This is a genomic window from Hydrogenophaga sp. (assembly GCF_051860785.1).
Classification (GTDB): Bacteria; Pseudomonadota; Gammaproteobacteria; order Burkholderiales; family Burkholderiaceae_C; genus Hydrogenophaga.
The window spans coordinates 332,985-387,645 of sequence record NZ_JBIMLB010000002.1; the positions used below are offsets into that span (position 1 = coordinate 332,985).

58 protein-coding genes and 2 pseudogenes (1 of these 60 running past the window's edge) are annotated in these 54,661 nt (G+C 65.0%); 32 read left to right on the forward strand and 28 right to left on the reverse strand.

Going from position 1 to position 54,661, the window contains the following annotated elements; all coding sequences use genetic code 11:
• Positions 1-66 precede the first annotated feature (66 nt).
• Complete coding sequence (locus ACTIF6_RS04655) at positions 67-549, reverse strand: hemerythrin domain-containing protein (RefSeq protein WP_439586839.1); 483 nt, start codon at positions 547-549, stop codon at positions 67-69.
• Positions 550-665: 116 nt separating this feature from the next.
• Positions 666-3,947, reverse strand: coding sequence for a PAS domain S-box protein (locus ACTIF6_RS04660; protein ID WP_439586840.1), 3,282 nt, complete (start codon positions 3,945-3,947; stop codon positions 666-668).
• 255 nt (positions 3,948-4,202) lie between these two features.
• On the opposite strand from ACTIF6_RS04660, the gene ACTIF6_RS04665 reads away from it, so the two are divergent.
• Positions 4,203-4,466 (forward strand): hypothetical protein, encoded by a 264-nt coding sequence (locus ACTIF6_RS04665; RefSeq protein ID WP_439586841.1) that lies wholly within the window; start codon positions 4,203-4,205, stop codon positions 4,464-4,466.
• 73 nt (positions 4,467-4,539) lie between these two features.
• Positions 4,540-6,933: a catalase gene (locus ACTIF6_RS04670; protein WP_439586842.1), complete on the forward strand. Its 2,394-nt coding sequence runs from the start codon at positions 4,540-4,542 to the stop codon at positions 6,931-6,933.
• Between the two features lie 20 nt (positions 6,934-6,953).
• Here the strand turns inward: ACTIF6_RS04670 and ACTIF6_RS04675 are convergent, their stop codons facing one another.
• Positions 6,954-7,451 (reverse strand): GyrI-like domain-containing protein, encoded by a 498-nt coding sequence (locus ACTIF6_RS04675; protein ID WP_439586843.1) that lies wholly within the window; start codon positions 7,449-7,451, stop codon positions 6,954-6,956.
• 74 nt (positions 7,452-7,525) lie between these two features.
• Positions 7,526-8,407, reverse strand: a complete 882-nt coding sequence (locus tag ACTIF6_RS04680; protein WP_439586844.1) for a LysR substrate-binding domain-containing protein — start codon at positions 8,405-8,407, stop codon at positions 7,526-7,528.
• Between the two features lie 151 nt (positions 8,408-8,558).
• Between ACTIF6_RS04680 and ACTIF6_RS04685 the strand changes: the two genes are divergently transcribed.
• From ACTIF6_RS04685 to ACTIF6_RS04710, 6 genes are read left to right on the forward strand one after another with little or no spacing between them, the layout of a single operon-like run.
• Entirely contained in the window at positions 8,559-9,893 is a 1,335-nt protein-coding gene (locus ACTIF6_RS04685) for a ribulose-bisphosphate carboxylase large subunit family protein (protein WP_439586845.1), read from the forward strand.
• Between the two features lie 49 nt (positions 9,894-9,942).
• Entirely contained in the window at positions 9,943-10,707 is a 765-nt protein-coding gene (locus ACTIF6_RS04690; protein ID WP_439586846.1) for a phytanoyl-CoA dioxygenase family protein, read from the forward strand.
• 37 nt (positions 10,708-10,744) lie between these two features.
• On the forward strand, positions 10,745-11,779 hold the full coding sequence (locus tag ACTIF6_RS04695; protein WP_439586847.1) for a TRAP transporter substrate-binding protein: 1,035 nt from the start codon (positions 10,745-10,747) through the stop codon (positions 11,777-11,779).
• Between the two features lie 6 nt (positions 11,780-11,785).
• Positions 11,786-12,325: a TRAP transporter small permease gene (locus ACTIF6_RS04700; protein WP_439586848.1), complete on the forward strand. Its 540-nt coding sequence runs from the start codon at positions 11,786-11,788 to the stop codon at positions 12,323-12,325.
• Positions 12,322-13,611, forward strand: a complete 1,290-nt coding sequence (locus tag ACTIF6_RS04705) for a TRAP transporter large permease (protein WP_439586849.1) — start codon at positions 12,322-12,324, stop codon at positions 13,609-13,611. The genes ACTIF6_RS04700 and ACTIF6_RS04705 overlap by 4 nt, the downstream gene beginning before the upstream one ends.
• Positions 13,612-13,618: 7 nt before the next feature.
• Positions 13,619-14,986, forward strand: coding sequence for a four-carbon acid sugar kinase family protein (locus ACTIF6_RS04710; RefSeq protein ID WP_439586850.1), 1,368 nt, complete (start codon positions 13,619-13,621; stop codon positions 14,984-14,986).
• A gap of 49 nt (positions 14,987-15,035) precedes the next feature.
• On the opposite strand, the gene ACTIF6_RS04715 is transcribed toward ACTIF6_RS04710, so the two are convergent.
• The 8 genes from ACTIF6_RS04715 to ACTIF6_RS04750 all read right to left on the reverse strand — a co-directional run bounded on the left by ACTIF6_RS04715 (position 15,036) and on the right by ACTIF6_RS04750 (position 21,945).
• A complete protein-coding gene (locus tag ACTIF6_RS04715; protein ID WP_439586851.1) occupies positions 15,036-15,635 on the reverse strand; it encodes a mechanosensitive ion channel domain-containing protein in 600 nt (199 codons plus the stop codon).
• Between the two features lie 96 nt (positions 15,636-15,731).
• A complete protein-coding gene (gene kynA / locus ACTIF6_RS04720; RefSeq protein ID WP_439586852.1) occupies positions 15,732-16,586 on the reverse strand; it encodes a tryptophan 2,3-dioxygenase in 855 nt (284 codons plus the stop codon).
• A gap of 7 nt (positions 16,587-16,593) precedes the next feature.
• The gene (gene kynU / locus ACTIF6_RS04725; protein WP_439586853.1) at positions 16,594-17,874 is read right to left on the reverse strand and encodes a kynureninase; all 1,281 of its coding nucleotides are present in this window, start codon (positions 17,872-17,874) and stop codon (positions 16,594-16,596) included.
• A gap of 1 nt (position 17,875) precedes the next feature.
• Positions 17,876-18,502: an arylformamidase gene (gene kynB / locus ACTIF6_RS04730; RefSeq protein WP_439586854.1), complete on the reverse strand. Its 627-nt coding sequence runs from the start codon at positions 18,500-18,502 to the stop codon at positions 17,876-17,878.
• 80 nt (positions 18,503-18,582) lie between these two features.
• Positions 18,583-18,885, reverse strand: a complete 303-nt coding sequence (locus ACTIF6_RS04735; protein WP_439586855.1) for a YkgJ family cysteine cluster protein — start codon at positions 18,883-18,885, stop codon at positions 18,583-18,585.
• Positions 18,882-19,814 (reverse strand): class I SAM-dependent methyltransferase, encoded by a 933-nt coding sequence (locus tag ACTIF6_RS04740; protein ID WP_439586856.1) that lies wholly within the window; start codon positions 19,812-19,814, stop codon positions 18,882-18,884. The genes ACTIF6_RS04735 and ACTIF6_RS04740 overlap by 4 nt, the downstream gene beginning before the upstream one ends.
• The gene (gene argF, locus ACTIF6_RS04745; RefSeq protein WP_439586857.1) at positions 19,814-20,737 is read right to left on the reverse strand and encodes an ornithine carbamoyltransferase; all 924 of its coding nucleotides are present in this window, start codon (positions 20,735-20,737) and stop codon (positions 19,814-19,816) included. The genes ACTIF6_RS04740 and argF overlap by 1 nt, the downstream gene beginning before the upstream one ends.
• 8 nt (positions 20,738-20,745) lie before the next feature.
• Positions 20,746-21,945 carry an aspartate aminotransferase family protein gene (locus ACTIF6_RS04750; RefSeq protein ID WP_439586858.1) on the reverse strand — a complete coding sequence of 400 codons (1,200 nt, stop codon included), beginning with the start codon at positions 21,943-21,945 and terminating at the stop codon, positions 20,746-20,748.
• A gap of 279 nt (positions 21,946-22,224) precedes the next feature.
• Between ACTIF6_RS04750 and ACTIF6_RS04755 the strand changes: the two genes are divergently transcribed.
• Positions 22,225-22,545 (forward strand): DUF3579 domain-containing protein, encoded by a 321-nt coding sequence (locus ACTIF6_RS04755; protein ID WP_439586859.1) that lies wholly within the window; start codon positions 22,225-22,227, stop codon positions 22,543-22,545.
• A gap of 126 nt (positions 22,546-22,671) precedes the next feature.
• Here the strand turns inward: ACTIF6_RS04755 and rpsT are convergent, their stop codons facing one another.
• Positions 22,672-22,971 carry a 30S ribosomal protein S20 gene (rpsT, locus tag ACTIF6_RS04760; RefSeq protein ID WP_159592314.1) on the reverse strand — a complete coding sequence of 100 codons (300 nt, stop codon included), beginning with the start codon at positions 22,969-22,971 and terminating at the stop codon, positions 22,672-22,674.
• A 120-nt stretch (positions 22,972-23,091) separates the two neighbouring features.
• Between rpsT and murJ the strand changes: the two genes are divergently transcribed.
• The 7 genes from murJ (at position 23,092) to folK (ending at position 29,901) form a co-directional block, all read left to right on the forward strand.
• Positions 23,092-24,651: a murein biosynthesis integral membrane protein MurJ gene (gene murJ, locus ACTIF6_RS04765; protein WP_439586860.1), complete on the forward strand. Its 1,560-nt coding sequence runs from the start codon at positions 23,092-23,094 to the stop codon at positions 24,649-24,651.
• Between the two features lie 32 nt (positions 24,652-24,683).
• Complete coding sequence (locus ACTIF6_RS04770; protein ID WP_439586861.1) at positions 24,684-25,541, forward strand: SirB1 family protein; 858 nt, start codon at positions 24,684-24,686, stop codon at positions 25,539-25,541.
• 6 nt (positions 25,542-25,547) lie between these two features.
• Entirely contained in the window at positions 25,548-26,180 is a 633-nt protein-coding gene (locus tag ACTIF6_RS04775; protein WP_439586862.1) for an NAD-dependent dehydratase, read from the forward strand.
• 180 nt (positions 26,181-26,360) lie between these two features.
• On the forward strand, positions 26,361-27,053 hold the full coding sequence (gene hda / locus ACTIF6_RS04780; RefSeq protein ID WP_439586933.1) for a DnaA regulatory inactivator Hda: 693 nt from the start codon (positions 26,361-26,363) through the stop codon (positions 27,051-27,053).
• A complete protein-coding gene (locus ACTIF6_RS04785; RefSeq protein WP_439586863.1) occupies positions 27,050-27,718 on the forward strand; it encodes an HAD family hydrolase in 669 nt (222 codons plus the stop codon). The genes hda and ACTIF6_RS04785 overlap by 4 nt, the downstream gene beginning before the upstream one ends.
• The gene (gene pcnB, locus ACTIF6_RS04790; RefSeq protein WP_439586864.1) at positions 27,715-29,361 is read left to right on the forward strand and encodes a polynucleotide adenylyltransferase PcnB; all 1,647 of its coding nucleotides are present in this window, start codon (positions 27,715-27,717) and stop codon (positions 29,359-29,361) included. Before ACTIF6_RS04785 ends, pcnB begins: the two co-directional genes overlap by 4 nt.
• A 9-nt stretch (positions 29,362-29,370) precedes the next feature.
• The gene (gene folK / locus ACTIF6_RS04795) at positions 29,371-29,901 is read left to right on the forward strand and encodes a 2-amino-4-hydroxy-6-hydroxymethyldihydropteridine diphosphokinase (RefSeq protein WP_439586865.1); all 531 of its coding nucleotides are present in this window, start codon (positions 29,371-29,373) and stop codon (positions 29,899-29,901) included.
• Here folK and ACTIF6_RS04800 read toward each other — a convergent pair.
• Both ACTIF6_RS04800 and ACTIF6_RS04805 read right to left on the reverse strand, forming a co-directional pair.
• A complete protein-coding gene (locus ACTIF6_RS04800; RefSeq protein ID WP_439586866.1) occupies positions 29,825-30,277 on the reverse strand; it encodes a cupin domain-containing protein in 453 nt (150 codons plus the stop codon). The two genes, folK and ACTIF6_RS04800, sit on opposite strands and share 77 nt — an antisense overlap.
• Before the next feature lie 11 nt (positions 30,278-30,288).
• Entirely contained in the window at positions 30,289-30,687 is a 399-nt protein-coding gene (locus tag ACTIF6_RS04805; protein ID WP_439586867.1) for a tautomerase family protein, read from the reverse strand.
• A gap of 107 nt (positions 30,688-30,794) precedes the next feature.
• On the opposite strand from ACTIF6_RS04805, the gene ACTIF6_RS04810 reads away from it, so the two are divergent.
• Positions 30,795-31,709, forward strand: a complete 915-nt coding sequence (locus ACTIF6_RS04810; protein ID WP_439586868.1) for a LysR family transcriptional regulator — start codon at positions 30,795-30,797, stop codon at positions 31,707-31,709.
• Here the strand turns inward: ACTIF6_RS04810 and pdxH are convergent.
• Together pdxH and ACTIF6_RS04820 are read right to left on the reverse strand one after the other, a co-directional pair.
• Entirely contained in the window at positions 31,706-32,341 is a 636-nt protein-coding gene (gene pdxH, locus ACTIF6_RS04815) for a pyridoxamine 5'-phosphate oxidase (protein WP_439586869.1), read from the reverse strand. The genes ACTIF6_RS04810 and pdxH overlap by 4 nt on opposite strands.
• Positions 32,338-32,982: a gamma-glutamylcyclotransferase gene (locus tag ACTIF6_RS04820; RefSeq protein WP_439586870.1), complete on the reverse strand. Its 645-nt coding sequence runs from the start codon at positions 32,980-32,982 to the stop codon at positions 32,338-32,340. Before ACTIF6_RS04820 ends, pdxH begins: the two co-directional genes overlap by 4 nt.
• A 49-nt stretch (positions 32,983-33,031) precedes the next feature.
• Here ACTIF6_RS04820 and ACTIF6_RS04825 point away from each other — a divergent pair, with 49 nt between their 5' ends.
• Positions 33,032-33,541, forward strand: coding sequence for an OmpA family protein (locus ACTIF6_RS04825; RefSeq protein WP_439586871.1), 510 nt, complete (start codon positions 33,032-33,034; stop codon positions 33,539-33,541).
• 65 nt (positions 33,542-33,606) lie between these two features.
• Here ACTIF6_RS04825 and ACTIF6_RS04830 read toward each other — a convergent pair whose 3' ends face one another.
• Genes ACTIF6_RS04830 through ACTIF6_RS04855 form a run of 6 tightly spaced genes read right to left on the reverse strand, consistent with a single transcriptional unit; the run spans position 33,607 to position 39,772 of the window.
• A complete protein-coding gene (locus tag ACTIF6_RS04830; protein WP_439586872.1) occupies positions 33,607-34,011 on the reverse strand; it encodes a Na+/H+ antiporter subunit G in 405 nt (134 codons plus the stop codon).
• Positions 34,008-34,286, reverse strand: coding sequence for a K+/H+ antiporter subunit F (locus ACTIF6_RS04835; RefSeq protein ID WP_439586873.1), 279 nt, complete (start codon positions 34,284-34,286; stop codon positions 34,008-34,010). Before ACTIF6_RS04835 ends, ACTIF6_RS04830 begins: the two co-directional genes overlap by 4 nt.
• Positions 34,283-34,774, reverse strand: a complete 492-nt coding sequence (locus tag ACTIF6_RS04840; protein WP_439586874.1) for a Na+/H+ antiporter subunit E — start codon at positions 34,772-34,774, stop codon at positions 34,283-34,285. The genes ACTIF6_RS04835 and ACTIF6_RS04840 overlap by 4 nt, the downstream gene beginning before the upstream one ends.
• Entirely contained in the window at positions 34,771-36,471 is a 1,701-nt protein-coding gene (locus ACTIF6_RS04845; RefSeq protein ID WP_439586875.1) for a monovalent cation/H+ antiporter subunit D, read from the reverse strand. Before ACTIF6_RS04845 ends, ACTIF6_RS04840 begins: the two co-directional genes overlap by 4 nt.
• A complete protein-coding gene (locus ACTIF6_RS04850) occupies positions 36,468-36,824 on the reverse strand; it encodes a Na+/H+ antiporter subunit C (RefSeq protein WP_439586876.1) in 357 nt (118 codons plus the stop codon). The genes ACTIF6_RS04845 and ACTIF6_RS04850 overlap by 4 nt, the downstream gene beginning before the upstream one ends.
• Positions 36,824-39,772: a monovalent cation/H+ antiporter subunit A gene (locus tag ACTIF6_RS04855; protein WP_439586934.1), complete on the reverse strand. Its 2,949-nt coding sequence runs from the start codon at positions 39,770-39,772 to the stop codon at positions 36,824-36,826. The genes ACTIF6_RS04850 and ACTIF6_RS04855 overlap by 1 nt, the downstream gene beginning before the upstream one ends.
• A gap of 300 nt (positions 39,773-40,072) precedes the next feature.
• Here ACTIF6_RS04855 and ACTIF6_RS04860 point away from each other — a divergent pair, with 300 nt between their 5' ends.
• Complete coding sequence (locus tag ACTIF6_RS04860) at positions 40,073-41,299, forward strand: tyrosine-type recombinase/integrase (protein ID WP_439586877.1); 1,227 nt, start codon at positions 40,073-40,075, stop codon at positions 41,297-41,299.
• On the opposite strand, the gene ACTIF6_RS04865 is transcribed toward ACTIF6_RS04860, so the two are convergent.
• Positions 41,226-41,534, reverse strand: a complete 309-nt coding sequence (locus ACTIF6_RS04865) for a helix-turn-helix domain-containing protein (RefSeq protein WP_439586878.1) — start codon at positions 41,532-41,534, stop codon at positions 41,226-41,228. The two genes, ACTIF6_RS04860 and ACTIF6_RS04865, sit on opposite strands and share 74 nt — an antisense overlap.
• Positions 41,531-41,674 (reverse strand): hypothetical protein, encoded by a 144-nt coding sequence (locus ACTIF6_RS04870; protein WP_439586879.1) that lies wholly within the window; start codon positions 41,672-41,674, stop codon positions 41,531-41,533. Before ACTIF6_RS04870 ends, ACTIF6_RS04865 begins: the two co-directional genes overlap by 4 nt.
• 601 nt (positions 41,675-42,275) lie before the next feature.
• On the opposite strand from ACTIF6_RS04870, the gene ACTIF6_RS04875 reads away from it, so the two are divergent.
• From ACTIF6_RS04875 to ACTIF6_RS04885, 3 genes and pseudogenes are all read left to right on the forward strand, one after another.
• On the forward strand, positions 42,276-42,665 hold the full coding sequence (locus ACTIF6_RS04875) for an ATPase (protein WP_439586880.1): 390 nt from the start codon (positions 42,276-42,278) through the stop codon (positions 42,663-42,665).
• Positions 42,666-42,901: 236 nt separating this feature from the next.
• Positions 42,902-43,252: a DUF2958 domain-containing protein gene (locus ACTIF6_RS04880; protein ID WP_439586881.1), complete on the forward strand. Its 351-nt coding sequence runs from the start codon at positions 42,902-42,904 to the stop codon at positions 43,250-43,252.
• Between the two features lie 709 nt (positions 43,253-43,961).
• A pseudogene (locus tag ACTIF6_RS04885) lies at positions 43,962-44,432 on the forward strand (DUF932 domain-containing protein); the annotation flags it as partial.
• Between the two features lie 17 nt (positions 44,433-44,449).
• Here the strand turns inward: ACTIF6_RS04885 and ACTIF6_RS04890 are convergent.
• A complete protein-coding gene (locus ACTIF6_RS04890) occupies positions 44,450-45,412 on the reverse strand; it encodes an IS110 family transposase (RefSeq protein WP_439586882.1) in 963 nt (320 codons plus the stop codon).
• A gap of 206 nt (positions 45,413-45,618) precedes the next feature.
• Here ACTIF6_RS04890 and ACTIF6_RS04895 point away from each other — a divergent pair.
• From ACTIF6_RS04895 to ACTIF6_RS04905, 3 genes and pseudogenes are all read left to right on the forward strand, one after another.
• Positions 45,619-45,972: pseudogene (locus ACTIF6_RS04895) on the forward strand (DUF932 domain-containing protein); the annotation flags it as partial.
• A 76-nt stretch (positions 45,973-46,048) separates the two neighbouring features.
• Entirely contained in the window at positions 46,049-48,094 is a 2,046-nt protein-coding gene (locus ACTIF6_RS04900) for a ParB/RepB/Spo0J family partition protein (protein ID WP_439586883.1), read from the forward strand.
• A gap of 62 nt (positions 48,095-48,156) precedes the next feature.
• Positions 48,157-48,342: a hypothetical protein gene (locus tag ACTIF6_RS04905; RefSeq protein ID WP_439586884.1), complete on the forward strand. Its 186-nt coding sequence runs from the start codon at positions 48,157-48,159 to the stop codon at positions 48,340-48,342.
• A 153-nt stretch (positions 48,343-48,495) separates the two neighbouring features.
• Here ACTIF6_RS04905 and ACTIF6_RS04910 read toward each other — a convergent pair whose 3' ends face one another.
• Positions 48,496-49,014 carry a GNAT family N-acetyltransferase gene (locus tag ACTIF6_RS04910; protein WP_439586885.1) on the reverse strand — a complete coding sequence of 173 codons (519 nt, stop codon included), beginning with the start codon at positions 49,012-49,014 and terminating at the stop codon, positions 48,496-48,498.
• Positions 49,015-49,807: 793 nt separating this feature from the next.
• On the opposite strand from ACTIF6_RS04910, the gene ACTIF6_RS04915 reads away from it, so the two are divergent.
• Complete coding sequence (locus ACTIF6_RS04915) at positions 49,808-50,122, forward strand: DUF736 domain-containing protein (protein ID WP_439586886.1); 315 nt, start codon at positions 49,808-49,810, stop codon at positions 50,120-50,122.
• A 350-nt stretch (positions 50,123-50,472) separates the two neighbouring features.
• Here ACTIF6_RS04915 and ACTIF6_RS04920 read toward each other — a convergent pair whose 3' ends face one another.
• A complete protein-coding gene (locus ACTIF6_RS04920) occupies positions 50,473-50,766 on the reverse strand; it encodes a helix-turn-helix domain-containing protein (protein ID WP_439586887.1) in 294 nt (97 codons plus the stop codon).
• A 223-nt stretch (positions 50,767-50,989) separates the two neighbouring features.
• Between ACTIF6_RS04920 and ACTIF6_RS04925 the strand changes: the two genes are divergently transcribed.
• From ACTIF6_RS04925 to ACTIF6_RS04950, 6 genes are all read left to right on the forward strand, one after another.
• Positions 50,990-51,337 (forward strand): DUF2958 domain-containing protein, encoded by a 348-nt coding sequence (locus ACTIF6_RS04925; protein ID WP_439586888.1) that lies wholly within the window; start codon positions 50,990-50,992, stop codon positions 51,335-51,337.
• Between the two features lie 316 nt (positions 51,338-51,653).
• Positions 51,654-52,448 (forward strand): DUF2285 domain-containing protein, encoded by a 795-nt coding sequence (locus tag ACTIF6_RS04930; protein WP_439586889.1) that lies wholly within the window; start codon positions 51,654-51,656, stop codon positions 52,446-52,448.
• An 83-nt stretch (positions 52,449-52,531) separates the two neighbouring features.
• Positions 52,532-52,822 (forward strand): helix-turn-helix transcriptional regulator, encoded by a 291-nt coding sequence (locus tag ACTIF6_RS04935; protein WP_040435228.1) that lies wholly within the window; start codon positions 52,532-52,534, stop codon positions 52,820-52,822.
• 14 nt (positions 52,823-52,836) lie between these two features.
• Entirely contained in the window at positions 52,837-53,682 is an 846-nt protein-coding gene (locus ACTIF6_RS04940; RefSeq protein ID WP_439586890.1) for a replication initiator protein A, read from the forward strand.
• A 253-nt stretch (positions 53,683-53,935) separates the two neighbouring features.
• A complete protein-coding gene (parA, locus tag ACTIF6_RS04945; RefSeq protein ID WP_019372864.1) occupies positions 53,936-54,574 on the forward strand; it encodes a ParA family partition ATPase in 639 nt (212 codons plus the stop codon).
• Positions 54,571-54,661: the 5' portion of a hypothetical protein gene (locus ACTIF6_RS04950; protein WP_040435555.1), read on the forward strand. 182 nt of this gene lie beyond the right edge of the window; only the first 91 of its 273 coding nucleotides appear in the window; it begins with the start codon at positions 54,571-54,573; its stop codon lies beyond the right edge, outside the window. Before parA ends, ACTIF6_RS04950 begins: the two co-directional genes overlap by 4 nt.

The window sequence follows — 54,661 nt, forward strand, 5'->3', positions numbered from 1 at the left end:
GGTGCGAGGCGCCAGACAGCGGCGCTTGCCGCAAGAAATGCGGTTTGCGCTGCTGTCCTGCGCGAATCAGGCAGGTTCCACGGCCATCAGGGCATCCTTGCGCGCTTGCAGTTCCTCGCGCATCGTCACCAGATCGAGGCCGCGAACCGCGCGCGCCTTCGGAAAGATTTCGTTGCGTTCTTCCTTCACGTGGTGGTCGATGTACTCGCCCAACACCTTGACCTTGGCATCGAACATTTCGTCGGCCGTGTCCATGGCCTCGATCTGTGCGATCAGATCCTTGGCGCTGGCGTGCTCGACCTCCGCTTCGGCGAGCAGATCGGTGTCCTTGAGCGCCGCGCGCAGAGCGGGGTAGAAGATTTCCTCTTCGATGGTGGCGTGCACCGTGAGCTCCTGGCAGATCTGGCGGGCCAGGTCGAGCTTTTTCTGCTCGGCAGATTTCGCTCTGGATGAAGCCAGATCGTCGTAGTCCTTGAACATCTTCTTGACGGCTTTGTGGTCGGCATCGAGCAGCGTGCATGCATCGGGGGCGTTGCGGGTGGTGGCCATGAAGAGCTCCTTTTGACGTGGGTATGAATCGGGTTGTGGGTGCATTCGTCGCGTGCAACGAACGCTCAGACCAATGGCAAGCGATGTGCCCGATGGGCTGTGAAGATGTGTGCGACTCAGCTCAGGGTGGCCAACACCGCGCGCAGGTCTTCCACCTCCGCCGGTTTGACCAGATGGCCGTCAAAACCGGCTTCGTGCGAACGCAGCAGGTCTTCCTTCTGGCCCCAGCCGGTCAGCGCGATCAGCGTCACGTCCTGCCCTTGCGGGCTCTGTCGCACCTGGCGTGCGACCTCGTAGCCGTCCATGTCCGGCATGCCGATGTCCAGGAACATGGCGCAGGGCCGGTAGTTGTGCAGCGCCTCCAGCGCGGCCTGTCCGTCGTAAACCGTCTGTACGTCTGCACCCAGGAATTGCAGCACCATTTCCAGGCTGTCGGCGCTGTCGCGGTTGTCGTCCACCACCAGGATGCGGTGCAACTTCTGCGCCTTGGCGTGCTCCTGGCTCCCCGTTTTCCCCGGAATGCGGTCCGCCATCACCAAAGGAAGGCGCACCAGGAATTCACTGCCATGGCCGAGCCCTTCGCTGCGCGCCTCCACGCTGCCGCCATGCATGTTCACGATGCTGCGCACCAGCGTGAGGCCGATGCCCAACCCGCCCTGGGCGCGGTGGTAGGTGTGGTCGGCCTGTGTGAACAGATCGAAAACCCGAGGCAGCATGGTCCCCGGGATGCCCGCACCGTTGTCCCGCACGGAAATCACCACCTCGGGGCCTTCGCGCCGGGCGGTCAGCCAGATGCGGCCACCTTCCCCGGTGTACTTGGAGGCGTTGTTCAGCAGATTGGCCAGCACCTGAGCAAGGCGCATGCCGTCGGCCTCCAGTGTCAGCACTTCGTCGGGCAGAGAGACCGAGAGTTCCTGTGAAGCGGCGCGAATCAACGGCTTGTTGGTGTCCAACGCGTTCTGGACCACATCCCCCAGTTCAATCGATTCCTTGCGCAACTCGAACTTGCCGCGTGTGATGCGCGAGACTTCCATGAGGTCATCGACCAGCCGCACCAGGTGCGAAACCTGCCGCTCCAGCATGTCGTGCAGCCGATCGGCACCCACACCTCCGCTGTTGGTCAGACGCAGGACATGCAGGCTGTTCCGGATCGGCGCCAGCGGATTGCGCAGCTCGTGCGCCAGCGTGGCCAGAAATTCGTCCTTGCGCTGGTCGGCTTCCCGCAGGTCCTGTTCGGCTCGGCGCAGTTGCGTGGTGTCGTAGTAGAAGCAAGCCACGGCGTGGCGACCATCGGGCATGGTGATGCGCAACAGTTGCCAGTTGTAGGTCTCCACTTCGTTGATGTCGGCACGATCGCTGATGAGGCTGTTCGACACGTAAGGTTCTCCCGTCTCCAGCGTGTGGCGGAAGATGGCGATCAGCTCCGTGGCCAACGGTTCTGGCCACAGCACGCGCATCGCTTCGTCCAGCCGCGTGCCGATGGCGGGATTGACGTTGCGGAAAGCGCGCGCCTGCGTTTCCGCATTGATGTGTGAAACGCGGAAGTCGGCGTCGACGACGTAAAAACCGCTGGGTGAATGGTGGATCAGGAAATCGAGCAGTTCCGTGCCACGCCGCGCTTCAGCCTCTTGTTGCTTGCGCGCGGTGATGTCCAGCGTCACGGAGATGATGCCTGTGGGCCGGCCTGCGCCATCGCTGAGTCGGGACACGCTGTTGTGCACCCAGATGATCGAACCGTCCTTGCGGACATACCGCTTCTCGATCTCGAACTGCTCGCCGTAGTGGATGAGCCGCGCGCGCCGTTCCAGGTTCACCGGGCGATCTTCGGGATGAAGAACGTCCTGCATCCGCATGCCCAGCAGCTCCTCCTGCGAATAGCCCAGGATCTCGCAGTAGCGACGATTGACGCTCAGGAACCGGCCATGCAGGTCCGTCTCCGCCACACCGCCCAGCATCTGACTGAACAGCGCTTTCTGCCGGGCGTCCGAGACCTTCAGGGCCTCTTCAGACCGGGCTTGTTCCAGCCGGGTCCAGACCCGTGTGGTCAGTTCCTGCATCAACTCCACTTCGTTGTCGAGCCAGTCGCGCGGCTCGGCTTGCTTGACCGACAGCAGGAATCGCCATCGCCCGTCGCGGATCATGGGCACGCAGACAAAGGCCGCGGCGCGCATGGCGATCAGCTTTTCGGCATACACGCGGCCATCGTTGCGAACGTCCTTCACCACCAGAGCCTCGCCTCGGCGCAATGCAAGAACGGCGTCTTCACCCAGAAAATCGGCAACGCGGTAGACCCCACGGTGGCCCGGCATGCCGCTGCGGTGCCACTCATGCCCCACCGTCACCTCATCGCCAGCCTCGTTGGTCTCGGCCAGTTCGCAGCGCGCTATTTTCAGGTGGGCGCCGATCTTGGCGCCCACCAGCGCCAGGGTTTCGTCGGCGTTTGACAGTTGAACCAGGTCGCTGCTGATCTCAGAGAGAAAGGCCAGGTTCGCTTCGCGGCGCCTGCGCTCGGTGATGTCGTTGAACACCACGGCCACCTGGTGTTCCTCGGGTGAACCGATGCGGAAGGCGTGCACCTCGTAGAACCGGTTGAGTGCCCTCGCGACGTGTTCAAACCGGCGCGCTTCGCCGGTCAGCGCGATCTGGCCGTAGACCTCGAACCAGAAGGCCTCGTGCTCTGGCACCATGTCGCGCACCCGCTGGCCGAGGGCATTGGCCAGGCCGGTGTGCTGCTCGAACGCGCTGTTCGTGCGCAGGAAGCGGTAGTCGTTGGCCTTGCCGTGCTCGTCGAACAGCACCTCGACGGTGCAAAGCCCCTGGTCAATGGAGTCTAAGAGTTGGCGATAGTGGCTTTCCGATCGGGCCAACGCGGTCTCCGCGCGTGCGCGCTCCACCGCCGCCCAAGTGTGTTCGGCGGTTTCTTCTACCAAGGCAATCTCAGGGCCGGTCCATTGGCGCGGCCCTTTGCTGTGCACCGCCAGGCCCAACACGAATTTGCCGCTCTTGATGAGCGGCACTCCGATGTAGGCACCTACCTGAACAGCCGCATAGGCTGTGTGCTGCTCCTCGGACAGCGAGTCGTCGGCCGCGACGTCGCCGGCCACGGCAACACGGCCTGCGCGATACCGCTCCAGCATTTCCTGACCAAAAGAAGCCACTGGATAACGTCCGGCGATGGATGCGACACCTTCCACATGGTCACGCTCGATGAGGTACTCGTCCCGCTGCACATCAAAGTAGGCCACCCGGTTGGCGTTGAGTTGCCGCGCCAGCATGCGGCTGGCGGTGGCCTGGATCTCCATCGGGTCGCCCAGCGGGCGCAAGGCGTCATTCAGCGCCTGCAAATACGCGTGGTTCGATTCAACATCGACTGGGCCTGTCATCGGGTTGGCTGTCATGGGCTCCTTTCATGCGAAGCGCCCGGACGCAGGGCAATCGGCGTTCCCGCCCGCTGAGTGTGCAAGCGTGGCCATGGCCGGGCGATGTGCGTCTCCCGGTCATTCTTGCCGCAGATTCCGCCATCGGCGGGTTGGCGCACTTCGTGCGCGAGGATGAGCGCGAACGCTTCCATCGGGCACGCGCTTTGCCGGGAGGTCATGCGTTCGGCCCCATGCGGTCGGCGCATCCCTTCCACATATCGCAGGAGAACTTCCATGGCAGCGAACAAGCAGGGCCAGCAAGGCCAGCAGCAAGACCAGCAAAGTCAGGATCGTCAGAACCCGGGCCGTCAGAACCCCGGCCAGCAAGGTGACCAGAACCGCCCACAGGGCCAGCGCGAGCAGAGCAATCCAGGTGGCTCCGACCAGCAAGGCCGCAAGGAGGTCAACCCTTCCACCCAGAAAGACTACCCGGGCTCCGGCACGCGCGAGCAACGCGACAACGAGGCGGATCGTCGCGATCGCCCGCAGCAGCCCTGAGCTGCAATCCCTCGCTCTCGCCCACTTGTGCGCAGGTGGGCGGGGGCGCTTTTTCTTGCATCGGAAGCCCCCCATGTCCAACACCAGAAACTCCCCACCCCGCAGCGATGCCAAGGCCGCTGCCCGCCAGACCGACAGCGGTCCCTCGCAGGTAAACGCCGCCGCCGCCGATACAGCCACCACGCAGGTGGTGCAGACGCAGGACATGGTTGCTGGCATGCCGTTCAACCCCAACAAGGCGGGTGAACACGGTTTTGACAACGGCCTCCAGCCGCAGCCCGGCGCCACCGTGGAGCCAGCATCGACCCTGCCCACGGGCAGCACGCTGTCGGAAGAAAACGTGTCCGCCAAAACCGGCACGCAGGCGGCTGAGGGAGTGAACTGGACCATCGAAGCGCTCGACCGCGTTCGCGTGGATTCTTCTGGCCAGGCACTCACCACGAACCAGGGTGTGCCCATTGCCGACAACCAGAATTCCCTGAAGTACGGCGTGCGGGGGCCTGTGCTGCTGGAAGACTTCATCCTGCGCGAGAAGCTCACCCATTTCGATCACGAGCGCATTCCCGAGCGCATCGTGCACGCGCGCGGCTCCGCCGCGCATGGCTACTTCGAGTGCTATGAGCCGCTGACCGACATCACCAAGGCCGCGCCCTTCAAGGAGGCGGGCAAGATCACCCCCGTGTTCGTGCGCTTCTCCACCGTGCAGGGCGAGCGTGGCTCCAAGGACACCGCACGCGATGTGCGCGGCTTCGCCGTGAAGTTCTACACCGACGAAGGCAACTGGGACCTGGTGGGCAACAACATGCCGGTGTTCTTCATTCAGGACGCCATGAAGTTTCCGGACCTGGTGCACGCCGTCAAGCCTGAGCCGCACAACGGGATGCCGCAGGCTGCCAGCGCGCACGACACCTTCTGGGATTTCGTCTCGCTCATGCCCGAGTCCACCCATATGCTCATGTGGGCCATGTCCGATCGCGGCATTCCGCGCAGCTATGCCACCATGCAGGGCTTTGGCGTGCACACCTTCCGCATGGTCAACGACGAAGGGGAATCGGTGTTCGTGAAGTTTCACTGGAACCCGGTTTACGGTACGCATTCCCTGGTGTGGGAAGAAGCCGTCAAGATTTCCGGTGCCGACCCGGATTTCCACCGCCGCGACCTTTGGGAGCGCATCGAGGCCGGCGCCTACCCCGAATGGGAACTGGGCCTGCAGGTGTTTACCGAAGAGCAGGCCGACCAGTTCAGCTTCGACATTCTCGACGCGACCAAGATCGTGCCGGAAGAACTGGTGCCCGTGCGTCCCGTGGGTCGCATGGTGCTCAACCGCAACCCCGACAACTTCTTCGCCGAAACCGAGCAGGTCGCGTTCTGCACCGCGCACATCGTGCCCGGCATCGATTTTTCCAACGACCCCTTGCTGGCGGGCCGCATCCATTCGTATGTGGATACGCAGATCACCCGCCTGGGCGGACCCAACTTCCACGAGATTCCCATCAACTCGCCATTGGCCCCTGTGCACAACAACCAGCGCGATGGCATGCACCGCCAGGCCATCCACCGGGGACGTGTGAGCTACGAGCCCAACTCCCTCGGCGGCGGTTGCCCGTTCCAGGCCGGTGCTCAGCAGGGCTTCGTGTCTGTGCCTGCGCGCATCCACGCCAAGGAAGAGCAGGGCAAGGTGCGCGCCAAGCCCGAGAAATTTGCCGACCACTACACCCAGGCCACGCTGTTCTTTGAGAGCCAGAGCCCGGTGGAGCAGGCGCACATTGCCGCGGCTTTCCGTTTTGAACTCTCCAAGGTCACGGTGCCCGCCATTCGCGAGCGCATGGTGTCCTCGCTGCGCAACGCATCCGAATCGCTGGCACAGGAAGTGGCCCAGGGTCTGGGCATGGCGGTGTTGCCCGATCCCATGCCCCGGGCGCTGGAAAACCCGACCATGCCTGAAGTCACCCATTCACCCGCGTTGTCGTTGATGGCGCGGCCTGGAGACGGCTCCATCAAAGCCCGCAAGATTGCCGTGCTGGTGGGCGACGGCATGGACGGACAGAGCGCCATGAATGTGCATGCCGCGCTGTTTGCTGAAGGCGCGGTGCCGCGCTTTGTCGGCCCCCGCATCGGGCCCGTCAAGACGTCCGACGGCGTGGCCATTGACGCCGACGCATCGCTGGAGAATGAGCCGGGTTTCCTGTTTGATGCCCTGGTGCTGCCCGATGGCAAAGGCGTGGCCGAGGCGCTGGCCAGGGATGCACACACGCTGGACTTCATTCGCGACCAGCACCGCCATTGCAAGACCGTGCTGGTGATGCCGGCATCCGATGCGCTTTTGAAGGCGGCCGGTGTGGCGCCCACCCTTCCGTCGGGTGAGGCCGATCCCGGCATCGTCCAGGGCACGAACGTGGACGCTTTCATTGAGGCGATGGCCAGGCACCGCCACTTCGAGCGTGAGACCGATCCGCCTTCGGTCTGAAGCGCGCACGCTTCCCGCCATCAGGCCTTGACGAGGTAGGCGATCTCGGTCTGGTGTTTGCGGGCGTCGGGCTCGGACTGCGCGTCAATCAGGTAGGTCTCCAAGCGGGAGGTCCAGTCGGTGGCGTCTTCGCTTTCTCGTGTCTGGAACCGGATACCTTGCTGCGCTGCCCAGCGCTGCATCTTCTCGTTCGCAGCCACGAGACCGGCCTGAGGCCCTGTGTGGACCAGCACCGCGTATTGCCCGGCGGGCAGGGCATTTCCCCGTACCCGCCCGTCCCCCGGGGGCGCCGATTTCACCGGCAGGCACACATCGATCTCCATGCGATCCGGCATGTCGGTCATGCGATAGCGCACGAAGGGCGGGCCTGTTTCGGCAATCTGGCGCGACCGCATCCATTCACGCAGTTCGGCGAGATGCCGGGCAATCACCTGGGCCTCCTCGTTCAGGGATGTGAAGACGGGAATGCCGAGATAGGGCCGTTCGGCGCGGTAGTCGAGATAGATTTGATCGGGCATGGGCAGTCTTTCTGGTCAAGCAGGGCCCTGACCGTGGCAATCGACGTGCCGCCACTCTCGAAAGGCGTCAATGGTCAGCCAGGACGGTCGACCTCGCTCGTGATCCATCGCACGAGTGCTTGCAGGTCTTTGGACTGCCGCAGGTGGGGCGCAATCCAGAGCAGGATGTTGAACTTGCCAGCTGCAAATCCAAAGGGCGCGATGAGTCGACCCGACGCCACCTCGTCCTGCACGATCATCCGGGGAGTAATGGCCACTCCCAGGCCACAGGCCGCCGCCTGGATCATCAGATAGAAGTGCTCATAGACGTCCTGCTCCGGGATCTCCATCGTGGGAAATCCCATGGCGCTCAGCCAGTCGCCCCAGGCCGATGGCCGGGTCTTGGTGCCCAGTATGCGAGCCCGTTGCAGGTCCTCGATGCGTGCCTCGAGTCCTGCGTTCTGCAGATAGTGGGGTGCGCACACCAGACCCACTTCCTCCTTCATGAGGTGCTTCACGATCACGTCCTTGGGCGGCGGCACCATGTCGTTGCGTATCGCCACCCCGACTTCGTCTCGAACAAGATCGATCTCGGCGTAGTTCACATCCAGGTGCAACTGAACGTTCGGATGCTTCTGCTTGAAACGTCCCAGCCGTGGAATGAGCCAGTGCATCATGATCGTGGCCGAGCAGGAGAGCGTCAGCGGGCCCGGCTGCAACTGCGCCACGCTGGTGTTGATCAGATCAAATCCTTCCGTGAGCTTGGCCGCCAGCCTCGCACCCTCGTCGGTGGCGACGACCGAGTGCGACAGGCGCTTGAGCAGCACCACGCCGAAGAGGCTCTCCAGCGTCTGGATGTGCCGGCTGATGGCGCCGGGCGTCACGCTGAGCTCTTCAGCGGCGCGGCTCATGCTTCCCAGGCGCACGGAGACTTCGAAAGCCCGCAGGGCGTTCAGGGAGGGGCGGGGGGCATTCATGGGATGGCCAGACCTTTCAGGGGGACACGTGCAGCATCGCCTGCAATGATGTGAGTTTTTTTCATTCCGATCAACAGAAAATGTGCATTGTTGACATGGTAGACCGCCTCCTAGAATCGTTCAGCAAAACTCATGGACTGGACCGTTTCACATGCTTCTGGATTCGATCGCTACACCCGCATCACCCTCCGGTGAGCCCGCTGGAACCGAGCAGGAGCAACTGGTCATTGCGACCTACCTGATCGAGACTGCCTTTTCGCTGGAGGCCGCTGCCGAAGTGATTGCCGGGGAACAGTCTTGCGGGACCTTTGTCGATGTGCCAGGTGAAACGGCCGAACTCAAGGCGCGCCATGGCGCCAAGGTGATGGACATTCAACCCCTGGAGACCGTGGACCACCCTTCCCTGGAAGGCGCCACCGTTCCCCGATCGGCCAAAGGCAAGGCGCGCTTCCAGCGCGGCACGGTGCGGATCGCATTTCCCCTGCGCAACTTCGGACCGTCGATTCCCAATCTGCTGACGACCGTGGCAGGCAACCTTTTTGAGGTGCAACAGCTCTCAGGTGTGCGGCTGATCGACCTGGATCTGCCCGCCCCCTTTGCCGAACGCTATGCCGGCCCAGCGTTCGGTATCGAGGGAACGCGCCGACTCGCAGGGGTGCACGGTCGGCCACTGATTGGCACCATCATCAAACCCAGTGTGGGGCTCACCGTGGACCAGGCCAGGCCCCTGGTGCGCGAGCTGGCGATGGCAGGGCTGGACTTTGCCAAGGACGACGAGCTCAACGGCAACGCGCCCTACGCGCCTCTGAAGGATCGCGTGAGGGGGGTCATGGACGAGATCAACCGCGCTGCCGACAAGACCGGCAAGAAGATGATGTATGCCTTCAACATCACGGGCGACATCGATGAAATGCGCCGCGGCCACGATCTGGTGCGCGACAGTGGCGGTACTTGTGTGATGGTGGCGATCAACAGCGTGGGATTCGCCGGCCTTTCCTACCTTCGCCAGCACGCTGAATTGCCCATCCATGGGCACCGTGCCATGTATGGCGCTCTGGCACGTTGCAGCATGTTGGGCATCGGCTTCACGGCCTATCAGAAGATCTGCCGACTCGCCGGGGTCGACCACCTGCACGTGGGTGGGCTCGATAGCAAGTTCTATCAAAGCAATGCGGAAGTGCGTCAGTCCATCCTCGATTGCCTGGAGCCCCTTTTCAGCGGCTACCGTGTGATGCCTGCCATCTCATCGGCGCAATGGGCAGGATCGGCCATCGAGACCTACGCACAGACAAAGACCATCGACGTGCTGCACCTGGCCGGCGGCGGCATCATCGCCCACCCAGGAGGTGTGGCAGGCGGCGTGCGCAGCATGCAGCAGGGATGGGAGGCTGCGATGGCAGGCAAGGGGTTGCTCGAATACGCAGCCAGTCGCCAGGAGCTCCGAAGCGCGATCCAGAAATTCGCGCCTCGCCAGTCAACAAAATAAGACCGATCACGAAACATTCCCCCATCCGGGAACCCAGAGGAAACAAACCATGAAATTGACGGATGTTCAACTGCAGAACTATCGCGACAATGGCTTTCTTGTCGTGCCTGGCGTTTTCTCGCCAGAGGAAGTGCAAGCGCTTCGCGAAGAAACCATCCGGATCTTCGACCATGAAAGGCCGGAGATCTGGCGCGAGAAGAACGGAGCCCCTCGCACCGCTTTCGGTTGCCACGAATACAACGACCTTTTCCGGATGCTGGTGAACGACAGCAGGCTGGTCACACCCGTCGAGCAGATCACGGGCGAGGCGCTTTATGTGCACCAGTTCAAGGTCAATCCCAAAGTGGCCTTCGATGGCGACCCGTTTCCCTGGCACCAGGACTTCGCGACCTGGCACCCTGACGACGGCATGCCCCTTCCCAAAGGCATGAACATTGCCATCATGCTCGATGAAGTCACCTCATCGAACGGCGCGTTGATGTTCGTGCCGGGTAGCCACAAACTGGGCATGCTGGAGGCGCCCGACATCAATGGCCGGCGATGGATGGAGCGCAAGGACGTGACCTCCCTGATCCGCAGTGCCAGTGACATCGCGGTGGCCGCAGGCCAGGCTGGCGACGTGCTGATGTTTCACGGCAATGCCGTACATGGATCCGCAGGGAACATCACGCCACTGCCACGGCGGATCCTGTACGTGACCTACAACGCTGTGTCCAATGCGTTGCGCAATCCCACTCGGGCGCCGTTCATTGCCCACCGCACCTTCGAGCCCGTCCACGCGGTGGAGGGCTCGTTCCTGCAAGCGAACGTGTAATTTCTCGCGTATCCCAAGACCACCCTGGAGACAAGACATGAACTTTCGATTCACCCGCCGCGCTGCCGGCGCGGCCCTGGCATCCCTGGCCTTGCTCGGGTTCTCCCCGAGCGTGCTTGCCCAGCAGATGAAACTTCGTCTGGCCCACTATGCGGCTGCCAACAGCCCGGTCGATCAGGCGGCTCAGGAGTTTGCACGGTTGGTCAACGAGCGCACGCAAGGCCGAATTTCGGTCCTGCTGTTTCCGAGCAGCCAACTGGGCAGTGTGGAAGCCAACGCCCGCGACCTCTCGCGGGGTACGCTCGATCTTGCGCTGCTCACGCCGGGTTCGCTTGCGGGCCTTGATCCACTCCTCGACATTCATTACCTTCCCTTCATCGCCACCAACTACCAGCAGGCCGACGCGCTGTTTTACAACCCGTCCGGTGTGTTGCAGAAGACCGTGCGCGAGACACTGGCCAAGCACCGCATCCAGACGATGGGCTTCTACGAGCTGGAGTTCCGAGCCGTGACCAACTCGCAGCGGCCAATTGAGAAACCCGAAGACCTCAAGGGACTGAAACTGCGCGTGCCGGGTTCGGCCGCCATCAAAGGCTTTTTCGAGGCTGCGGGCGCGCAGGCCGTGGTCATGCCTTTCCCGGAACTGTTCACCGCCTTGCAGCAACGCACGGTGGATGGCCAGGACAATGGCGCGTCGTTGACTTACGAATCCCGGTTGTTCGAAACGCAGAAGTACATGACCACGCTTCAGCATGTCTACGCCTTCGGCACCTTCAACGCCAGCAGCCAGCTTTGGTCGAAGCTCTCTGAAGCTGACCGCAACGTGATGCTCGCCACGGCCCAGGAGGTGGGCAAGCGACAGATTCAGAAGAATCGGGAAATCAATGACCAGTTCCTGGTGAAGCTGGAGCAGGCGGGGATCAAGATCACCCGACCGAGTGACAAAGTTTTCGCCGAGTTTGCGCGCATTGGTCAGCAGGTGTGGGACAAGTTGACTCCGGTGTACGGTGCCGAGCGCATCAAGGCATTGCGCGAAGAGGTGGCGAGTACCCGCGCCAGCACGACGCGCTGATCGCACATGGACATGATTGCGAACGTGCGCCATTCAAGGCCCCTCGTTTCCAAAGTGTTCTGGCTGGAACGGCAGGTATTCGAGATCGAGAAGTGGGTGTGCGTGGTGGCACTCTGGGTGATGCTGCTGGCCATCATCAGCAGCGTCCTGGTTCGCTACTTCCAGTTGCCCTTTCCCAACCTGAGTGAGTGGGGGGTGGTGGCCATGGCCCCGCTGACGTTCATCGGCATGGCGATGTGCAGCTATCTGGGCGCCCATATCGCGGTCGATCTGGTGAAATCCGTGGGACGGCCGGGGGTTCAACGCGTGGCGCGTTTCATCACGGGTCTGGCCACGGTGGTGTTCGCCACCGTGTACCTGCAAGTGGGCTGGACGTTTTTCCGCGGCACCTTCGAATCGGGCGAACGCCTCATTGACATGGGGACGCCGGTGGCCTTGCCTCTGTTCTTCCTGCCCGCCGGCATGGTGCTGGTCCTGTTCCACACCGCCCTCGAAATCTGGCGCACCATCCGCGACCTCGAAGCGGTCCATCAGGAGCAGGAATGACCATAGGTATCTCGATTCTGTTGGCTTTGCTGCTGGTTGGTGTGCCCATCGGCATTGCGTTTCCACTGCTGGTCATTGCTTTCTCGGAGGCCTGGAACATTGATTGGGCGATGCTGCCCTCGACCACGTTCGACACCATCTCCAGCTTCCCCTTGCTGGCCATTCCGCTCTTCATCCTGGCCGGCGAGATCATGAACCGTGGCGGGCTCATCGGACAACTGACCGAAGTGTGCGACCGCCTTCTGGGATGGTTGAAGGCGCCGATGGGCCATGTGATGATCGGTGCCAGCGCACTGATGGGCGCCATCACCGGGTCTTCTGTCGCCACCGTGGCGGCCATCGGAGGCACGGTAGGGCCCGAGATGCTGCGACGCGGTTATCCGCCTGGCTACATGGCCGCGCTCAATGCGGCTTCGGGCTTGCTCGGCGTGCTGATCCCTCCGTCGATTCCGCTGATCCTCTACGGCTCCATCGTGGGTGTGTCCATCACGCAGTTGTTCATGGCTTCCATCGTGCCGGGCCTGATGACCATGCTGGCATTCATGCTTGTGCACTATGCCTTGGCGCGCAAGGTGCTACCCGAAGGCCGCGAATTGCAAGCAGATCGGTCTGCCCTGAATATCGGGGGAGCCACATCGAACCTGGGTGGGCTGCTGGTGCGCTCCTCACCCGCGCTGTTTCTTCCCGTGGTCGTGCTGGGGGGCATCTATTCGGGCGTTTTCACACCCACGGAAGCCGCCGCGGTGGCTGCGGTGTACGCCCTGTTGGCGCTTCTGCTCGGCCGTACGGGCAGAATGGGCGACCTCAAAGGCATCTTCTCCAGAGCAGCCGTCAGCTCGGCCGCCATTCTCTTCATCATCGCCTTTACCAGCGTATTCAACCGGGCACTCGTTCTCGAGCAGATACCGCAAGCCATTGCAACCTTTGCCACCACGTACACCGACAGCCCACTGATTTTCCTGCTGGTGGTCAATCTGGTGTTGCTGCTCATCGGCATGATGATGGAGACCAACGCGGCCACTCTGCTGATGGGTCCCTTGCTGGCCCCCGCAGCGGCCGGGTACGGTATCGATCCTGTCCACTTCGGCATCATTCTGGTGGTCAACGTCGAGATCGGCTTGCTCACACCCCCACTGGCGGCCAATCTTTTCGTCGCAGCGCGAACGAATGGCGTGCCTCTGACCGCCATGTTCCGCTACCTGGGATGGTTCATCGCGGCGACGCTGGTGATGCTCGCGTGCATCACCTTCATCCCATCGTTGCCTCTTTGGTATCGCCACTTCTAGACGCCCGATGAACCTGCCTGCGGACGTGCCCTATCCCGTGGTGTTTTACGGGGACGATTTCACTGGCGCGAGCGCCAACCTGGTCGAATACCATCGACAGGGCCAGAGCGGGGTTCTTTTCGTGGAGACCCCCACACAGGCCCAGGTCACCCGGCATGCGCGAGCGGGCGACATCGTGGGGATAGCCGGCGTGGCTCGTTCGCTGTCACCTGCCGACATGGCCGCCGAAGTGCGACCCGCTCTGGAACTCTTCAAGGTGCTGGGCGCCCGCCTCATCCAGTACAAGCTCTGCGCCACCTTCGATTCATCGCCTGGCAAGGGGAACTTCGGCGTCGTGATGGAGTTGGCGCGTGAGATCTTTGGCGCGCACAACATGCCCATTGTGGCGGCCCATCCCGACTTCGGACGGTTCACCGTGTTCGGGAACCACTTTGCCGACTTCCAGGGTTGCACCTACCGCCTGGACCAGCATCCCAGCATGTCCCGGCACCCTCAGACTCCCATGAACGAGGCCGATCTGCGACGACACCTGGCTCGACAGACCGAACTGCCGATCGGCCTTTGCGATCTGTTCACCCTGAGGTCCGCCTCCCTGGATGCACTGCAACAGCTGCTCGAGAACAACGACTGGGCTGGGACCGTGTTCGATGCCCTCGAGCACCAGGATCTGGTGACCCTGGCCGCTGGCGTCTGGAGGGCGGCGCAGCGGCGATCCATCTTTGTTCTCGGTTCGCACGGTTTTGCGGCCGGACTGGCACCGCAATTGCGTCCTGCTGATCCAGGCAACACCGTGTCAGCCCGCGAGCCCCAGGGCCCAGTGGATCAGCTCGTGGTGCTCTCGGGGAGCTGTTCTCCCCGGACCGCTGCGCAGATCGAATACGCCAGGGCCCAGGGGTGGGCAGATTTCCGCCTGCCGCTGGAGCAGATCGCTCAGCGCGGCATGCAGAGTGTGGTCGATTCGATGTGTGGACGGATCCTGAGCGCCCGGGCTGAGGGACGCAGCGTGGTGGTCTATGCTGCGTCGGGCCCGGATGACGCCACCATCTCCGTTGGCCGTGGAATCTTCGACGCCATGGCCAGGGAATCTTCAGCGGTGATCGGTCAGATGTACGGCGAGATATTGAAGCAACTGGTGAGCGATCGTGCCATGCCCCGGATCATGCTCGCCGGCGGGGATACGTCGAGCCAGACAGTGCGGGCCCTTGGCATCGAAGCGCTCACGGTGGATGCGATCAATCCGTCGAGCACCGAAGCCCTCATGCGCATGCACGCCGAAGGCAACCCCTTCGATGGCTCCCAGGTGCTGATGAAGGCTGGCCAGAACGGCAGCGACGACTACTTCATCCGGGCGCAACTCGGCACGGACTGGATCTAGGCCGACGTGGTGCTACCTGGCCACTGGCGGCATGCTGCCGCCAGCGGATTCACATCTGGTCGAACAACGACGTGGTGCCGCTGCCATGCGATGCTGAGACGCGCAGCCGCATCACGCGCTGGAAGAACAGGCTGTTCGGCACCTTCAAAAAGACCGGTTCTTTGCCAGGTACCGCATCTTCGCGAAGGGTGGTGTAGATGAGGTTGATGTCCATCACCTCGCCACCCAGCCCGGGCTTGTCGCCGCTTTCGACCAGCTCGATGTGGTCGCGCAGGCCGAAGGGCCGCGTGGTGTAGATCAGCACGGCGCAGAAGATGTTGGAGAGCACGCTCCACGCTGCGAAGAACGCCACCGCCGCCACAGCGGCAAAACCGGTGAACGCCGTCCAGATCACCCCGCCGGACACGCCCAGCCGGTCCAGGATCAACAGCACCGCCGCACTGAAGAGCACGAAGCTCACCAGCCGGCGGCTCCCTACCACCAGTTCCAGCGGCAGGTGCTTCTCTTCGCCCAGCCGGCTGATGAGGCGGTGCAGTAACGACCGCAGCAGCAGCGTGAGGAGAATGATCAAGGCCGCCTGCAGGCAGACCGTGATGACGTCGATCCAGGGGTGAGCCCAATCGGGCAGGAAGTTCTTCATGTGTTGCATGGGGAGCAGGGCGCTTAGGGCGCCAGGGCTCCGAGCATAACGGGCTCTGAATCGCTGACTGAATGGACTTCCCCCAAAGTCCAGTGCTGGGCCAACTCAAAGCTCCGTCCGCAACCGCCAGATCTCCGGAAACAGCACCACGTCCAGCATCTTGCGCAGGTAGCTCACACCACCCGTGCCGCCGGTGCCGCGCTTGAAGCCGATCACGCGTTCCACGGTGGTGACGTGGCGAAAGCGCCAGAGGCGGAAGGCGTCTTCCAGATCGGTGAGTTCTTCGCCCAACTGGTACAGGTCCCAGTGGTCCTTGGGGTGGCGGTACACCTGCAGCCAGGCTTGTTCCACTTCGTCGCTGGTTTCGTAGGGCTGGCTCCAGTCGCGCTGGGTGTGGCTCTGCGGCACGGGCAGGCCTCGGCGGTCGAGCAGGCGCAGGGCTTCGTCGTAGAGAGACGGCGCTTCATACGCGGCCTGCACCACGGCCAGCCGCTCAGCGTTGTGCTGATGGGGCTTGAGCATGGCGGCGTTCTTGTTGCCCATGGCGAATTCGATGCAGCGGTACTGGTGGCTCTGGAAGCCGCTGCTTTGCGCCAGGTAGGGGCGGATGGCGCTGTATTCGGGTGGGGTCATGGTGGCAAGCACGTCCCAGGCGTGCACGAGCTGTTCCATGATCTTGCTCACGCGCGCGAGCATCTTGAAGGCAGGTTGCAGTTCGTCGGCGGCAATGTGGCGGATGGCGGCATGCAGCTCGTGCAGCATGAGCTTCATCCAGAGTTCGCTGGTCTGGTGCTGCACGATGAACAGCATCTCGTCGTGCGCGGGCGAGAGCAGCTTTTGCGCGTTGAGGATGGCGTCGAGGTTCAGGTAGTCGCCGTAGCTCATGTCTCGACTGAAGTCGAGCTGCGCGCCTTCCTGGCGAACGATGTCTTCGGGTTGGTTGTGAGGGCAGGTGCTCATGGTCAGATCACGTCACCGCGTGCCTGGTGTTGAATTCGGGGCGCTTCCATTCACCGCTTTCCAGCACCTCGCGCAGGTGCTCCACGGCGGTCCAAACGTCTTCGAAGCCGATGTAGAGCGGCGTGAAGCCGAAGCGCAGGATGTCCTTGTGGCGGGCGCCGTCGCCAGCGCGGAAGTCACCCACCACGCCGCGTGCGATGAGCGCCTGCACGATGGCATAAGCGCCTTCGTCGCGCGTGAGGCAGACCTGCGACCCACGCTGCGCGTGATTCAACGGCGTGGCCAGGCCCAGGCCGTGACCCTGGCAGCGCTCGTCCACCAGGCCGATGAAAAGGTCGGTGAGGGCGAGAGACTTCTTTCGCAACGCAGCCATGCCGCCAAGTTCGTCGGCGGCCAGCAGCGTGTCCACGCCGCATTCGAGTGCGGCCAGACTGATCATCGGCTGCGTGCCGCACTGGTAGCGCGTGATGCCGGGGGCAGGGCGGTAGTCGGGCGTGAAGTCGAACGGTGTGGCGTGGCCCCACCAGCCGGCCAGGGGTTGCCAGAAGCGTTCGGCGTGGCGCGGGTTCACCCACACGAAGGAGGGTGCGCCGGGGCCGCCATTCAGGTACTTGTAACCGCAGCCCACGGCGTAGTCGGCGCCCGCGCGGGTCAGGTCCACCGGTACGGCACCGGCGCTGTGGGCCAGGTCCCACAGCATCAGCGCGCCGGCCGCGTGGGCGGCGGCGGTCACGGCGGGCATGTCGTGCATGGCACCGGTGCGGTAGTTCACGTGGGTGAGCATGAGCACGGCCACGTCGCTGCTCAGCGCGGCGGCGATGTCTTCGGGCTCCACCAGCACCAGTTCAAAGCCGCGTTCCTTGCACAGGGCTTCGGCGATGTAGAGATCGGTAGGAAAGTTGCTGCGCTCGCTCACGATGCGTTTGCGCTGTGGGGTGTCGGTGGCGGCCAGGCTCATGGCGGCCGAGAGCACCTTGAAGAGGTTCACCGACGTGCTGTCGGTGGCCACCACGGTGCCCGGGTCCGCGCCGATCAGTCGCGCGATCTTGTCGCCCACCTTCTTCGGCTGCGCGAACCAGCCGTTCTTGTTCCAGCTCTGGATGAGGTCGGCGCCCCATTCGCGTGTGACCACGTCGGCCACGCGGGCGGGCGCGCTGCGCGGCATGGCGCCGAGCGAATTGCCGTCGAGGTACAGGGTGCCTTCGGGAATCAGGAACAGGTCGCGCAGGGGGCGCAGCGGGTCCTGTTCGTCGAGGGACTGGCAGTCTTGAAGTGTGGTGGTTGTCATTTCAGAGTTCTCGCAGCACAGCGCGCACGGGGCTGGCGTCGGCAGTGGTGAGTTTCAAGGGGAGGGCGATGAGTTCGTAGTCGCCTTCGGGCACGTCGTCGAGCAGCAGGTTTTCCAGCACGCGCAGGCCGCGACGGCGGATGGTCTGGTGGCTGGGCAGGGCCTTGCTGTCGGCAGGGTCGATGCTGGCGCTGTCGATGCCGATGAGCACCACGCCGAGGTCGGCCAGCTGTTCCACGGTCTCGGCGGCGAAGGCCGGCAGCTCGTTGTCGAAGCGGTCCTGCGGTTGCAGTTGATACACCCGCAGCAGCACGCGCGGCGGCAGGTCCTTCAAGGCATGCACGATGTGCTCAGGCTTCACCAGCGGGCCACAGCCGATGGCGTGGATGACGCGGCACGGACCGATGAACGCGTCGAGGTTCACCGTGCCAATGGCCGCGCCGTCGGGGTCGTAGTGAAGGGGAGCGTCGGCGTGCGCGCCCACGTGGGGCGACAGGGTGATGGCACTCACGTTGACCGGGCAGCCGGGGCCGATGGTGGTGGCCCAGGTTTGCGAGTAGGCCGTGTCACCCGGAAAAACCGGTGCGCCAGCGTGCACGGCAGGAGAGATGTCCCAGAGTTTTTTCATGGAGCGGTGAAGGTAGCACCGCGAAAAAAACCATGGTGTCGGTTAATCCCAACACGCCGCAAAAAAGCTTCAGGCCTGAATCAAATCGGGGCCATGCCGTGGCGCTGGCGTGCGCGGGTGCAGGCGTCGCTGCCTTCTTCGAACTCGCGGCAGGGCGAGGGGCGCCATTCGTAGATGCCGCAGATGGCCTTCTGGCCCACCTTGCCGGTGAGCGCCGCGCAGCGGGGCGGCGAATGATCGGTGCCGCGCAGGCGGGCGATGGTGTCGTTCACCTCCACCGCCAGGCCCGAAGGTACGGAGCCACCCATGTCGTCCACCTCGTGCACCGAGAAGTCGACGCGGAAACAGGCGCAGCAGGCGCCGCAGGTGGTGCACGCGCTCACGGTGCTGCCTTGGGCGGGACTGGCGGTGCGCGGTACACCAGCACCTTGAGCGAGCGCTCGGGCGAGGCATCGGCAAAGGCTTCGGGGTTGGGCAGGCGCTGCTCGAAGATCAGTTCGGGCGCGGCCTCGCGCATCTGCTCCTGCAGGAAGGCGGTGCTCAGCTCGGGCGCATTCAGGCAGAGCAGCACCCGGCCTGCGGGGCGCAGCAGATCGGGCAGGCGGCGCATGAGGCGCAGGTAGTCCTTGGTGGCGACGAAGCTGCCTTTCTGGAAGCTCGGCGGGTCGACGATGACCATGCCGTACGGGCCGCCACGGGTGATCTTTCCCCAGGTCTTGAAGATGTCGTGGACGAGAAAACTGGCGCCGCCCGGCAAGGCGTTGATCGGGTGGTTCTGCTGACCGATCGCCATGGCGCCGCTGCTCATGTCCACGTTCACCACGTGCTTCGCGCCGCCCTGCAGCGCCACCACGGAAAACGCACAGGTGTAGGCGAACAGGTTCAGCACCTTGTGACCTTCGGCGTGTTCGCGCACCCACTGGCGGCCCTCGGCCATGTCGAGGAACAGGCCGTGGTTCTGACCCTTGAGCACGTGCACGAGAAAGCGCGCGCCGCGCTCGCTCACCACATGCGGCTCGGGCACTGTGCCGGCCATCAGCCGGGTCTCGTTGTGGCCTTCGTGTCGGCACTGGAAAACCCAGTTCAAGGGCTCGCCGGGTGCGACCTGTGCCCAGCGTTCGGCCAGGGCGTTGTGGATCAGTGCCAGCGTTTCCTCGGCCACGGGCTTGAAGCTGGTGAGCAACCAGACCGGCGGGAACACGTCCAGTGCCCAGTGCTCGTTGCCCGGATGCAGCCCGCCCCGCCCATGGAAGACGCGCTGCGCATCGGCAGAGGGTTCGATGCGCGCAATGGCGTCGAGCAGGGCCTGCATCAGGCCAGGCGGCCAAGCAGCAGGAATTCCATCAGCGCTTTCTGCACGTGCATGCGGTTCTCGGCCTCGTCCCACACCACCGACTGCGGGCCATCGATGACTTCGGCGCTCACTTCTTCACCGCGGTGCGCGGGCAGGCAGTGCATGAACAGCGCATCGGGCTGGGCCGCGCGCATCATGTCTTCGTCCACGCACCAGCGCTTGAAAGCGGCGCGGCGCACTTCGTTCTCGGCCTCGAAGCCCATGCTGGTCCACACATCGGTGGTGACCAGGTGCGCGCCCTTGCAGGCTTCGCGCGGGTCCTTGAACACCTTGTAGCAGTCGCGGTTGCTGATGCCGGCGAGCACCGGGTCCACCTCGTAGCCGCCGGGCGTGCTCACGTGCACGGTGAAACCCAGCAGTTCGGCCGCCTGCAGCCAGGTGTTGGCCATGTTGTTGCCGTCGCCCACCCACGCCACCACCTTCCCTTCAATGGAGCCGCGGTGTTCGATGAAGGTGAAGATGTCGGCCAGGATCTGGCAGGGATGGAATTCGTTGGTGAGTCCGTTGATGACCGGCACGCGCGAGTGCGCGGCGAAGGCTTCGATCTTGCTCTGCTCGAAGGTGCGGATCATCACGATGTCGACCATGCGGCTGATCACGCGCGCGCTGTCTTCGATCGGCTCGGCGCGGCCAAGCTGGCTGTCGCCGGTGGTGAGGTGTACCACGGAGCCACCCATCTGGTACATGCCGGCCTCGAAGCTCACGCGGGTGCGGGTGCTGGCCTTCTCGAAGATCATCGCCAGCGTGCGGTCGGGGTCGGCGAAGGGTTGGTACTTCTCGAATGCCTTGAACTTCTTCTTGATGTGTGCCGCACGCTCGAACAGGTAAGCGTAGGCGGCGGCGTCGAGATCCTTGAACTGCAGGTAGTGCGGAATCGTCATGGCGGAAGTCACTCGGCAAGGAAGGCGTGGATCAGCGGCAGCAGGATGCCCGCCACCTCGTCGGCCTCGGCCGTGGTCAGGATCAGCGGCGGCACCAGGCGGATCACGCTGTCGGCAGTGACCGAGAGCAGCAGGCCGGCATCGGCCGCGCGCTGGGTGAGTGCGCCGCAAGGTTTGGTGAGCTCGATGCCGATCATCAGGCCCTGGCCACGGATCTCCTTCACGCCGGGCTTGCCTTCCAGGCCTTTGGCGAGCGCGGCGCGCAGGTGCTCGCCCACACGCGCGGCGTTCTCCAGCAGGCCGTCTTCTTCCATGATGCGGATGGTTTCCACCCCTGCGCGCATGGCCAGCGGGTTGCCACCGAAGGTGGTGCCGTGGTTGCCCGGCTGGAAGATGTTGGCAGCCTTGGGGCCGGCCACCACCGCGCCAATGGGCACGCCCGAGCCCAGGCCCTTGGCCAGCGGCATCACGTCGGGCACGATGCCGGCCCACTGGTGGGCGAACCACTTGCCGGTGCGACCCATGCCGCACTGCACCTCGTCGATCATCAGCAGCCAGTCGTTGGCATCGCACAGGGCGCGCACGTCCTTCAGGTACTGCGCGCGCATGGGGTTGATTCCGCCTTCGCCCTGGATGGTCTCGAAGAACACGGCCACCACGTTGGGGTTGCCAGCGGTGGCCTTTTTCAGAGCCTCCACGTCGTTCAGCGGCACGCGGATGAAGCCTTCCACCAGCGGGCCGAAGCCGGCCTGCACCTTGGGATTGCCGGTGGCTGACAGGGTGGCGATGGAACGGCCGTGAAAGGCTTTTTCATAGACCACGATCTCCGGGCGTTCGATGCCCTTGTCGTGCCCGTACTTGCGCGCCAGCTTCAGGGCAGCCTCGTTGGCTTCCAGGCCGGTGCTGCAGAAGAACACGTTGGTCATGCCCGAGCGTTCCACCAGCATCTGGGCCAGCACTTCCTGGTTGGTCACGTGGTAATAGTTGCTGGAATGGATCAGCTTGGCGACCTGGTCCTGCAGGGCAGGCACCAGTTTGGGGTGCCCATGGCCCAGGGTGTTCACGGCGATGCCGCCCAGCGCGTCCAGGTATTCCTTGCCGTTCGTGTCCCACAGGCGGCAGCCACGGCCATGCGACATCGCAATCGGCAGGCGGCCGTAGGTGTTCATCACGTGGGGCGAGGCGACAGGATTCAGGGCGGCATTCATGCGGTGGCTCCGGTGGAAAAGCGGCGGATCGGCCAGAAAAAGAAGCGGCTCAACGCAGGTTGAGCCGTCGAAGCGCGATTTTAGGGGCAGCGCCGGGCATCATCATTGCTTGTTGGGCATCGCTGCCATGCTGGGCGGCCCGTGGTCCCAGGGCGCGGGTATTCCCTGGGTTTGAGTCTTATATAAGATAGAATACCTGCCAGCCACCGACGTGCGAGCGATCCTCATCCGCTGGTGTCTTTCTCCCCGCAGGCCCTCCATCCGAAGGCTTCTCCCCCGATGGTCTCACCCACAGCCAAACAAGTCTTCATTCAAGGCATCACCCAGGATGGACGCACGTTTCGCCCGAGCGACTGGGCCGAGCGCCTGGCCGGTGTGATGAGCCCGTTTCGTCCCGGCGGCGCCAGCCCGGGCAGCCACCTGAGCTATTCCCCCTGGTGCGTGCCCAACACCATCAACGGCATCAAGTGCGTGGTGGTGCACGTCGATCTGAAAGAAGCCGAACCCATGGCCTGGGACTTCGTGATGCACTTTGCCCGGGACAACCGACTGCAGGTCGCCGAGGCTTGTTTGATACCCGATACCCCGCCCAAGCCCTGAACAAGGGCCGGAAACAGAAAAGCCGTCTTGCGACGGCTTTTTTGCTTTTGCTGGCAGCGCACCGTTTCAAACGGCGGACCGTGAGGTCCGGGCTGGTGGCCTGATCGGGTCAGGCCGGGGAGGGTGTCAGGCAGCGGCTGCTGCGAGGCCCTTGACCTTGGCCGACAGGCGGCTCTTGTCGCGCGCGGCCTTGTTCTTGTGGAAGATGCCCTTGTCGGCCACGATGTCCACGACCTGCTGCATCTTGGCAAACAGTTCGGTGGCCTTGGCCTTGTCGCCGGTCAGAACGGCTTTTTCAACGTTCTTGACGGCGGTGCGGTATTTGGAGCGCAGCGAGGTGTTGGCTGCATTGAGTTTGACGTCCTGGCGGGCGCGTTTGCGGCCGGATGCCAGGCGGGGGTTCTTTTTCTTCGGCTTGGTTGCCATGGTGAAGTTCCTTCAGATGTTTGGGGATGATGCCAGCAAAGCCCGCGATTTTAGCACGGGCAGGGGTTCCAGCAACCCAGGCGCCCTGGGCGCGGAAAGCCGGGTCGTTACACTCGCGCCGTGACCCTGTTCAAGTCCGCCTCCCTCGTCTCCTTGCTGACCCTGGCCTCGCGCATCACGGGCCTGGTGCGCGAACTGCTGATGGCGGCCACGTTTGGCGCCAGCGCGCTCACCGACGCCTTCAACGTCGCCTTCCGCATCCCCAACCTGCTGCGCCGGCTGTTCGCCGAAGGCGCGTTCAGCCAGGCGTTTGTGCCCGTGCTGGCCGGCGCTCGCGAGAAGGACGGCGACGAGGCCACGCGCCAACTGGTCAACCAGATCGCCACCGTGCTGGCCTGGGCACTCACCATCACCACCTTGCTGGGCGTGCTGGGCGCACCCCTGCTGGTGTGGGCCATGGCCAGCGGCCTGAACGACCAGGGTTTCGATGCCGCTGTGTTCATGACGCGCTGGATGTTCCCCTATATCGCTTTCATGTCGTTCGTGGCGCTCTCTGCCGGCATTCTCAACACCTGGAAGCGTTTCGCGGTACCCGCCGTCACGCCCGTGCTGCTCAATGTGGCCATGATCGCCGCCGCCGCGTGGGGCGCGCCCTGGTTCGGCTCGATGGGCATCGAACCCATCTATGCCATGGCCGGCGGGGTGCTGCTGGGCGGTGCCTTGCAGCTGGGCGCCCAGATTCCGGCGCTGCGCCGCCTGGGCCTGCTGCCACGCGTGAGCCTGCGCTGGTCGGGCGTGAAGGCGGCCTGGAGCCACCCGGGGACCCGGCGGGTGACCACACTCATGCTGCCCGCTCTGCTGGGCGTGAGCGTGGCGCAGATATCGCTGCTGATCAACACGCAGATTGCTTCCCACCTGACGGTGGGCAGCGTGAGCTGGCTGACCTACGCCGACCGCCTCATGGAATTCCCCACCGCACTGCTGGGCGTGGCGCTGGGTGTGGTGCTGCTGCCGCAGCTCGCTGCGGCCAAGGCGGCCGACGACACTGGCCGCTACAGCGGTCTGCTGGACTGGGGCTTGCGCCTGGTGGTTCTGCTGGCCGTGCCCTGTGCGGTGGCGCTGCTCACCTTCGCCCAGCCGCTGGTGGCCGTGCTCTACCACTACGGCGCCTTCACCGAGGCGGACGTGCAGCGCACCGCCACCGCCCTCATGGGCTACGGAGCCGGCCTCATCGGGCTGATCGCCATCAAGGTGCTGGCGCCCGGCTTCTATGCGCGCCAGGACATCCGCACGCCGGTGAAGATCGCCATCGGCGTGCTGGTGCTCACCCAGTGCCTGAACCTGCTGCTGGTGCCCCGGCTGGGGCATGCCGGGCTGGCCCTGGCCATCGGCATTGGCGCGCTCGTGAACGCGTCGCTGCTGCTGGTGGGTCTGCTGCGCCGGGGTGCCTACAAGCCTTTGTCGGGCTGGACACGCTACGGTCTGCAGGTGGTGGCCGCCAGCGCCTTGCTGGCCGTCTACCTGATGTGGGTGTCTGCCAACGTGAACTGGCTCGGTTTCGAGGGCCAGGCGCTGCGCCGGGTCAGCCTCCTGACCCTGAGCGTGTTTGGTGGGGTGTTGGTGTATTTCGTCACCCTGCTGGTGGCGGGATTGAACTTGCGCCAGTTCCTCCGAAAATGACGTAATCTGCGGTTTTCGCGACCGCGCCCACCATGTCCTACCCCTACGACATCCCCGAGGCAAGCCCGCTCGGCTATTTCGCCACCCTGGTGGGGGACGACGAGGCCTTGCCGCTGTTCGAGGCGGCCACGTCCATCGCGCAGGACGAATACCCCGATCTGGACGTGCAGCAGGTGCTGGGCGACGTGGACCAGATGCTCGCCCGCGTGCGCCGCCGTTGCGCGGCCGACGCCGGCCCCCTGCAGCGGCTGCGCACCCTGAACCAGTTCTTCTTCCGGGACATGGGGTTTGGCGGCAACGTCAACAACTACTACGACCCGGACAACAGCTACCTCAATGCCGTGCTGCGCACACGCCGGGGCATTCCGATCTCGCTGGCCGTGCTCTGGCTCGAGCTGGCGCATGGGCTCGGCCTGAAAGCGCGGGGTGTCAACTTTCCTGGTCATTTCATGGTCAAGATCAACCTGCCCAACGGGCAGGTGGTGATCGACCCGTTCACGGGCCAGTCCCTCAGCCGCGAAGACCTTTCCGAGCGGCTCGAACCTTACAAGCGCCGCAACGGCCTGGTGGACGATTTCGACGTGCCGGTCGGTTTGTACCTGCAGGCCGCGACACCGCGCGAGATCCTGGCGCGGTTGCTGCGCAACCTCAAGGAAATCCACCGCACGCAGGAAGACTGGCTGCGCCTCATTGCGGTGCTCGATCGCCTCGTCATCCTGCTGCCCGACGCCTGGGCCGAGTACCGCGACCGGGGCCTGGCCTGGGCCGAGATGGGCGACCTCCGGTTGGCCGTGACCGACCTCGAAACCTACGTGGCGCATGCCGACGACACCCTCGACCGCGAGGCCACCTCGCAGCGCTTGCAGGAACTTCGCCGCGCGCTCAACTGACTTGCCATGAAACAACTGATGCTGGTGGGAGCCAGCGGGCTGGTGGGTAGCCATGTGCTGCAGCAGGCCTTGGCCGACCCCGCCGTGGAACGTGTGGTCGCACCGACCCGCAGACCCCTCACACCGCAGCCGAAACTGATCAATCCGCAGGTGGATTTCGAACGCCTCCCGCAAGACGCCGACTGGTGGCCCGTGGACGCGGTGATCTGCACCCTGGGCACCACCATCCGCGTGGCCGGCTCGCAAGCTGCCTTCTACAAGGTGGACCACGACCACCCGCTTGAGGTGGCCTACCTGGCACGCCGTCATGGTGCCCGTGCCTTTGCCCTCAACTCCGCACTGGGCGCCGACACCGCTTCGCGGGTGTTCTATTCGCGCACCAAGGGCGAGATCGAACGCGACCTCCAGGCCGTCGGTTACCCCTCCCTCACCCTGGTGCGCCCGGGGCTGATCGGCGGGCATCGAACGCAGAGCCGTCCGATGGAGCAACTCGCTGTGAATGTCTCCCGCCTGGTGCAACCCCTGCTGCCCCGGCGCTACCGCGTGGTGCCCGCCGAACGCATTGCCCACCACCTGTTGCAGGCGGCATTGGCGGCCACGCCGGGTGTGCACGTCCTGCCGTCGGAAGCCTTGCTTTGATCAAGGAGGGCTTTGGACTACCCTGGGGGGTGGCCCCGATAGAATTCGATCCTGGCACCGCGGATGTGCACTCCCCGTGCCCCCTGCACCACCCAGCCTCATGTCACTTTTTCCAACGACCTTTTCCCCGCCTCGGACCACCCTTGCCGTGGTGTGCGCATGAGCACCGGGCCGGCCCCCATGAAGCAGATGGCGCTGGACATCGGTCTGGCGTCCGTGCCCCTGCTGTCGAACTTTGTCCCCGTGGGCAACGAAGCGGCGCTGGAACATCTGCAGCTCTGGACCGGCAACCCGACGCGCTCGCCCGTGCCCACGTTTTTGTGGGGCGTAAGCGGTTGCGGCAAGACGCACCTGCTGCGCGCCACCCGCGAAGCGCTGCACGAGCAGGGGGGGCGAGTGGGCTGGATGGATGCCGGCACGCTCGACCCGGGTGAGTTCGACGACCGGTGGGATGCGGTCCTGCTGGACGACTGCCATCTCTACACCGCCACCCAGCAGGCCGCTGCCTTCAACTGGTTCGTCAATGCCCAGAACCCGGCCCACGGCCCTTCGCGCTGGGTGCTGGCCGCCGCCACCTGCCCGCCGGCCGATCTGAGGCTGCGTGAAGACCTGCGCACCCGCCTGGGCTGGGGCCATGTGTTCCACCTTCAGGCACTGGGCGAGGCCGAGCGCCGCGCCGTGTTGCGCCGTGCCGCCGACGAGCGTGGCGTGTTCCTGGGCGACGAGGTGATGGACTTCATGCTCAGCCGCTTCTCGCGCGATCTCTCCAGCCTCATGCAACTGCTCGAACAGCTTGACGCGTACGCCCTTCGCACCCAGCGCGCCATCACCATCCCGCTGATCAAATCGATGCTGGAAAACGAATCAACATGAGATTGGCCCTTTTCGATCTGGACCACACGCTGATTCCTCTTGATTCCGACCACGCCTGGGGCCAGTTCACCGTCCAGCTCGGCTGGCGCGATGCCGAGGCCTTCTCGCAGGCCAACGACGGTTTCTACGCCGACTACAAGGCCGGCACGCTCGACATCCATCGCTACGTGCGCTTTGCCATCGATGCGGTGCGCGAACATGGTCAGGCCGAGGCGGGCCTGGCGCACGAGCGCTTCATGCGCGACGTGATACGCCCTGCGATGACCGAGCAGGCCATCGACCTGGTTCGGGCGCACCAGGCGGCGGGGGACCAGGTGGTGATCGTCACCGCCACCAATGAATTCGTCACCCGCCCGATTGCCCAGGCTTTTGGCGTGGACGAACTGATCGCCATCGAGCTGCAGACCGACGAAAGCGGCGAGCCCACCGGCGAGATTCTGGGCGTGCCCTCGTTTCGCGAGGGCAAGGTCGCGCGTGTGGAACAATGGCTGGCTGCGCGCGGGCTGGACTGGTCGCGCGTGCAGCACAGCACCTTCTACAGCGATTCCATGAACGACCTGCCGCTGCTGGAACGCGTGCACGAGCCCGTGGCCACCAATCCGGATGCCCGGCTCCGCGCCCTGGCCCTCGAACGGGGCTGGCGCATATTGAACCTATTCGAATGATCAAGAAATTCATCAACAGGCTGCTGGGCAAGAGCGATGCCGGGAACACGAGCCGCGCAAAACCCTTCGGTAAGCGCGAAGACGTGCCGGCCGACGTGCACGGCATCGACCGCGCGCTGGTCGACCAGCGGGCCCTGGACGTGGTGCACACGCTCAAGCAGGCCGGCTTTGACGCCTACATCGTCGGCGGTGCGGTGCGCGACCTGCTTCTGGGCCTGCGGCCCAAGGATTTCGACGTGGCCACCAGCGCCACGCCCGAGCAGGTCAAGGGCCTGTTCCGGCGCGCCTTCATCATCGGACGGCGTTTCCGCATCGTGCACGTGGTGTACGGGCGCGGACGCGAACACGAGGTGATCGAGGTGTCCACTTTCCGCGCCTACATGGACAACGCGGTGGCCGAACAGGTGGCAGGCAACGAGCGCACCAGCAAGGGCGAACTGGCCGGCATGAAGCATGCGGTGGACGCGAGCGGGCGGGTGCTGCGCGACAACGTCTGGGGCCCGATCGAGCAGGATGCCGCGCGGCGCGACTTCAGCATCAACGCCATGTACTACGACCCGGAAACGCAGACCGTGGTCGACTTCCACCATGGCATTCGCGATGCGAAGAAGCGCACCCTGCGCATGATCGGCGACGCCGCCACGCGCTACCGCGAAGACCCGGTGCGCATCATCCGGGCTGTGCGTTTCGGCGCCAAGCTCAGCCACCTGGGTTTCACCTTCGACCCGAAGACGCTCGAACCGCTGGCTTCGTCGCGCAAGCTGCTGGCCGACGTGCCGCAGAGCCGCCTTTTCGACGAAATGCTCAAGCTGCTGCAGACCGGCCACGCACTGGCCAGCATCGAGCAGCTCAAGGCCGTGGGGCTGGGCACCGGCATCTACCCGCTGCTCGACGTGGTGGTGGAACGCGCCGACGACGAATTCGTGAAGCTCGCGCTGCAGGACACCGACCGCCGTGTGGGGGAGAGCAAGCCGGTGGCACCCAGCTTCCTGCTGGCCTGTGTGCTCTGGGCCGACGTGCGCAAAGGCTGGATGCAGCGCCTGCAGCCGCGCCCCGGCCAGCGCGCTCCTGCCCCCGTTTCCGCCTTGCAGGAAGCGGTCGATGACGCTTTCGAGGCGCGCGTAGGGGATGTGTCGGGTCGCGGCAAGCTGGGCGCCGACATGCGCGAGATCTGGATGATGCAGCCGCGTTTCGACAAACGCGTGGGTACCTCGCCCTTCAGCCTGGCCGATCAGCCGCGTTTCCGTGCCGGCTTCGACTTCCTGCGCCTGCGCGCCCAGGTGGGCGAGGTGGAAGAAGAACTGGCCCACTGGTGGGAAACCTTCAGCATGGCCAGCGATGACATGCGCGACGACATGGTGGACGCGCAGCGCCGCGAGAACCTGACCAAACCCGGTGCCGGCAAAGCACGGCGCGTCAAGCGCACCGACGCCGACCATCCCGCCAGCGCGCCCGCAGCCGATCCGCGCTTCCGCGCGACCGACGAAGAAGGTGATGAGGACGGATCCGGGGAAGAGGAAATCGCCCAGGGTGCACCCGCCGATGGCTCGGCGCCTGCGAAAAAGCGCCGCCGTCGCCGCCGCAAGCCGTCGGGTGCGGGCCGTGCCGAGGACGGCCCCGGCGAGAGCGGTCCCACCGACTGAACCCCTGTGTTGCGCCCCGAGGTTACGGCGTTCATCTCCCTCGGCGCCAACCTGGGTGAGCCTCTCCAGGCCGTGCGCGCTGCGCTGGAATCGCTAGGCACCGCACCTGGTGTGCGGCTGGTGAACGCTTCCAGCCTGTACCGCACGGCGCCGCAGGACTCGAGCGGTCCCGACTACATCAATGCGGTCGCTGAAATCACCACCACTCTTAGTGCGCCCGCGTTGCTGGATGCGTTGCAGGCGATCGAGCAAGGCGCTGGACGCGAGCGGCCCTACCGCAATGCACCTCGCACCCTCGATCTCGATCTGCTTTTGTATGGCGGAGGGCGAATCGATTCGCCTCGGTTGAGCGTTCCACACCCACGCCTGTGGCAGCGCGCCTTCGTGCTTCTGCCGCTGGTGGAGATTGCGCCTTCGCTGGTGAGCGCAACCCAGTTGGAGGCGGTGGCGGATCAGGCCGTCGTCATCGCAGCGCCTGGGGCTGTGCACCCGTCAGAGCGCAATGCCGGTGGTAGTCCTCAAGGCGGTTCGCCGCGCTGATCCTTTGCAGCACGCGCTGGTGCGCGCCGAGGTATTCGACCTCACCCTTGACCACGACGTGCACGATCAACTCTTCGGTGCCGGTGGCTTCCCACCAGTCCACATTGCCCGCCGGTTCGTGGATGTAATCGCCGGCGCGCACCAGCCGGCCGTCGTTCAGGCGCCGCCCACCCGCCAGGTTCAGTGCGTGCACTTCGCCGGTGTGCCGGTGCAACCCGAGGCGCACGCCCGGCAGCAGGCGCATCAATTCGACCCAGCCTGCGCCGTCTGGCAGGAAATGCAGCGGCAGCGACCACTTGCCTTCACCCTCGGGAATCCAGGTGTTCAGGCCGGCGCGCTGCATCGCGGCGGCCACGGCGAGATCAGCGAGTTCCATGGTGGCCCCTTTCATGAGACCGGGTGTTGATGGCGGAACTCCTGCGTCCGCCCGCCGAAACCATAGGCGGAGGCCCGCACGTCCTGCACGTAGACATAGCTTTCGTGGTGCAGATCGCCCAGCAGGAGCGCAAAGGCGTCGAACGCCTCGCCTACATAGGCAGCCTTCTCGGCCTTGGTGTTGGTCTCGTCCACCACCTTGACATCGAAGTAGAAACTGGCCTTGTTCAAGTCGGCCAGCGATTCACCGCCGACGAACCAGTCGCGCGGATCGACATAGTCGATCGTCACGGCCGTGAGGTCTCGACGTTTGCCCAGCACGCGGCTGGTCAGTTCAAGCAGGGTTTCGGTGATTCGACGGGACAACTCGGGTGTGCGTTGCGCCGAGACCTTGACGTTGAGAATGGGCATGGCTGATTTCCTTTCGTGTTGGGGTGCCGTGACTTTAGGAAAGACGGTCCGCTGCGGAAATCCTCCAGCGCCATAATTGGTTTTGCTTCAAACGCAAAGGCAATCGCATGCAAGACTTCATGCCGGATCCCACCGATCTGCGTTGGCTGGTCCGCTCGCTCGACCTGGGCTCGTTCTCCGCGGCTGCTCGCGAACAGGATGTGGCTGTCTCGGTCGTCACGCGGGGGATCGATCGTCTGGAGGCCGGCTACGGCGTCACGCTGTTGCGCCGGTCCACGCATGGTCTGTCGTCCACGCCGGAAGGCGCCGAACTGGCGCAGGAGGCGCGTGAGTTGCTGGAGCGTTTCGAGGACATCTCTCAGGCGTTGTCCACGCAGCGAAACCGTGTGGCGGGCGCCGTGCGTCTTGCATCCAGTCAGGAAATCTGCGAGCAACTGATCGTTCCCCAACTGACCCGGTTGCGCGCGCTGCACCCTGCGCTGCGCATCGAACTGGTGGCCGAGGACCGTGTCGCCGATCTGGTGACGGACGGGATCGACGTGGCACTTCGCACCACGGTCGGGAACAGTGAGTCGGTGGTGGCTCGCGCGTTGGGATCGTTCGAGCGTCGGCTGTACGCCGCGCCCGAGTACCTGCATCAGCAGGGGGTGCCGGACATCCCCCAGGACCTTCACAAACACCAGGTTGTCGCCCACACGGCGCAGGGGCCTGCGGTGACCTGGGCGTTCCGCAAGGCCGGACGCCGGATGGACGTGACGCTGAGGCCACAGCTCGCGGCCAGCACGTCGGCGCTGGTGCACCATGCGCTGGTGGCGGGAGCAGGCATCGGCATGCTCTCCTGCCCGTTGGCAGCGGGCGATGTGACTCGCGGGCGACTGGTGGAGGTGCTGCAGCCGTTCGCTTCCGGCCTGGAGCACACGATGTACGCTGTCTCGCTGCCAGGCCGACGTGGTGCGGCGCGCGTGCGGGCCGTGGTCGACTTCCTGCGAGACACCGCTCGCAAGCACTGGCGTCTTGCCTAAGGAGCGAGCCGCTCGCGCAGCCAGCCACCCTCGGCCTGCGCGGTGTAGCGCAGTCGGTCGTGCAGGCGACTCTTGCGCCCCTGCCAGAACTGCCATTGCTCGGGCTTCAGTCGATAGCCGCCCCAGTGCGGCGGACGTGGCGGACGCAGCAGGAATTGCGCGCCGTATTTCGCCGCATTGGCCACCAGCACCGAGCGGCTCTCGATCACCTCGCTCTGCGGGCTGGCCCAGGCGCCGATGCGGCTGTCGAGCGGGCGGCTGTGAAAGTAGGCATCGCTTTCCTCATCGCTCACCTTTTCCACCACGCCTTCGATGCGCACCACGCGTTCGAGCTCGACCCAGTGGAACTGCAGGGCAGCGAAGGGATTGCCCGCAAGTTCGCGTCCCTTGCGACTCTGGTAGTTGGTGTACCAGACGATGCCGCGTTCATCGAAACCCTTGATCAGCACCACCCGTGTGCTCGGGCGCAAGTCCGGGCCCACTGTGGCCAGCGTCATGGCGTTGGGCTCGGGCACCTCGCTGCGGATGGCTTCCTGCAACCATTGTTCAAACTGCTTCAACGGGTCGGCATGCGAAGCCGACTCGCTGAGTTCGGCTTTCTCGTAGCTCTTGCGCAGGTCGGCGATGTTCATGGGCTCAGTATAGGAGGGGCTTCGGTGTCGGCCAGCCGCAGCAGCTTCTCCAGCGCATGGTCGTGGATGCCGTGGCGCAGCAGGCCTTCGAAGGTCTGGCGCGCGTAGTCCAGCGTGGTGCCGTAGCGCCCGCAGGAGTGCGCAAAGATCTCGCGGTAGCGCTCGTCGCTCAGCGTGCCCGTGTGGCTGGGGCTGTGCCGCGAGAGCGTGAAGGCCAGTGCGCTGACCGGACCTTGGGGGGTCTGGCATTTCAGCCAGCGCGGATCGTAGACGGGGTTGGGCATTTCGCGCGCCCAGAGCACCGGCATCAGCGCCTCCACCTGCTCATGAGGCACCCGCAGTGCCAGGCCCGCGCAACTGCCTCCACCCATGAGGGCGAACACCAGACCGGGGCATTCATAGGTGCCGCGGTTGACGCGGCTCCACATTTCCAGGCAGCGGTGGTAGCCCTGCACGCGCGCCGGGCGCTGTTCGGCGGCCTCGAATTCCGGGCGCCAGACCAGGGACGCATAGGCGAACACCCAGAGGTCGGGGCGCGGCCCTTGCGCGCGCCATTGGGCCAGGGTGTCGGCCATCATCCGCGCGCCGTCGCGCTGCGCGGGATCGCGTGGCGGCGTCTTCAAGGTTTCGCGAGGCGGCATTTACAATCAGCGGCTGTTTCCGTCCATTATTCTTCACGGAGTGCTGCCCATGTCTTCTCAGGACGACGAACCCGAGTTCCGCGTACTGGCCTTTGTTTTGATGATCGCCGTCGTGATCGCCATCGGCCTGGCCGTTGCCTTCGGCATCCAGAAGTCGCGTGGCATCGGTTCGCCCAGTGGGGCTGCAGCCGCGCCGGCCACCGCCGCGGCGGCTGCACCGGTTGGCGACGACGCCAGCGTGGTTGTGGAAAACGGCGTGGTGAAGTTCTACTTCGCATCCGGCAAGGCCGATCTGGCTCCCGGTGCACTTGACGCGCTGGCCGACGCCATCCGCGCGGCGAAGTCGGGCAAGCGTCTGACGCTCTCCGGGTTCCACGACGCCACGGGCGACCCGGCCTTCAACGCCGAACTTGCCAAGCAGCGCGCCATGGTCGTGCGTGACGCGCTGGTGGGTGCGGGTGTGGCAGAGACCGCCATGGAACTGAAGAAGCCCGAGCAGACCACAGGCAGTGGCAACAACGCCGAGGCGCGTCGCGTCGAAGTGGTCATCGCCCCCTGAGCAGCTCCACCAGTTTCGCCGCCGGGCAGCGACCCACGAAGCGGCGGAGCGTGGGGGCGAAGCTTTCAGGGTGTCTGCGCTTTTTGTGCCTGCTGGGCCTGTTGCGGTGCTGCCACGTCGTGAATGAGCGACGGCGGTATCTCGTCGTGGCCTTGGTCTTGCGCCGTGCGTCGGCGAAAGAGTTCGGTGCGCGCGAGCAGGATGGTGGTCACCGGCACCGTGAGCGAGAGGAAGATGATGATGAGCCAGGCATGCAGCGCCAGGCGCTCGTTCTGTACCGAGAAGTAGATGATGGTGGCCAGCGTGACGCACCAGGCAGAGAAGCTGAAGGCCAGTGCCGGGGGATGCATGCGCTGGAAGAAGCTCTTGAAGCGTGCCACACCTACCGCCGCCGAGAGCGTGAACACACCACTCAGTGCAAGAAGCAGCGCAACCGACCATTCCGCCCAGATGGGGAGTTCCGCCATCATTCGATCACCTCGCCACGCAGCAGGAATTTGGCCATGGCCGCGGAGCCTACGAAGCCAAAGATGGAAATGAGCAGAGCGGCCTCGAAATACACCACGCTGCGGTAGCGGATGGCCAGCACCATCAGCATGAGCATGACGGTGGTGCAGATCAGGTCCATGGCCAGCACGCGGTCTTGCGCCGAGGGGCCACGAAACAGCCGCACCAGCGTCAGGCCCATGGCCAGCGAATAGCACGACAGCGTGAAGACGATGGCGGAAAACAGCACCGTGCTCATTCGAAAATCTCCATCAGAGGACGTTCATAGCGGCTCTTGATCCATCGGATCTCGGCTTCGCCGTCCTGCTTGTCGAACACATGCACCATCAGCGCGCTGCGATCGAGTGCCATTTCTGACCAGATGGTGCCGGGAATCACACACATGATGGCCGCCAGCACCGCCAGGCCATTGGGGTCGCGGATGTCGAGCGGCACCACGATGAAGCCACCCTCTGGCACGCGGTTGCTCGGGGCGATGGTTCCACGCAGCACGCGAAGGTTGGACTTGATCACATCCACCCCGACATGCATCAGCAGGCGCAGCGCGGTCATGGGGTGGCTGAACCGCACCGGGGTGGGCCGCAGTGAATGGGTGAGGTAGGGCACCAGCCATCCCAGCAACAGGCCCATCAGCCATTGGCCCAGGCCGAAGCTGCCGTTGAGCAGCATCCACATCGCGACCAGCGCCAGCGAAAGAATGGGTGAGGGAAAGATGCGTCGGATCATCGGCTGATTCCCGGTGGTGGCACGCCCAGTCGCTCGGCATTGGTGGGTGTGACCAGGGGCCGCGCAGTGAACACGGCATCGATGTAGCCGCGCGGGTGGTAGAGCGCGGCGGCGGTGGCGCTGGTGTAGCGCATCACCGCTTCAGCACGCACGGTGAAGAGCACGCACAGCGCCACCAGAAGCGCGATGGGCAGGAACTCCACGACCCGCAGTACGGGTGCAGGGCGGTCCACCGGTGCCCAGAAGAACCGGATGCCGGCGCGAGAGAGCGCCAGCAGCGCGAACAGGCCCGAGACGATCACCAGCGCCATGAACACCCAGCTCGACGTGGCCACGGTGTCCGCGGGCGACTGCAGCAGGGTGGAGAGCATGGCGAACTTGCCCACGAAGCCGGAGAAGGGCGGCAGGCCGGCCAGCAGCAGCGTGCAGGCAATGAAGGCCATGCCCAGCAGCGCGGTGGATGCGGGAATGGCACGGCCGACGAGGGGTTCTTCGTCCTCGTCGAGGTTGGCGCCGTGCAGTTCGAGTTCGGCCATGGAGAAGGGCAGGTTGTCCTCTTCGTCTTCCGGTGCGCGCTGCCGTTCGGGATCGTCCTGGCGGGAGCGGTCCAGCAATTCGGTCAGCAGGAAGAATGCCGCGATCGCAAAGGTCGACACGGGCAGGTAGTAGAGCGCGCTGGCCGTCACCTCAGGCCGAGCCAGACCCAGCACGGCCATGATCGTGCCGGAGGAGGCGATGACGGCGAAGCCACCCAGGCGCGCGGGCCGTTGCGACGCCAGCATGCCGATGGCACCAAAGGCGAGGGTGGCCATGCCGCCCCAGAGCAGCCAGTCGTTGCCGAAGCCGGCCGAGTCGCCCGCATCGGCCGAGAACAGCAGGGTCGACAGGCGCAGCAGCACGTAGATGCCGACCTTGGTCAGTAGAGCGAACACCGCCGCCGATGGCGCACTGGCGCTGGCGTAGGCCGGCACCAGCCAGAAGTTGAGCGGCCACATGGCCGCCTTGGCCAGGAAGGCCACCGCAAGAATGGCGCAGCCGGCGTGCAGCAGCACGCGGTCGCTGGCGGCCACCTCGGGAATGCGCGCGGCCAGGTCCGCCATGTTCAGCGTGCCTGTGGTGCCATAGATCAACGCGGCGCCAACCAGGAACAGCGACGACGCCGCCAGGTTGATGGTGATGTAGTGCAGCCCTGCCTTGACGCGGGCCGGGCCGGAGCCGTGCAGCAGCAGGCCATAGGAGGCGGCGAGCATGACCTCGAAAAACACGAACAGGTTGAACAGGTCGCCGGTGAGGAAGGCGCCATTCAGGCCCATGATCTGGATCTGGAACAAGGGGTGGAACTGGGCACCGGCCTTGTGCCAGCGCGCCAGCGCGAACAGCAGGGCCATCAGCACCACCAGTGCCGCGACGAACAGCATCAGCGCCGAGAGACGGTCGAGCACCAGCACGATGCCAAAGGGCACATCCCAGTTGCCCGGCAGGTAGACACCGTAGTCGCTGGTCTGCACGTCGTCCTTGGCCCAGACCAGCAGCAACACGGCCACGACCAGGTTGGCGACGGTGGCCAGCAGGCCAAACGTGGCCTTGATGCGGTGACGCCGTTCGCTCATGAGCATGAGCACACACGCCGCGAGCAGCGGCAGCAGGATGGGCACCGCGGTCAGGTGCGGCATGAAGGCGTCGGCCAGTTCGATCATGACGCGCCTTCCTCGTCGTCGTCACGACCGTCGACGTGGTCGTTGCCAAAAAAGCCTCGCTGGGCCAGCATCACCACCAGGAACAATGCCGTCATGGCAAAGCCGATGACGATCGCAGTGAGCACGAGCGCTTGAGGCATGGGATCGGTGTAGTGCTGCAGGTTGGCGGGCACGCCGGGCAACAGCACGGGTTCACTGTCCACCGCCAGGCGGCCCATGCTGAAGATGAACAGGTTCACGCCGTAGCCCAGCAGGCACAGACCGATGATCACCTGGTAGGTGCGCGGGCGCAGCATCAACCAGACGCCGCAGGTGGTGAGCACGCCAATGGCGATGGCCAGCACGATTTCCATCAGATCTCTCCCGGTACTTGTCCGCCGGCATCCCGGGCATCGGATGTCACGCGGCGATGGCCGCGCACCGACTGGTGGCCCAGGGCTGTGAGGATCAACAGGGTGGCGCCGACGACCAGCGTGAAGACACCGATGTCGTAGAACAGGGCGCTGGCCACGTGGATCTCGCCCAGCAGCGGCAGGTCGAGGTGGGCGGTGTGGGTCGTCAGGAAGGGGTAGCCCATCACGATGGCCCCGAGGCCGGTGGCGGTGGCGATCAGCAGGCCGGCGGAGATCCAGCGCACCGGTGGCAACCGCATGTTGGCCTCGACCCACTGCGTGCCCGAGACGATGTATTGCAGGATGAAAGCGGTGGACACCACCAGACCGGCGACGAAGCCGCCGCCGGGTTCGTTGTGGCCGCGCATGAACAGGTAGACCCCGATCACGCCTGCAATGGGCAGGACCAGGCGCACCAGCACGGCAGGCACCAGCAGGTAGCCGCGAGCGGTGTCGGCCGCGGTCTGCGCGTTCACGAGATCGGTGGCCAGGTCGGCCGGCAGGGCCCGTTGTTGCGCAGGCAGGTCCATGCTCTCGGGCGCCGGGCGGAAGCGCCGCAGCAGCGCGTACACCGTGAGGGCCACGATGCCGAGCACGGTGATCTCGCCCAGCGTGTCGAAGCCCCGGAAGTCCACCAGCATCACGTTGACCACGTTGGTGCCGCCGCCCTCGGGCAGGGCGCGATCGAGGAAGAAGGGCGAGATGCTCTGCGGGAAGCTGCGCGTCATGACCGCATAGGACAGGGCCGCCATGCCGCAGCCCGCGGCCAGCGCCAGCAGCAGGTCGCGGCTGCGCCGCATGCGGGTGCGCACGCGGGTGCGCAATGGCAGCAGGCGATCGACGGCTTCAGACCGCTTGGGCAGCCAGCGCAGGCCCAGCAGGATCAACACCGTGGTCACGGCCTCCACGGACAGTTGGGTGAGCGCCAGATCGGGGGCAGAGAACCAGGCGAACGTGACCACCGTGACGAGACCCGCCACGCTCATGAGCGCCAGCGCGGTGAGCCGGTGGTACTTGGCCTGCCATGAGGCGCCAATGGCAGCGGCAATGCCCACCAGCCACAGCAGCGCGAACATGGGCGAGAAGGGCAGCGAGGGTCGATCACCGATAGCAAGCCATTCGGTGAAGTGCACCAAGCGCACGCTGGCAAATGCAGCCACCACGGTGACCCCCATCAACAGCAGCACCTGCATCTGCAGACGCCGTGTGCCCAGCAGCCGCAAGGCCTTGCGGCTGGCGGCGGTGAGCAGCGTGATCAGCCCTTCATACACCGCCTTGCCGTTGACCAGGCCCAGCAGGGGCGTGCGGGCGATGCGCCCGTCTTCCAGCGGCTTGCGCAGCAGGAGGAACAGCGCGATGCCTCCCGCCATGGCGAGCAGGCTCATCCACAGCGGCAGGTTGAAGCCGTGCCAGACCGCCAGATCGAATGCCGGCAAGGTGCCGCCCACCACTGGCGCGGCGGCAGCGCTCAGGACGGCCTGGATCGACCATTGCGGCAGCACGCCCACCACCAGGCAGACCAGCACCAGCAGTTCGATCGGCACGCGCATCCAGTGGGGAGGTTCGTGCGGCATGCGCGGCAGGTGGTTGCACGTGTCGGGGCCGAAGAACACGTTGACGATGAAGCGCAGGGAGTAGGCGACGCTGAGCGCGCCGGCGATCACCGCTGCCACCGGCAGCATCTGCTGGAACCACGGCGCCGCATTCACGAACACGGCCTCGGTGAAGAACATCTCCTTGGAGATGAAGCCGTTGAGCAGGGGCACGCCGGCCATGGCCGCGCCGGCCACCATGGTGAGCGTGGCGGTGATCGGCATGTAGCGTCGCAAACCACTGAGCCGGCGAATGTCGCGCGTGCCGGTCTCGTGGTCGATGATGCCCACCGCCATGAACAGGGACGCCTTGAAGGTGGCGTGGTTGATGATGTGGAACACCGCAGCCACCGCCGCGAGCGGGCTGTTGAGGCCGAGCAGCGTGGTGATGAGGCCCAGGTGCGAGATCGTCGAATAGGCCAGCAGTCCCTTGAGGTCGTGCTGGAACGCAGCCGCAAAACCGCCAATGAGCAAGGTGATCAGGCCCGAGCAGGTCACGATCCAGAACCATTCGTCGGTACCGGCGAGCACCGGCCACAAGCGCGCCAGCAGGAACACGCCAGCCTTCACCATGGTGGCCGAGTGCAGGTAGGCCGATACCGGGGTGGGCGCCGCCATGGCGTGCGGCAACCAGAAGTGAAACGGAAACTGCGCGCTCTTGGTGAGCGCGCCCAGCAACACCAGCACCAGCGCCGTGCTGTAGAGCGGGTGCGCGCGCACCACGTCGCCCGCAGCCAGCACCACGTCCAGATCGTAGCTGCCCACGATGCGGCCCAGCACCAGCACGCCGGCGAGCAGACACAACCCACCTGTGCCGGTCACGGTCAGCGCCATTCGCGCACCGCGCCGTGCGTCCTTGCGGTGGTGCCAGTAGCCGATCAGCAGGAAGGAAAAGATGCTGGTGAGTTCCCAGAACACCACGAGCTGGATCAGGTTGCCCGACAGCACCACGCCGCTCATGGAGCCCATGAAGGCCAGCAGCAGTGAGAAGAAGCGCGGCACCGGATCGGCGGGCGACATGTAGTAGCGCGCATACAGCACCACCAGCGCACCGATGCCCAGCACCAGCATGGAAAACATCCACGCGAAGCCATCCATGCGCAGCACGAGGTTCAGGCCCAGGGAGGGCAGCCAGACGATTTCCTGCCGGATCACCGCGCCCGAGGCCACCTCCGGAAACAGCATGGCCGCCTGCACGGCGCAGAACAAGGCGATCGCACCGGCGAGCGTGGATTCGGTGTTGCGGGCGTTCGAGGGCAGCAAGGCGGCCACAAGGCTGCCCACGAAAGGGAGGAGGACGAGGGTGAGTAGCGGCAGGTTCATCGACGCCCGAGTTTACGGGGTCGAGGAGACACCGCCGCAGCGCATCGCGCCAGCGGTTTCCACAGCATCAACGCAGACCGGTGCCGCCGGCGTTCTCCAAGCGCTGAATCAGTTCGATCTTGTAGCGGATTGATGTTTGCCTGATCATTTTAAAAATCCTTATAAATCAATAGATTACATGATTGTCGGAAGCTGGAGAACGCCTCAAATATGCCAGCAGCCGCCACAAAATGGCGGCTGAGAATCGATCAGATCATGCGATGATCCATCTGGTTGACGTGATGGAGATGTGGCATGGCAAAACCTCGACTCAAGCCTTCCGGGAAGTGGGAAATAGGGCTCAGGCACCCGTCGCTCCCGAAAGGGCGCAAATACTTCATCTTCGATACGGAAGGCGAAGCCATTGCCTACGCGCAGCAATGGAAGCTGATGAAGCATGCGGACATCCCGCCGCCGGCGGAGTTGACCGCTCCCACGTCCCCCGGCGACGGCGTGCGCTTGTCGCGCATTCTTGGCGCGTGGTCGGACAGCGGCTTCGCGGCGCCTTCGCAGATCCTCACCCTCAAGACGGTGACGCGCGAGGTGGGGTCGGTGCGGCTCTCGGATGCCAACTACAAGTGGCTGACCGGCTATCTCCGTACCTTGAAGGTGGAAAAGAACCTGTCGCCTGCGTCCATCAAGCATCGCATCCAGGCACTCGGCCGCGCGATCGACGAGTACCTGCGCCATAACGTGGACGTGAAGATCAGCAACCCAGTGAAGTTGCTCCCCAAGGGCTACTCGACCTATTCCGATGTGGATGCTCAGATGGTGCAGGCCAAGGGCGGCAAGGTGAAGGTGAACGTGATGCGCGACAGGCGTCTGCTGCCAGGGGAGCACGAGAAGATCGTGGCGGTGCTGTCGGGCTATGAGCGGCCGGACCGCTCGCGCGGCCTGCAACTCAAGGGCGGCGATGCGCTGCTGACCTTGTACCTGTTGATCCTGAACACCGGACTCCGGCTGAGGGAAGCGTACACGCTGACCAGGGGGCAGGTGGACATGGCGAACAAGGTGATTCACGTGCAGGAGACGAAGCAGTGGCGCGGGAAGATTTCCTATCGGGATGTGCCGATGCGCCCGGAAGTGCATCAGGCGCTGTCCTCGTACTTCTCCACGCGGCCGCCGTTTGAACCCGGTGCGCATATCTTCCCGTTTGTCCATGAAGAAGGAGTCGAGGACGGGAAAAAGGGCTTGGTGCGCGCCAGCCAGAGGCTGTCGTTCCGTTTCAGGATCGCTTTCGAGTACATGGACATCGTTGGACTCCACGAACACGACTTGAGACACGAAGCCACCTGCCGGTGGCTTGAACTGAAGGATGCGGACGGGCGCGATTTGTTCCGTCTGGAGGAACTGAACAAGATCATGGGATGGAAGCCGGGTTCGGTGATGGCCCAGCGCTATGCCAGCTTCAGAGGTGTGGACCTTGCGCAAAGGCTTTGGCCGGCACCGGAAGCGGCGGAGGCGTCTGGCGCCGCGGCCTGAAAGCTATGTCCAGGCGCGGGACCGACTTTCTTGCGTTGAGGTCCTGGCGCCGTTCTTCCGCTTCTTTCCGTGCGCGGTCGGCGATATAGGCCAGCAGATCTGTCTTCACGTAGATCCAGCCACGACCGAATTTCATGCCCGGTAGCTCGCCGCTCCGGGTCAGTTCCTCGATCCGCTGCTCGGTGCAGTGCAAGAGTTCGGCGCACTGCTCCGCATTGATCGTTTCGTCGGTCATGCTGCACCGCCTTGCCGATCATCAAACACCACGAAGCCGCTGCCCGTGCCGCTCTCGGCTGTGTGGTGTGCGGCGTTCTCGCTGTACCCGGTAGCGTCGGTGAATCGCGTCACCAGTACCCAATGTCTGGGACTTCTCATGGCGGCCTCCATGCGTGGCCACCCTGGTGCGTGGCCGTATCGACATGGAGAGAAATTGTCCTAGCGACGCTTCGCGCAGAAAACCCGCGTGGGCGTGCATGGGCGTAGACGAGCGTGCGACGGCCGGGCCGAATTCTCGTATCACTGATACGACATTTCGCGGCTTCGCAGGGAGATGGCTTCGCCTGCAATTTCCGAGACAGTGTCTGGGAAATTCGCTCGACAGTGTCTGGCGGATCGTTCTCTGTAATGCCTGAAACCCTGGGCGTCCCGGCGTTCCGCCGTCGCGCTGTCGTGCTGGCGCATCGAGCCGCCTGCGGCGTCTCGCCCCTGTCGGGCTTCCATCGTCTCCTCGCTTCGCTCGGCTGACGCCTCCGGCCCTGGCGTGCCTGCGCGCTGCGCTTGCCCGATCCCGGGTGGTGTGGTGATCCGAGGGGGCGGTCTTGCTGTGTCCCTTCACCGTATCACGCCGTGCTCGCCGTGCAAGGGCTGCGCGCCGTTGGCGCTTGCGTCCTGGCGGCCGTTTTCGACCCCTGACTGCTGCGCTGCGCCGTGATGGCGACGGTTCCGGGCAATTCCGCCCGAGTAACCGGAGACCATCATGGAAGATAAATCCTACGTTTCGCTGGAACAGCGCGTGTGCCTTGTGTGCGGTGCTTCTTTCGACACTGGCAGCCTGCTGCTGGACAAGCGCCTGCGCGCGAGCATGAAGCGCCATACGATGACGGGCTGGGGCCTGTGCCCCGAACATCAGAAGATGTCCGACGATGGCTTTGTCGCATTGGTCGAGTGCGACCCCGAGCGTAGCGGCGCGGCAGCGGCTGGCCGTTTGAAGCCCGAGCAGGCATATCGCACGGGCCGGTTGGCCCACCTGCGGCGCGCGGTATTCGCGCAGGTGTTCAACGTGCCGATCGACGACAAGCAGGCTTGCGTGTTCGTAGAGCCCGGCGTGATCGACCAGTTGGCGTCGATGGTGGCGCCGGCGCACTGATCGCGCTTGCCTCGCAGCGCCGCCCCTGTCGGGCGGCGCTCTTTTTTTGCTGCGCCTGGTGTGCGGGAGGTGCGGCTTGCTGATCCCCTCATCGTGCCACGGCGTGCTCGCCGTCAATGACTGCGCGCCGCTGGCGCTTGCGGCCTCGCGGCCGTCTTCGATCCTTGACCGCTTGCGCTGCGCCGTGCCCCGGGAGGGTCGGGCAATTCCGCCCGGCACCCTTTCAGGAGATCACCATGAACAACGCACTCATCACCGACGAGCAGCGCATCGTGCTGCTGGCCAACGGCCGCGAAGCGCTGGAGAACCCGCAGTTCGATCCGGTGCCCGTGGTCAAGCTGTTCACGCCCGATGCCGGCGCGACCTGGCTGCTGACTTCGATAGACCCTGACGACTATGACCATGCCTACGGGCTTTGCGACCTGGGGCTGGGGATGCCGGAAATCGGCTGGGTGAGCCTGGCTGAGCTTGCAGCAGTACGCGGCGGGCTGGGCTTGCCGGTCGAGCGTGACCTGTATTTCCGGGCGGAGAAGCGCCTGAGCGGCTATGCGCGCGATGCGCGGCTGGCCGGCCGCATCGTTGTCTGACCCAGCCCTTCACGCTTTCGGCGATGCGCGCTTCGCTTGCCTCCAGGGGAAAGCCCTGCGGGCTATCCCCGCCGCGCTGCGCTTGGCGCCCCTCGATACCGCCGAACCGGCTGCGCCGGATCGGCCAGACCGTGCAGCCAACCTGCTCATGCCCGGGTCATGGGGTCGATCCTGGGTGTGCTGCTCATTGGGCTTTGAGGTCTGAGCGTCCCCGGCCACCTGGGAGATGGCCGGTCGCGCTGTCGTGCGCGCAGCGCATCGAGCCGCCTGCGGCGTCTCGCCCCTGTCGGGCTTCCATCGTCCCCTCGCTCCGCTCGGCTGACGCCTCCGGCCCGGATTCCTAGATCCGGGCCTGCGCGCTTCGCTTGCCGTGCGGTCGGCGTGTGGAGGGGCCGTTGCCTTGTCCAGCCATCTTCCCTGACTCCATCACCTTCATCGCGACTGTAGCCCGAGGCCATGGGCCGTCAAGGCGCGCCAGGCCGTGTCCTCGCTTCGCTGCGGGCCGCATCTACCTGGCGCTTGCCTCCTTGACGGCCCCCGTCCACGGGCTCCCTTCCGTCGCGGGCGATGAACTCAGGAAAGACGGTGGCAACAGGGCCAACCGGGTTCCTCGTGCCGACCGCACCGAACAGCCGAAAGGCTGGGCTCCGAATCTTGGAATCCGGTGTGCGGTTTTCTTCAACAGCCTTTTTTGTTCAGGAGAAAGACCATGCAACTCGCATCCCGTTTCGCTTCCCGTTCCCCGGCACTGCGCAGCGATTACCCGCTGTCCGATGACCAGATTCACCGCGTGGCCCCGTCCATCTTCGCGGACGCCCCGCATGAAAGCCGTTCGCAGCGGTACTCCTATATCCCCACCGCCGCCGTTCTGACCGAGCTTCGCAAGGAGGGGTTTCAACCCTTCATGGTGACGCAGACCCGCGTGCGCGATGAAGGCAAGCGCGAGCACACGAAACACATGATTCGCTTGCGCCACGCCAGCCAGATCAACGGCGCGGAGGCCAACGAAATCGTGCTGCTGAATTCGCACGACGGCACCAGCAGCTATCAGATGCTGGCGGGCCAGTTCAGGTTCGTTTGCAGCAATGGGCTGGTGTGCGGTGACACCGTGGCCGATGTGCGCGTGCCGCACAAAGGCGACGTGGCGGGGTCGGTCATCGAAGGCGCCTACGAAGTCCTGAGTAACCGTCTTGGAAGTCAAGCGCCGTGAAGCGATTTATCCCAAGGTTTGCCGGTTCGAACCATGGCGTTGAGCGTGGTCAACAGCTTGCGCATGCAGGCGACCAAGGCGACCTTGGGCAGCTTGCCAGCGGCCTTCAATCGCTCGTAGAAGGTCTTGATGGCCGGGTTGTAGCGCGTGGCCGTCAGCGTGGCCATGTACAGCACGCGCCGTATCTCGAAGCGCCCACCCTGCACCCTGCGCCTGCCCTTGCTGCTGCCCGAGTCATTGGCCATGGGCGCCACGCCCACCAGCGCGGCGATCTCGCGTCGGTTCAGCCGGCCCAGCTCTGGCAGCTCGGCGATCAGCGTCGCGCTGGCCACCGGGCCGATGCCTGCCGGGGACTGCAGCAACTTGTCCAGGTCGCCGAAGTGCTCGCGCACGTGGATGACCATCTGCGTCTCGATCTCGTCGAGCTGCGCCTTGATCGCAGCCACGATGGCCTCGATGCTGGCATGCAGCTTCTTGGGCGTGATCTGCAGGCGCTGGCGCTCCGAATGCATCATGGTCAGCAACTGGCGCCTGCGCGTGACCAGGGCTGCCAGCCACTGCTGACGCTCATCGGCCAGCGGGCGCAAGAAGCGACCCAGATCTTCGCGGCGCACCAGCACCGAGCCCAGCTCGGCCAGCATGCGCGCGTCCACTGCATCGGTCTTGGCCAAGCGCCCCATGGACTTGGCGAAGTCGCGCGCCTGGCGCGGGTTGACCACTGCCACGGGCAAGCCCGCTGCCTGCAGCGCGCAGGCCAGCGCCGCCTCGTAACCGCCGGTGGCCTCCATCACCACCAGGTCGACGCCCAGGGGCTGCAGCATCGCCGCCAGCGCCGAATGCCCCTCGGCATCGTTGTTCAACCGCTGGGCATCGCTCTTGGCGCCCAGCACAAAGACATCCACGTGCGCCTTGGCCACGTCGATGCCCACCGTCACTGACGAAACAGACATGATCTCCAGATCCCTTGCTTGTGCATGCGCACTCATCGAAGGCGCGCGTAACCGTTCGGGCTTGACGAAGACCAGCGCGGCGGCCGTGCGTTCTGTACTCAGGAACGGGCTCGATCACCCCAGCGGCTACCAAACTGCACGGGCCGGTCTGGCCGCCTCAACGGCGTTCAGACTCTACCGCGCTGGTCGGATCTGAAGATACAAGCGGCTTTGACCGCGTGCGCGATTCCCGCGATGCCATGCGCGCCGTCACGCTGGACGATGGCGAATCCGAGGTCTTCGCCCGCGCCGCACTGGCCCTCAAGTACGACGACCCGGCCAAGCCCGCGCCCGTCACGGAATCGCAAATCCTGATGCCGCGCCGCTTCGAGGACCGCCGCCCCGATCTCTGGAGCGTGTTCAACCGCACGCAGGAGAACTTGACCAAGGGCGGATTGTCCGGGCGCAGCGCCAACGGACGCCGTCAGCAAACCCGGCCCGTGCAGGGAATCGATTCCGACATTCGCCTGAACCGCGCCCTGTGGCTGCTGGCCGATGGCATGCGCGCCCTCAAGGCCTGACCCCCTTTCCGACGCTTTCCCCGCCGGAGGGGCGGTTCCCCTCCATTTCCTTGTTTCACTTGATTGGAGATTCACCATGAATGCCGTTAACCACACCGAAGCCCGAGCCGTCAGCACCGCAACCAACGTGCTGCAAGCCGCAGACCCGAGCAAGCACATGATTCTGGTGCCGCTGTCGCGGCTGGTGCTGCGCCCCACGGGCCGCAACGTGCGCAAGACCGTCCCGCGCATGTCCATTCCCGAACTGGCCGCGTCCATTCAGCGTGTCGGCCTGCTGCAAAACCTGATCGTGATTCCTGCCGCCGATGGCGAGCATTACGAGGTGGTGGCCGGTGGCAGACGCCTTGCCGCGCTGAAGCTGCTGGCGAAGAAGCACCGCATCGCTAAGGACTGGCAGGTGCCGTGCCTTCAGGTGGCCGATGGCACGGCCCGCACTGCCAGCCTCACCGAGAACGTGCAGCGCGAAGCCATGCACCCGGCAGACCAGTTCGAAGCCTTCGCGGCGCTGGTGGCCGAAGGCCGTCCCATCGAAGACATTGCGGCGGATTTCTCCGTCACGCCGCTGGTGGTGCAGCGCCGCTTGAAGCTCGCCAACGTGTCACCGCGCCTGATGGCCGACTACCGCGCCGATGCCGTCACGCTCGATCAGTTGATGGCTCTGTCCATCACCGACGACCACGCCGCGCAGGAAGCCGCGTTCTACGATGCGCCAACGTGGCAGCGCCACCCATCCAACCTGCGCGAGCGCTTGACCGAGCGCGAAATCGACGCCTACCGGCATCCGCTGGTGCGCTTCGTCGGGCTGGACACCTACGAGGCCGCAGGCGGTGGCATCCGCCGTGACCTGTTCGCGGAAGGTGATGCGGGCGTGTACCTGACCGATGCCGCGCTGCTGGAACGGCTGGCGCAAGACAAGCTGGCAGGCATTGCCGCCGAGGTGCGCGGCGAGGGCTGGGCCTGGGTGGATGCCACGCCGGGCGTGACCCATGCCGACCTGCACGCCTTCCAGCGTGCTCCGCAGGCGCGGCGCGAACCGACCAAGCGTGAGGTGCAGCGCATCGAGAAGCTGCAAGCCAAGATGCAGGCCATCGGCGAAGCGGTCGATGCCGCGATGGACGAGGACGACGAGGACAAGGCCGACGCCTTGCAGGAGGAAGGCGAAGCCGTGGGCGAGCAGTTGCAGGCACTGGAAGATGGCTTGCAGGACTACAGCCCGAACGTGAAGGCCGCAGCCGGCGCCATCGTCACCATCGATCGCAACGGCGGGGCCGTGATTCATCGCGGCCTGATGCGCGAGGCCGAGGCCAAGGCATTGCGCACTCTGGAACGGCTGCGCCAGGGCTTCGGCAGCGATGGCGAAGCCGCGAACGACGAAGGCGAGGACGGAGACGACGACACTCAACCCAAGACCGCCGCCATGTCCGACCGGCTGGCGCAACGCTTGAGTGCCCACCGCACCGCTGCGCTTCAAATCGAAGTCGCCCGGCATCCGCAAGCCGCGCTGGCCGCCGTGGTGCATGGCATGGTGCAGACCGTCTTGCAGGAAAGCCACTACGGCCACGACTTGCCGCTGGGCGTGAGCCTGAAACTGCAAGACCGGCTGGAAGGCATGGCCCCGGACTGGCCGGAATCGCCCGCCGCTATGGCATTGCGCGAGGCACAGCATGCATGGGCGGGCAAACTGCCTGGGGACAGCGCCGAACTGTTCGCCGCGCTGCTGGCGATGGAGCAGGGCGAACTGGTCAAGCTGCTGGCCGTTTGCGTGGCCTCCACGGTGGACGTGGTGACGCCCCGCACTACGCAGCAGCAACCGGGCGCGGAACTGGCACAGGCCGTGGGCCTGGACATGGCCGCATGGTGGCAGCCCACCAATGAAGGCTATTTCAAGCACGTATCCAAGGCCGTGATCTTGGAAGCCGTGGGCGAGTTCGCCTCGGTGCACGTCACCCGGCTGGCGAAGCTGAAGAAGGCCGACATTGCCAGCGAAGCCGAGCGGCTGGCCGATGGCACGGGCTGGATGCCCGCCATCTTCAAGGCCACAGGCTCGCAGGATGCCGTGCAGGACGCCCCAGAGGATGCCGACGCCGTGGCGGATGAACCCGCCGAGGCAATGGCCGCCTGACCTGCGCCGAAGGCAAGCGCCCCGGCCTCGACCGGGACGCTTCGCTGGAGGGAGAACCGCCCATGACTCGCACCACGACCAGCCGCCCACGCATGGCGGCAATCTATGCCTCTGGCACGGTACGCGCCCGCCGCTGGCATGGTGAAGGCGACGTGCGCGGCTATCGTCCGCCCTCGGGCTGGACGGCCCGCGCCGACCTCACCGACATTCATCCCATCACGGGCCACGCCTTGCCGCGTGCCGTGTGATGGCTCATCGAGACAAAGGAGTAACCGCGATCAGCACCGCGCCCAGGCCGTTCCGTCCGGGGCGCGGTGGACGCAAAATCCGGGCGCGGCCACTGCCGCGCCCGGTGGTCAAGGTCAACAGCCGAATCAGAACGCCGCCGCCTTCGCGCTGGCTCAGGCGGTGGCGTTGAAGGCATCGCTGTAGTGCGCGATGCCTTCCGGCACTGTCCCATGCAGGGCCAGCGCCATGAAGTAGCCGGGCGGCACGCCCGGCAGTTGCAGGCCCGCATGGGCCTGAAAGCCAAAGCGCCCGTAGTACGCGGGTTCTCCCAGCAGCACGCAGCCTGCGGCCCGCATGGCCCGCAGTTCGGACAGCGCCTGTTCCAGCAGGCGCGAGCCGATGCCGTGCCCCTGCCTTGGCGGCAGGACGGAGATCGGCCCCAGCCCATACCAGCCCACGGCCTGCCGGCCTTGGGAATCGGTGATCGTGACCGGGGACAGTGCGACGTGGCCGACGACCTGCCCATGTTCCTCGGCCACGATGGAAAGCGTCAATTCATTGGCTGCGCGCAAGGCGCGCACGATGAATTGCCTGGTGTGGCTGGTGTGCGGTGCATTGGCGAAGGCGGCGATGGTCACGGCCTCGATGGCGGCAATGTCATCTGGGGCTTCGTGTCGGAGTTGGATGGTCATGGTGTTCTGCGTTCCCTGTTCAAAATGTAGAGCGGCCTGGGCGTGTCGGCGCTTTGCGCCGCCGGGCTTTCGGGCTGCGCCCCGTGCCGACTTCGCCGTCACGGCCATTCGGCTTCAATCCCTCACGCTTTCGCGCCTGCGGCGCTGCGCGCTTCGCTTGCCTCCAGGGGAAAGCCCTGCGGGCTATCCCCGCCGCGCGATGCTTGGCGCCCCTCGATACCGCCGAACCGGCCTGAGCCGGATCGGCCCGGCCAGCGCCCCGCCGCGATGGACGGGGCGGGGCAGGTACGCCGTGGCTTGCTGCGGCAGGTTGCACGAAAGCGTGCAGTCCTCGACGCTGGCGGTTCGTTCTTCAGGCGTCACGAAGGCGGGTTCACGGACACGCCGCTTGGCCTTGCGGGGGCTTCCATGCCGCGCCTTCGGGGGAGCCGCCGCAAGAGAGTAGGGCGCTTTTCCGCAGTCGTTGGGCATGGCCTTGGCAGTGTCAGGGGGCGTGCCACTGAATCCGCCAGGCGGGATGCCGAGGTGGCCATGCTCCTTTCGGGGGCGGGTCGGCCCAAGGCGTCCTGTCTGTTTGTGAATCCTGGCGATGGCCGGGCTTCGATGGCCGCAACCTTGCAGCCCAAATAATTTCCCCTGCGCTGCGCGCATTCCTCGCGAGGCAAATTATTTGGGCTTCCAGGCGCTCCACTGCGTTGCGCCCGCAAGCGGTGCAGCCAGCCCGTCCCCCGCCGGCCGGATCACAACAGGACGCGATGGGCGCGAACCTGTTTCAACCGAAAGGAGATTCATCATGGCAACCATCGGCAACTTCACCGCGGACAAGGAAGGCTTCAACGGCACGCTGCGGACCCTGACGCTCAACGTCAAGGCCAAGCTGGTGCCCAACGACAAGGGGGAGAGCGAGAAAGCCCCGGACTTCCGCGTGCAGGCGGCCAGCCACGACATCGGTGCGGCATGGAAGAAGACCAGCGAGGCCGGGCGGAACTACCTGTCCGTGACCATCGACGATCCTTCGTTCCCGGCGCCGGTCTACGCCCGTCTGATCGAGGGCGAGGACGGCACACACGACCTGATCTGGTCGCGCAGCAAGCCGCAGGCGGCGTAACCGCCGCAGCGCCCCGTCAACATGGCGGGGCGCAGTGTTGCTCGCGCAGCGCTGCATCGACCAGCGCGGTCCATGTCGGGTTGCTTCCCTTTGCGCTGAGTCTGTGGCTTCAAAAGGAGCAAGGCGTGTCGGCGCACAGCACCGCCGGGCTTTCGGGCTACGCCCCGTGCCGCCTTCGCCGTCACGGCCATTCGGCTTCAATCCCTCACGCCTTCGCGCCTGCGGCGCTGCGCGCTGACGCTTGCACTCCAGAGGAAAGCCCTGCGGGCTATCCCCGCCGCGCCGGGCTTGGCGTCCCTGGATACCCCGAACCGACTGCGCCGGATCGGCTAGGTAAGCGCCGATGCGCGCTATGGCGCATCGCCTTGCCGCGTCACGGCCTCCAGCTCCTGGCGCACCTGCGCCAGGAGCCGCTCGACCCGCCGCATGTCATCGCCAGCATAGGCCAGCGTTAGTAGCGTGAGCGGATGGACCTCCATGACCTCGCACAGCTCGGTCAACTTGCTGAGGGTCGGGCTTTTCAGATCGCGCTCCAGCGAACTCATGTAAGTGCGGCTGGAGACATTGGAGAAGGCTTCCTGGCTCAAACCCCGCGCCTTCCTGATGGTCTTCAACGCCTCCGACAACGTGTGCTTCGCTCCCAACCTTGGATCTCCACCAAAATCCAAGATGAAATCCGATTGCGCCCTATAGGGCTACAATCTATAGTGTTCATTGATGCGCTTTCTCGGTTTTCCGCCTTCACGGAAACCCACTTGCGCTGATTCCCACAGAACCGTAAAACCGCATTTGTGCCTTTCCCCACATGCGTCGATGCGGCTTCGCGCTTTCACGCTTCCGCAGATTCGTCCAATAAAGGGGCCGCCCATGAACCGACTCATCACCGAGGACGAACGCCGGCAGCTCCTGGCCCACGGCCAGGGCCGCGCCGCGGGTCAGACCATCGACCCTTGGCCTGTGGTGCGGCTGTTTACCCCCGATGCGCATGCCACCTGGCTGCTGGCTGCGCTCGACCCCGCCGATGACGACACGGCGTTCGGCCTGATCGACCTGGGGTTGGGGATGCCGGAACTGGGTCAGATCAAGTTATCCGACCTTGCGTCCATCGTCGGGCCGCGCCAGCAACCCGTGATGCGAGATCGGTTTTTCAAGGCGGTGCGTCCGCTGTCGGTGTACCTGCGGCTGGCACAGGAGGACGGAACCGTCCCTGATTAACTCGGCCGTATTGAGACTATTTTTGTCACGCTCAAGACCCATCAGGTCTTAGTCTGTACCGTTGCACCAAAACGGTTCGGCCCTGGCGCGAAAAGTCATGATGACCGACGCGGCTTGCTTCAGTGTGGGCGCTTGCAGAGACCATTTGATCTCAGGCACCGCAGTAGCTTTCAGACGATTCGAGCAATGTACCCCATGTATATCGTCTTGACACAAAAGTTACGCCCCATTCTGCTTTTTTTGCGATTGGATTCTGTGCGGTAGTGGTTGCACGGTGTGGCCTGTGGCTCCTGCATTCGACCTAGGAGCTTGCGCCATGACCGACCATCCAACCGAGCCTTGGTATCCGACAGCCGCGTATCTCTACGTGCTGCACCTTGACGGCCCGCAATTAGCCTGGGAGTTCCTTCGCAGGAATCCAGACTACCGGCTCGACTGGCTGCGTCGTCGCCGCAGGCCGAACGCAGCACAAGGTTGGGGTCTGCGTCTGATGGAAGACCCGGCCCTGGACGCGCGTGACGCGCATCCAGCCTGGTTTCCCGACCATGACGGCGTGCTCCAGGTCCACCCCGACGCGGACGCGCCGCCGGATGCCGGCGCCTTCGAGTTCTGGAACGTCCCCGGACGCAAGCACCTGGTCCACGACGGCAAGCGCCTCGTGTTGACCGCGCATTGGCCTGGCTGCTGCGCGCGCCTGGTTCTCGCGCCGGGTCTTGCCGATGGCATGGCCTGTCTCTATGCCAGGCGCTCTTGCGCCACGCCCTGCATCCACTACCGTGCGCTGGCAACTGCACTTGATGCGCTGACCGCCGCGTCTGTGGCCGTACCCGTGGCGGCGGTCCGTGCCCGACCCACGCCTGCGGCGCTGCAAGAACTGCACACCCTGCAAGCGCTCGACGCGGTCCTTGCGGGCGCGTCCTTGCGTCAGGTGGCCGAAGGGCTGTTCGGCGCTGATGCGGTGGCCGACTGGCACGCCGATGGCGGCCTGCGCTCGAAGGTGCGTCGCCTTGTGCAGCGCGGCGATGCGCTGATGCGCGGCGGTTATAGCCGCCTAGCACAGCTGCCCCCGCTTGAGAAGGGTCGTTCTGCATCCAGCGCAGATCGGCCCTGAGCAGGAGGGCTTCGTTTTCTGAGACTGCCTCCATCCGGTTGCGCTGTGCGGCCGGAGCTTTGACACCGATGGAGGTTCACACCATGCGTCCTGCTCCCTTGCGGCCTGCCGCCGCTGCCGCAACTGTCTCGACCACGGCCGCGCAGCCGCAACGCTATCTCACCAACGACGAAGCCGCAGACTACCTGCGCCTGTCGCCGCGCACGCTGGAGAAACAGCGCGTGTTCGGTAGCGGCCCCAAGTTCCGCAAGTTCGGCCGGCGCGTCATGTACGCCGTGGCCGACCTCGATGCCTGGGCCGCCGAGCGCAGCTTCGACAGCACGTCCGATCCCGAATACGCCGAGCACCATGCGGCGGACAGTCGTGCGCGCTGACCGCTGGCGCGCGGATGGCCTTCGCCCTGTCCAAGCCATCGCAGGAGCGCGAACAGCTCGACCTGTTCCGCGCCCTGCCGGGCGACATGGCGCCGCGCGACAGCCAGGACCTGATGGCCTTTCCGTTCTTCTCGCTGGCCAAGTCGCGGCGCACAGCGCCGATCGACTTTCGCGGAGGGAACGTCACGATCCGCGTGGAGGGCACGGCCGAGCATGGCATTGCCACCATCTGGGATGCGGACCTGCTGATCTGGGCGGCCAGCCAGATCGTGGAAGCGCGCGACGCGGGCCTGCGCCCGTCGCGCCTGATGCAGGCCACGCCCTACGAGATCCTGCGCTTCATCGGGCGGGGCACGTCGCTGCGCGACTACCAACGCCTGAAGGCGGCGCTGGACAGGCTGCAATCCACGACGGTGGCCACGTCCATCCGCGAAACCACTGGAAGGCGACTGCACCGCTTCTCATGGATCAACGAGTGGAGGGAACTGGCCGATGCCCGCGGCACGCCGCTGGGCATCGAGATGATCCTGCCGGACTGGTTCTATGCCGGGGTGATGGACGAGGCCCTGGTGCTCACCATCGATCCGGCCTATTTCCGGCTGACCGGCGGCATCGAGCGCTGGCTGTACCGCCTGGTGCGCAAGCACGGCGGGCGCCAGGAAGCTGGCTGGCAGTTCGACTTCCAGCACCTGTACCGCAAATCGGGCAGCGTGGCGCGGTATTACGACTTCGCGGCCGACCTGCGCGCCCTGGTGGCGCGGCAGGCCTTGCCTGGCTACCACTTGCGCATCGAGCAGGTGGCGGGCATTGCCTCGCCGTTGCTGATGTTCCGGCCCGTGCCGTCCGCGGCACGGGGATAAACGGTGCGTGGCCTGTGGACGGGCTCGTGCTATCAGGCAACAAAGGTATCGTGCTATCAGGCAACGAATCCTCGTGCTATCAGGCAACAAAATCGGCCGCAAAGCCAATGCTGGCGCGGATTTCGGCCTCTCTTAACTTTCCTAACTCAAATTCTCTAACTGGTAGTAGAGGCGCCGCGCCACGGTGGACAACCGCCAGGCGGCACGATGCGCGGCGGAGAAAGACCGGCTTTCCAGCACGGAGGGCCGCGCCATGATCGTCGCGCTGCTCAACCAAAAAGGCGGCGTGGGCAAGACCACGCTCGCCACGCACATCGCCGGCGAGCTGGCGATGCGCGGCCAGCACGTCGTGCTGCTGGACGCCGACCCGCAGGGTTCATCGCTGGACTGGACACAGCGCAGAAGCCAGCAAGGCTTGCCACGGCTGTTCAGTGCCGTGGGCCTCGCCCGCGAAACGCTGCATCAGGAAGCGCCAGAACTCGCCAGGCGGACCGATCACGTCGTCATTGATGGTCCACCCAGGATCGCTGCCTTGGCGCGCTCCGCGCTGCTGGCGGCCGAGCGCGTGCTGATCCCAGTGCAGCCCAGCCCCTACGACCTGTGGGCCAGCGCCGAGATGGTGGCGCTGATCCGCGAGGCGCAGGTGTTCCGGCCGCTGCTCCGCGCGGCCTTCGTCATCAATCGGCGCGTCAGCACCACGGTGATCGGGCGCGAAGCGCGCCAGGCGCTCGCCGACCAGCCGCTTCCTGCGCTGCGCTCGGAAGTGCATCAACGCATCGTGTTCGCCGACAGCGTGGCCGCTGGTCGGCTTGCACGCGAGACGGCACCGGACAGTGCCGCCGCCCGCGAAATCACCGCGCTGGTGGACGAACTGCTGCGGTGGCCGACATGACGGCGAAGCCACCGATACGTGCAAAGCGCGTCGGCATCGGCGCGCGTCCACCCGCGAATCCGCACGCCGAGGCGTGGATTCGCCAGG

Coding starts and splice junctions, on each gene's coding strand:
- ACTIF6_RS04655 (WP_439586839.1), bottom strand. CDS start 549: ATGGCCACCACCCGCAACGCCCCCGATGCATGCACGCTGCTCGATGCC.
- ACTIF6_RS04660 (WP_439586840.1), bottom strand. CDS start 3,947: ATGACAGCCAACCCGATGACAGGCCCAGTCGATGTTGAATCGAACCAC.
- ACTIF6_RS04665 (WP_439586841.1), top strand. CDS start 4,203: ATGGCAGCGAACAAGCAGGGCCAGCAAGGCCAGCAGCAAGACCAGCAA.
- ACTIF6_RS04670 (WP_439586842.1), top strand. CDS start 4,540: ATGTCCAACACCAGAAACTCCCCACCCCGCAGCGATGCCAAGGCCGCT.
- ACTIF6_RS04675 (WP_439586843.1), bottom strand. CDS start 7,451: ATGCCCGATCAAATCTATCTCGACTACCGCGCCGAACGGCCCTATCTC.
- ACTIF6_RS04680 (WP_439586844.1), bottom strand. CDS start 8,407: ATGAATGCCCCCCGCCCCTCCCTGAACGCCCTGCGGGCTTTCGAAGTC.
- ACTIF6_RS04685 (WP_439586845.1), top strand. CDS start 8,559: ATGCTTCTGGATTCGATCGCTACACCCGCATCACCCTCCGGTGAGCCC.
- ACTIF6_RS04690 (WP_439586846.1), top strand. CDS start 9,943: ATGAAATTGACGGATGTTCAACTGCAGAACTATCGCGACAATGGCTTT.
- ACTIF6_RS04695 (WP_439586847.1), top strand. CDS start 10,745: ATGAACTTTCGATTCACCCGCCGCGCTGCCGGCGCGGCCCTGGCATCC.
- ACTIF6_RS04700 (WP_439586848.1), top strand. CDS start 11,786: ATGGACATGATTGCGAACGTGCGCCATTCAAGGCCCCTCGTTTCCAAA.
- ACTIF6_RS04705 (WP_439586849.1), top strand. CDS start 12,322: ATGACCATAGGTATCTCGATTCTGTTGGCTTTGCTGCTGGTTGGTGTG.
- ACTIF6_RS04710 (WP_439586850.1), top strand. CDS start 13,619: ATGAACCTGCCTGCGGACGTGCCCTATCCCGTGGTGTTTTACGGGGAC.
- ACTIF6_RS04715 (WP_439586851.1), bottom strand. CDS start 15,635: ATGCAACACATGAAGAACTTCCTGCCCGATTGGGCTCACCCCTGGATC.
- kynA (WP_439586852.1), bottom strand. CDS start 16,586: ATGAGCACCTGCCCTCACAACCAACCCGAAGACATCGTTCGCCAGGAA.
- kynU (WP_439586853.1), bottom strand. CDS start 17,874: ATGACAACCACCACACTTCAAGACTGCCAGTCCCTCGACGAACAGGAC.
- kynB (WP_439586854.1), bottom strand. CDS start 18,502: ATGAAAAAACTCTGGGACATCTCTCCTGCCGTGCACGCTGGCGCACCG.
- ACTIF6_RS04740 (WP_439586856.1), bottom strand. CDS start 19,814: ATGCAGGCCCTGCTCGACGCCATTGCGCGCATCGAACCCTCTGCCGAT.
- argF (WP_439586857.1), bottom strand. CDS start 20,737: ATGACGATTCCGCACTACCTGCAGTTCAAGGATCTCGACGCCGCCGCC.
- ACTIF6_RS04750 (WP_439586858.1), bottom strand. CDS start 21,945: ATGAATGCCGCCCTGAATCCTGTCGCCTCGCCCCACGTGATGAACACC.
- ACTIF6_RS04755 (WP_439586859.1), top strand. CDS start 22,225: ATGGTCTCACCCACAGCCAAACAAGTCTTCATTCAAGGCATCACCCAG.
- rpsT (WP_159592314.1), bottom strand. CDS start 22,971: ATGGCAACCAAGCCGAAGAAAAAGAACCCCCGCCTGGCATCCGGCCGC.
- ACTIF6_RS04770 (WP_439586861.1), top strand. CDS start 24,684: ATGTCCTACCCCTACGACATCCCCGAGGCAAGCCCGCTCGGCTATTTC.
- ACTIF6_RS04775 (WP_439586862.1), top strand. CDS start 25,548: ATGAAACAACTGATGCTGGTGGGAGCCAGCGGGCTGGTGGGTAGCCAT.
- hda (WP_439586933.1), top strand. CDS start 26,361: ATGAAGCAGATGGCGCTGGACATCGGTCTGGCGTCCGTGCCCCTGCTG.
- ACTIF6_RS04785 (WP_439586863.1), top strand. CDS start 27,050: ATGAGATTGGCCCTTTTCGATCTGGACCACACGCTGATTCCTCTTGAT.
- pcnB (WP_439586864.1), top strand. CDS start 27,715: ATGATCAAGAAATTCATCAACAGGCTGCTGGGCAAGAGCGATGCCGGG.
- ACTIF6_RS04800 (WP_439586866.1), bottom strand. CDS start 30,277: ATGGAACTCGCTGATCTCGCCGTGGCCGCCGCGATGCAGCGCGCCGGC.
- ACTIF6_RS04805 (WP_439586867.1), bottom strand. CDS start 30,687: ATGCCCATTCTCAACGTCAAGGTCTCGGCGCAACGCACACCCGAGTTG.
- ACTIF6_RS04810 (WP_439586868.1), top strand. CDS start 30,795: ATGCAAGACTTCATGCCGGATCCCACCGATCTGCGTTGGCTGGTCCGC.
- pdxH (WP_439586869.1), bottom strand. CDS start 32,341: ATGAACATCGCCGACCTGCGCAAGAGCTACGAGAAAGCCGAACTCAGC.
- ACTIF6_RS04820 (WP_439586870.1), bottom strand. CDS start 32,982: ATGCCGCCTCGCGAAACCTTGAAGACGCCGCCACGCGATCCCGCGCAG.
- ACTIF6_RS04825 (WP_439586871.1), top strand. CDS start 33,032: ATGTCTTCTCAGGACGACGAACCCGAGTTCCGCGTACTGGCCTTTGTT.
- ACTIF6_RS04830 (WP_439586872.1), bottom strand. CDS start 34,011: ATGATGGCGGAACTCCCCATCTGGGCGGAATGGTCGGTTGCGCTGCTT.
- ACTIF6_RS04835 (WP_439586873.1), bottom strand. CDS start 34,286: ATGAGCACGGTGCTGTTTTCCGCCATCGTCTTCACGCTGTCGTGCTAT.
- ACTIF6_RS04840 (WP_439586874.1), bottom strand. CDS start 34,774: ATGATCCGACGCATCTTTCCCTCACCCATTCTTTCGCTGGCGCTGGTC.
- ACTIF6_RS04845 (WP_439586875.1), bottom strand. CDS start 36,471: ATGATCGAACTGGCCGACGCCTTCATGCCGCACCTGACCGCGGTGCCC.
- ACTIF6_RS04850 (WP_439586876.1), bottom strand. CDS start 36,824: ATGGAAATCGTGCTGGCCATCGCCATTGGCGTGCTCACCACCTGCGGC.
- ACTIF6_RS04860 (WP_439586877.1), top strand. CDS start 40,073: ATGGCAAAACCTCGACTCAAGCCTTCCGGGAAGTGGGAAATAGGGCTC.
- ACTIF6_RS04865 (WP_439586878.1), bottom strand. CDS start 41,534: ATGACCGACGAAACGATCAATGCGGAGCAGTGCGCCGAACTCTTGCAC.
- ACTIF6_RS04870 (WP_439586879.1), bottom strand. CDS start 41,674: ATGAGAAGTCCCAGACATTGGGTACTGGTGACGCGATTCACCGACGCT.
- ACTIF6_RS04875 (WP_439586880.1), top strand. CDS start 42,276: ATGGAAGATAAATCCTACGTTTCGCTGGAACAGCGCGTGTGCCTTGTG.
- ACTIF6_RS04880 (WP_439586881.1), top strand. CDS start 42,902: ATGAACAACGCACTCATCACCGACGAGCAGCGCATCGTGCTGCTGGCC.
- ACTIF6_RS04890 (WP_439586882.1), bottom strand. CDS start 45,412: ATGTCTGTTTCGTCAGTGACGGTGGGCATCGACGTGGCCAAGGCGCAC.
- ACTIF6_RS04900 (WP_439586883.1), top strand. CDS start 46,049: ATGAATGCCGTTAACCACACCGAAGCCCGAGCCGTCAGCACCGCAACC.
- ACTIF6_RS04905 (WP_439586884.1), top strand. CDS start 48,157: ATGACTCGCACCACGACCAGCCGCCCACGCATGGCGGCAATCTATGCC.
- ACTIF6_RS04910 (WP_439586885.1), bottom strand. CDS start 49,014: ATGACCATCCAACTCCGACACGAAGCCCCAGATGACATTGCCGCCATC.
- ACTIF6_RS04915 (WP_439586886.1), top strand. CDS start 49,808: ATGGCAACCATCGGCAACTTCACCGCGGACAAGGAAGGCTTCAACGGC.
- ACTIF6_RS04925 (WP_439586888.1), top strand. CDS start 50,990: ATGAACCGACTCATCACCGAGGACGAACGCCGGCAGCTCCTGGCCCAC.
- ACTIF6_RS04930 (WP_439586889.1), top strand. CDS start 51,654: ATGACCGACCATCCAACCGAGCCTTGGTATCCGACAGCCGCGTATCTC.
- ACTIF6_RS04935 (WP_040435228.1), top strand. CDS start 52,532: ATGCGTCCTGCTCCCTTGCGGCCTGCCGCCGCTGCCGCAACTGTCTCG.
- ACTIF6_RS04940 (WP_439586890.1), top strand. CDS start 52,837: ATGGCCTTCGCCCTGTCCAAGCCATCGCAGGAGCGCGAACAGCTCGAC.
- parA (WP_019372864.1), top strand. CDS start 53,936: ATGATCGTCGCGCTGCTCAACCAAAAAGGCGGCGTGGGCAAGACCACG.